At 70.9% G+C, this 55,314-nt stretch carries 55 protein-coding genes and 1 pseudogene (1 of these 56 running past the window's edge); 19 read left to right on the forward strand and 37 right to left on the reverse strand.

Annotation, left to right across the window (positions count from 1 at the left end; all coding sequences use genetic code 11):
- Nucleotides 1-159: 159 nt before the first annotated feature.
- Nucleotides 160-807, reverse strand: a complete 648-nt coding sequence (locus ACFY10_RS47200; RefSeq protein WP_390671571.1) for a phosphoribosyltransferase — start codon at nucleotides 805-807, stop codon at nucleotides 160-162.
- A 173-nt stretch (nucleotides 808-980) separates the two neighbouring features.
- Here ACFY10_RS47200 and ACFY10_RS47205 point away from each other — a divergent pair, with 173 nt between their 5' ends.
- The gene (locus ACFY10_RS47205) at nucleotides 981-1,277 is read left to right on the forward strand and encodes a hypothetical protein (RefSeq protein ID WP_390671572.1); all 297 of its coding nucleotides are present in this window, start codon (nucleotides 981-983) and stop codon (nucleotides 1,275-1,277) included.
- A gap of 6 nt (nucleotides 1,278-1,283) precedes the next feature.
- Here the strand turns inward: ACFY10_RS47205 and ACFY10_RS47210 are convergent, their stop codons facing one another.
- On the reverse strand, nucleotides 1,284-2,048 hold the full coding sequence (locus ACFY10_RS47210; protein WP_390671573.1) for a hypothetical protein: 765 nt from the start codon (nucleotides 2,046-2,048) through the stop codon (nucleotides 1,284-1,286).
- A gap of 121 nt (nucleotides 2,049-2,169) precedes the next feature.
- Here ACFY10_RS47210 and ACFY10_RS47215 point away from each other — a divergent pair, with 121 nt between their 5' ends.
- On the forward strand, nucleotides 2,170-3,306 hold the full coding sequence (locus ACFY10_RS47215) for a CapA family protein (RefSeq protein WP_390671574.1): 1,137 nt from the start codon (nucleotides 2,170-2,172) through the stop codon (nucleotides 3,304-3,306).
- 6 nt (nucleotides 3,307-3,312) lie between these two features.
- On the opposite strand, the gene ACFY10_RS47220 is transcribed toward ACFY10_RS47215, so the two are convergent.
- From ACFY10_RS47220 to ACFY10_RS47250, 7 genes are all read right to left on the reverse strand, one after another.
- Nucleotides 3,313-3,738 (reverse strand): CBS domain-containing protein, encoded by a 426-nt coding sequence (locus ACFY10_RS47220; RefSeq protein WP_390671575.1) that lies wholly within the window; start codon nucleotides 3,736-3,738, stop codon nucleotides 3,313-3,315.
- A gap of 120 nt (nucleotides 3,739-3,858) precedes the next feature.
- Nucleotides 3,859-5,547, reverse strand: coding sequence for a murein biosynthesis integral membrane protein MurJ (murJ, locus tag ACFY10_RS47225; protein ID WP_390671576.1), 1,689 nt, complete (start codon nucleotides 5,545-5,547; stop codon nucleotides 3,859-3,861).
- Nucleotides 5,548-5,599: 52 nt separating this feature from the next.
- Nucleotides 5,600-6,106, reverse strand: a complete 507-nt coding sequence (locus tag ACFY10_RS47230) for a MarR family winged helix-turn-helix transcriptional regulator (protein WP_390671577.1) — start codon at nucleotides 6,104-6,106, stop codon at nucleotides 5,600-5,602.
- A 52-nt stretch (nucleotides 6,107-6,158) separates the two neighbouring features.
- Nucleotides 6,159-8,147 (reverse strand): acetoacetate--CoA ligase, encoded by a 1,989-nt coding sequence (locus ACFY10_RS47235; protein WP_390671578.1) that lies wholly within the window; start codon nucleotides 8,145-8,147, stop codon nucleotides 6,159-6,161.
- Nucleotides 8,144-9,754, reverse strand: coding sequence for a bifunctional 3-(3-hydroxy-phenyl)propionate/3-hydroxycinnamic acid hydroxylase (locus tag ACFY10_RS47240; protein ID WP_390671579.1), 1,611 nt, complete (start codon nucleotides 9,752-9,754; stop codon nucleotides 8,144-8,146). Before ACFY10_RS47240 ends, ACFY10_RS47235 begins: the two co-directional genes overlap by 4 nt.
- Before the next feature lie 19 nt (nucleotides 9,755-9,773).
- Nucleotides 9,774-10,712: a fumarylacetoacetate hydrolase family protein gene (locus ACFY10_RS47245; RefSeq protein WP_390671580.1), complete on the reverse strand. Its 939-nt coding sequence runs from the start codon at nucleotides 10,710-10,712 to the stop codon at nucleotides 9,774-9,776.
- A gap of 22 nt (nucleotides 10,713-10,734) precedes the next feature.
- Nucleotides 10,735-11,853 carry a VOC family protein gene (locus ACFY10_RS47250; protein WP_390671581.1) on the reverse strand — a complete coding sequence of 373 codons (1,119 nt, stop codon included), beginning with the start codon at nucleotides 11,851-11,853 and terminating at the stop codon, nucleotides 10,735-10,737.
- Between the two features lie 135 nt (nucleotides 11,854-11,988).
- Here ACFY10_RS47250 and ACFY10_RS47255 point away from each other — a divergent pair, with 135 nt between their 5' ends.
- Complete coding sequence (locus ACFY10_RS47255; protein ID WP_390671582.1) at nucleotides 11,989-12,624, forward strand: TetR/AcrR family transcriptional regulator; 636 nt, start codon at nucleotides 11,989-11,991, stop codon at nucleotides 12,622-12,624.
- Nucleotides 12,625-12,646: 22 nt separating this feature from the next.
- Here ACFY10_RS47255 and ACFY10_RS47260 read toward each other — a convergent pair whose 3' ends face one another.
- Complete coding sequence (locus ACFY10_RS47260) at nucleotides 12,647-14,263, reverse strand: MFS transporter (RefSeq protein ID WP_390671583.1); 1,617 nt, start codon at nucleotides 14,261-14,263, stop codon at nucleotides 12,647-12,649.
- A 156-nt stretch (nucleotides 14,264-14,419) separates the two neighbouring features.
- On the opposite strand from ACFY10_RS47260, the gene ACFY10_RS47265 reads away from it, so the two are divergent.
- Together ACFY10_RS47265 and ACFY10_RS47270 are read left to right on the forward strand one after the other, a co-directional pair.
- Nucleotides 14,420-15,064: a TetR/AcrR family transcriptional regulator gene (locus ACFY10_RS47265; RefSeq protein ID WP_390671584.1), complete on the forward strand. Its 645-nt coding sequence runs from the start codon at nucleotides 14,420-14,422 to the stop codon at nucleotides 15,062-15,064.
- A 10-nt stretch (nucleotides 15,065-15,074) separates the two neighbouring features.
- A complete protein-coding gene (locus tag ACFY10_RS47270; RefSeq protein WP_390671585.1) occupies nucleotides 15,075-15,890 on the forward strand; it encodes a DUF2993 domain-containing protein in 816 nt (271 codons plus the stop codon).
- Nucleotides 15,891-16,035: 145 nt separating this feature from the next.
- Here the strand turns inward: ACFY10_RS47270 and ACFY10_RS47275 are convergent, their stop codons facing one another.
- Both ACFY10_RS47275 and ACFY10_RS47280 read right to left on the reverse strand, forming a co-directional pair.
- A complete protein-coding gene (locus ACFY10_RS47275; protein ID WP_390671586.1) occupies nucleotides 16,036-17,370 on the reverse strand; it encodes an acyltransferase in 1,335 nt (444 codons plus the stop codon).
- A 96-nt stretch (nucleotides 17,371-17,466) separates the two neighbouring features.
- Nucleotides 17,467-18,117 (reverse strand): TetR/AcrR family transcriptional regulator, encoded by a 651-nt coding sequence (locus ACFY10_RS47280; protein WP_390671587.1) that lies wholly within the window; start codon nucleotides 18,115-18,117, stop codon nucleotides 17,467-17,469.
- 528 nt (nucleotides 18,118-18,645) lie between these two features.
- Here ACFY10_RS47280 and ACFY10_RS47285 point away from each other — a divergent pair.
- Entirely contained in the window at nucleotides 18,646-19,086 is a 441-nt protein-coding gene (locus ACFY10_RS47285; protein ID WP_390671588.1) for an ATP-binding protein, read from the forward strand.
- A gap of 46 nt (nucleotides 19,087-19,132) precedes the next feature.
- On the opposite strand, the gene ACFY10_RS47290 is transcribed toward ACFY10_RS47285, so the two are convergent.
- A complete protein-coding gene (locus tag ACFY10_RS47290) occupies nucleotides 19,133-19,834 on the reverse strand; it encodes an SDR family oxidoreductase (RefSeq protein WP_390671589.1) in 702 nt (233 codons plus the stop codon).
- Nucleotides 19,835-19,973: 139 nt separating this feature from the next.
- Here ACFY10_RS47290 and ACFY10_RS47295 point away from each other — a divergent pair, with 139 nt between their 5' ends.
- Nucleotides 19,974-20,324 (forward strand): hypothetical protein, encoded by a 351-nt coding sequence (locus tag ACFY10_RS47295; RefSeq protein ID WP_390671590.1) that lies wholly within the window; start codon nucleotides 19,974-19,976, stop codon nucleotides 20,322-20,324.
- 27 nt (nucleotides 20,325-20,351) lie between these two features.
- Here the strand turns inward: ACFY10_RS47295 and ACFY10_RS47300 are convergent, their stop codons facing one another.
- On the reverse strand, nucleotides 20,352-20,942 hold the full coding sequence (locus ACFY10_RS47300; RefSeq protein WP_390671591.1) for a PadR family transcriptional regulator: 591 nt from the start codon (nucleotides 20,940-20,942) through the stop codon (nucleotides 20,352-20,354).
- A gap of 40 nt (nucleotides 20,943-20,982) precedes the next feature.
- A complete protein-coding gene (locus tag ACFY10_RS47305) occupies nucleotides 20,983-21,630 on the reverse strand; it encodes a TetR/AcrR family transcriptional regulator (RefSeq protein WP_390671592.1) in 648 nt (215 codons plus the stop codon).
- A 70-nt stretch (nucleotides 21,631-21,700) separates the two neighbouring features.
- Between ACFY10_RS47305 and ACFY10_RS47310 the strand changes: the two genes are divergently transcribed.
- Nucleotides 21,701-21,937, forward strand: a complete 237-nt coding sequence (locus tag ACFY10_RS47310; RefSeq protein WP_390671593.1) for a hypothetical protein — start codon at nucleotides 21,701-21,703, stop codon at nucleotides 21,935-21,937.
- Entirely contained in the window at nucleotides 21,934-22,095 is a 162-nt protein-coding gene (locus tag ACFY10_RS47315) for a hypothetical protein (protein WP_390671594.1), read from the forward strand. The genes ACFY10_RS47310 and ACFY10_RS47315 overlap by 4 nt, the downstream gene beginning before the upstream one ends.
- A gap of 33 nt (nucleotides 22,096-22,128) precedes the next feature.
- On the opposite strand, the gene ACFY10_RS47320 is transcribed toward ACFY10_RS47315, so the two are convergent.
- Together ACFY10_RS47320 and ACFY10_RS47325 are read right to left on the reverse strand one after the other, a co-directional pair.
- Nucleotides 22,129-22,926, reverse strand: a complete 798-nt coding sequence (locus tag ACFY10_RS47320; RefSeq protein ID WP_390671595.1) for an SGNH/GDSL hydrolase family protein — start codon at nucleotides 22,924-22,926, stop codon at nucleotides 22,129-22,131.
- 104 nt (nucleotides 22,927-23,030) lie between these two features.
- Nucleotides 23,031-23,945: a helix-turn-helix transcriptional regulator gene (locus tag ACFY10_RS47325; protein WP_390671596.1), complete on the reverse strand. Its 915-nt coding sequence runs from the start codon at nucleotides 23,943-23,945 to the stop codon at nucleotides 23,031-23,033.
- A 166-nt stretch (nucleotides 23,946-24,111) separates the two neighbouring features.
- Here ACFY10_RS47325 and ACFY10_RS47330 point away from each other — a divergent pair, with 166 nt between their 5' ends.
- From ACFY10_RS47330 to ACFY10_RS47355, 6 genes are all read left to right on the forward strand, one after another.
- On the forward strand, nucleotides 24,112-24,894 hold the full coding sequence (locus ACFY10_RS47330) for an SDR family oxidoreductase (protein ID WP_390671597.1): 783 nt from the start codon (nucleotides 24,112-24,114) through the stop codon (nucleotides 24,892-24,894).
- Nucleotides 24,895-24,947: 53 nt separating this feature from the next.
- Nucleotides 24,948-25,166: a tautomerase family protein gene (locus ACFY10_RS47335; RefSeq protein ID WP_390671598.1), complete on the forward strand. Its 219-nt coding sequence runs from the start codon at nucleotides 24,948-24,950 to the stop codon at nucleotides 25,164-25,166.
- Between the two features lie 112 nt (nucleotides 25,167-25,278).
- Nucleotides 25,279-28,215, forward strand: coding sequence for a SpoIIE family protein phosphatase (locus tag ACFY10_RS47340; RefSeq protein ID WP_390671599.1), 2,937 nt, complete (start codon nucleotides 25,279-25,281; stop codon nucleotides 28,213-28,215).
- A gap of 46 nt (nucleotides 28,216-28,261) precedes the next feature.
- Nucleotides 28,262-29,230: an alpha/beta fold hydrolase gene (locus tag ACFY10_RS47345; protein ID WP_390671600.1), complete on the forward strand. Its 969-nt coding sequence runs from the start codon at nucleotides 28,262-28,264 to the stop codon at nucleotides 29,228-29,230.
- Between the two features lie 161 nt (nucleotides 29,231-29,391).
- A complete protein-coding gene (locus tag ACFY10_RS47350; RefSeq protein WP_390671601.1) occupies nucleotides 29,392-30,453 on the forward strand; it encodes a helix-turn-helix domain-containing protein in 1,062 nt (353 codons plus the stop codon).
- A gap of 462 nt (nucleotides 30,454-30,915) precedes the next feature.
- Nucleotides 30,916-31,176, forward strand: a complete 261-nt coding sequence (locus ACFY10_RS47355) for a hypothetical protein (protein ID WP_390671602.1) — start codon at nucleotides 30,916-30,918, stop codon at nucleotides 31,174-31,176.
- Between the two features lie 44 nt (nucleotides 31,177-31,220).
- On the opposite strand, the gene ACFY10_RS47360 is transcribed toward ACFY10_RS47355, so the two are convergent.
- From ACFY10_RS47360 to ACFY10_RS47370, 3 genes are all read right to left on the reverse strand, one after another.
- Nucleotides 31,221-31,424: a DUF397 domain-containing protein gene (locus ACFY10_RS47360; protein WP_390671603.1), complete on the reverse strand. Its 204-nt coding sequence runs from the start codon at nucleotides 31,422-31,424 to the stop codon at nucleotides 31,221-31,223.
- 385 nt (nucleotides 31,425-31,809) lie between these two features.
- The gene (locus ACFY10_RS47365) at nucleotides 31,810-32,589 is read right to left on the reverse strand and encodes an SDR family NAD(P)-dependent oxidoreductase (RefSeq protein ID WP_390671604.1); all 780 of its coding nucleotides are present in this window, start codon (nucleotides 32,587-32,589) and stop codon (nucleotides 31,810-31,812) included.
- A gap of 44 nt (nucleotides 32,590-32,633) precedes the next feature.
- Entirely contained in the window at nucleotides 32,634-33,740 is a 1,107-nt protein-coding gene (locus ACFY10_RS47370; protein WP_390671605.1) for an NAD(P)/FAD-dependent oxidoreductase, read from the reverse strand.
- 285 nt (nucleotides 33,741-34,025) lie between these two features.
- On the opposite strand from ACFY10_RS47370, the gene ACFY10_RS47375 reads away from it, so the two are divergent.
- Complete coding sequence (locus ACFY10_RS47375) at nucleotides 34,026-34,766, forward strand: VOC family protein (RefSeq protein WP_390671606.1); 741 nt, start codon at nucleotides 34,026-34,028, stop codon at nucleotides 34,764-34,766.
- 508 nt (nucleotides 34,767-35,274) lie between these two features.
- On the opposite strand, the gene ACFY10_RS47380 is transcribed toward ACFY10_RS47375, so the two are convergent.
- The gene (locus ACFY10_RS47380; protein ID WP_390671607.1) at nucleotides 35,275-36,084 is read right to left on the reverse strand and encodes an SDR family NAD(P)-dependent oxidoreductase; all 810 of its coding nucleotides are present in this window, start codon (nucleotides 36,082-36,084) and stop codon (nucleotides 35,275-35,277) included.
- Between the two features lie 62 nt (nucleotides 36,085-36,146).
- Here ACFY10_RS47380 and ACFY10_RS47385 point away from each other — a divergent pair, with 62 nt between their 5' ends.
- Nucleotides 36,147-36,932, forward strand: coding sequence for a helix-turn-helix domain-containing protein (locus tag ACFY10_RS47385; protein WP_390671608.1), 786 nt, complete (start codon nucleotides 36,147-36,149; stop codon nucleotides 36,930-36,932).
- A gap of 4 nt (nucleotides 36,933-36,936) precedes the next feature.
- On the opposite strand, the gene ACFY10_RS47390 is transcribed toward ACFY10_RS47385, so the two are convergent.
- The 5 genes from ACFY10_RS47390 to ACFY10_RS47410 form a co-directional block, all read right to left on the reverse strand.
- Nucleotides 36,937-37,617, reverse strand: a complete 681-nt coding sequence (locus ACFY10_RS47390) for a response regulator (RefSeq protein WP_390671609.1) — start codon at nucleotides 37,615-37,617, stop codon at nucleotides 36,937-36,939.
- On the reverse strand, nucleotides 37,614-38,819 hold the full coding sequence (locus tag ACFY10_RS47395; RefSeq protein ID WP_390671610.1) for a sensor histidine kinase: 1,206 nt from the start codon (nucleotides 38,817-38,819) through the stop codon (nucleotides 37,614-37,616). Before ACFY10_RS47395 ends, ACFY10_RS47390 begins: the two co-directional genes overlap by 4 nt.
- A gap of 116 nt (nucleotides 38,820-38,935) precedes the next feature.
- Nucleotides 38,936-41,194: an MMPL family transporter gene (locus ACFY10_RS47400; RefSeq protein ID WP_390671611.1), complete on the reverse strand. Its 2,259-nt coding sequence runs from the start codon at nucleotides 41,192-41,194 to the stop codon at nucleotides 38,936-38,938.
- Between the two features lie 173 nt (nucleotides 41,195-41,367).
- Nucleotides 41,368-42,315 (reverse strand): SGNH/GDSL hydrolase family protein, encoded by a 948-nt coding sequence (locus ACFY10_RS47405; RefSeq protein ID WP_390671612.1) that lies wholly within the window; start codon nucleotides 42,313-42,315, stop codon nucleotides 41,368-41,370.
- A 186-nt stretch (nucleotides 42,316-42,501) separates the two neighbouring features.
- Nucleotides 42,502-43,416, reverse strand: coding sequence for a LysR family transcriptional regulator (locus tag ACFY10_RS47410; protein WP_390671613.1), 915 nt, complete (start codon nucleotides 43,414-43,416; stop codon nucleotides 42,502-42,504).
- 162 nt (nucleotides 43,417-43,578) lie between these two features.
- On the opposite strand from ACFY10_RS47410, the gene ACFY10_RS47415 reads away from it, so the two are divergent.
- Together ACFY10_RS47415 and ACFY10_RS47420 are read left to right on the forward strand one after the other, a co-directional pair.
- Complete coding sequence (locus ACFY10_RS47415; protein ID WP_390671614.1) at nucleotides 43,579-45,879, forward strand: FdhF/YdeP family oxidoreductase; 2,301 nt, start codon at nucleotides 43,579-43,581, stop codon at nucleotides 45,877-45,879.
- A 53-nt stretch (nucleotides 45,880-45,932) separates the two neighbouring features.
- Nucleotides 45,933-46,145 carry an RICIN domain-containing protein gene (locus tag ACFY10_RS47420; RefSeq protein ID WP_390671686.1) on the forward strand — a complete coding sequence of 71 codons (213 nt, stop codon included), beginning with the start codon at nucleotides 45,933-45,935 and terminating at the stop codon, nucleotides 46,143-46,145.
- Nucleotides 46,146-46,306: 161 nt separating this feature from the next.
- On the opposite strand, the gene ACFY10_RS47425 is transcribed toward ACFY10_RS47420, so the two are convergent.
- The 11 genes and pseudogenes from ACFY10_RS47425 to ACFY10_RS47475 all read right to left on the reverse strand — a co-directional run.
- Nucleotides 46,307-47,308: an aldo/keto reductase gene (locus ACFY10_RS47425; protein ID WP_390671615.1), complete on the reverse strand. Its 1,002-nt coding sequence runs from the start codon at nucleotides 47,306-47,308 to the stop codon at nucleotides 46,307-46,309.
- Nucleotides 47,305-48,069, reverse strand: coding sequence for an SDR family NAD(P)-dependent oxidoreductase (locus tag ACFY10_RS47430; protein ID WP_390671616.1), 765 nt, complete (start codon nucleotides 48,067-48,069; stop codon nucleotides 47,305-47,307). Before ACFY10_RS47430 ends, ACFY10_RS47425 begins: the two co-directional genes overlap by 4 nt.
- Nucleotides 48,070-48,098: 29 nt before the next feature.
- Nucleotides 48,099-48,257, reverse strand: a pseudogene (locus ACFY10_RS47435) (fuconate dehydratase); the annotation flags it as partial.
- A gap of 11 nt (nucleotides 48,258-48,268) precedes the next feature.
- A complete protein-coding gene (locus tag ACFY10_RS47440) occupies nucleotides 48,269-49,120 on the reverse strand; it encodes a fumarylacetoacetate hydrolase family protein (RefSeq protein WP_390671617.1) in 852 nt (283 codons plus the stop codon).
- Between the two features lie 94 nt (nucleotides 49,121-49,214).
- The gene (locus tag ACFY10_RS47445; protein ID WP_390671618.1) at nucleotides 49,215-49,439 is read right to left on the reverse strand and encodes a hypothetical protein; all 225 of its coding nucleotides are present in this window, start codon (nucleotides 49,437-49,439) and stop codon (nucleotides 49,215-49,217) included.
- Between the two features lie 7 nt (nucleotides 49,440-49,446).
- A complete protein-coding gene (locus tag ACFY10_RS47450) occupies nucleotides 49,447-50,346 on the reverse strand; it encodes an amidohydrolase family protein (protein WP_390671619.1) in 900 nt (299 codons plus the stop codon).
- Between the two features lie 62 nt (nucleotides 50,347-50,408).
- Nucleotides 50,409-50,756, reverse strand: a complete 348-nt coding sequence (locus tag ACFY10_RS47455; RefSeq protein WP_390671620.1) for an L-rhamnose mutarotase — start codon at nucleotides 50,754-50,756, stop codon at nucleotides 50,409-50,411.
- On the reverse strand, nucleotides 50,753-52,765 hold the full coding sequence (locus tag ACFY10_RS47460; protein ID WP_390671621.1) for a hypothetical protein: 2,013 nt from the start codon (nucleotides 52,763-52,765) through the stop codon (nucleotides 50,753-50,755). The genes ACFY10_RS47455 and ACFY10_RS47460 overlap by 4 nt, the downstream gene beginning before the upstream one ends.
- Before the next feature lie 64 nt (nucleotides 52,766-52,829).
- Nucleotides 52,830-53,735 (reverse strand): carbohydrate ABC transporter permease, encoded by a 906-nt coding sequence (locus ACFY10_RS47465; protein ID WP_390671622.1) that lies wholly within the window; start codon nucleotides 53,733-53,735, stop codon nucleotides 52,830-52,832.
- Nucleotides 53,736-53,790: 55 nt separating this feature from the next.
- The gene (locus tag ACFY10_RS47470) at nucleotides 53,791-54,705 is read right to left on the reverse strand and encodes a carbohydrate ABC transporter permease (protein WP_390671623.1); all 915 of its coding nucleotides are present in this window, start codon (nucleotides 54,703-54,705) and stop codon (nucleotides 53,791-53,793) included.
- Nucleotides 54,702-55,314 carry the 3' end of an ABC transporter substrate-binding protein gene (locus ACFY10_RS47475; RefSeq protein ID WP_390671624.1) on the reverse strand. Its footprint extends 749 nt past the window's final position, so only the last 613 of its 1,362 coding nucleotides appear in the window; its start codon lies off the right edge, out of view; it ends in the stop codon at nucleotides 54,702-54,704. Before ACFY10_RS47475 ends, ACFY10_RS47470 begins: the two co-directional genes overlap by 4 nt.

The following is a 55,314-nucleotide window of genomic DNA, read 5'->3' on the forward strand; positions in this document are numbered from 1 at the left end:
CCGCGCGCGGTGGCGCCGCCGCCCCCCCCCGGGGGCCCCCCCCCGCCCCCCGGCGCCCCCGCCCGCCCCCCCCCCCGCGCCCCCCCGCCCGGGCCCCCCCCCCCCCCCGGGGGCGCGGCCCCGGCCCTTCCGTCGATGCGCCGTCGGTGTCGGCCGGGTTCAGCCGGCCGCCGTGTGCAGGGCCTTCAGCACGTCCTCGTCCGTCAGCTGCTCGAAGTGCTCGTAGCAGAGGCCCACGGCCATGAAGGACTCCGGCCGCTGCAGACAGAGCACCTCGTCGGCCTCGGTGCGCATCAGGTCCGCCGCTTGGGGCGAGCCGACCGGCACGGCCAGCACGACCCGTTCGGGGGCCTGCCGGCGTACGTGACGCAGCGCGGCGCGGGCAGTCGATCCGGTGGCGAGCCCGTCGTCGACGACGATGGCCGTGCGGCCCGTCAGGTCGGGGGCGGGGCGGCCCTCGCGGTAGAGCCGTTCGCGGCGGTGGAGTTCATTGCGTTCGCGTTCCACCACCGGAGCGAGCATGGTCTCGGTCAGGCCCAGTTGTCCGAGGGCGGCTTCGTCCAGGAGGGGGTCGTCGTCACCGACGATCGCGCCGACGCCGAACTCCTCCTGGAACGGGGCGCCGATCTTCCGTACGACCAGTACGTCGAGCGGGGCGTCCAGCGCCCGGGCCACCTCCTGGGCCACGGCGACGCCGCCGCGCGGGAGGGCCACGACGACGGGGTGCGGCAGGACGCCCTTCTCCTGCTCGATCCGCAGCCGCTCGGCCAGTTCCCGCCCGGCCTGTCTGCGGTCATGGAACTGCATCGCGCTCGCCACTCCTTCCCGCACGGAAGCGGCCCCCTCGGTCCGGTTCGCCGCGTACCCCGCAGGCGCCGCTCGAAGCACGCGGCCCGGCCGTCCCTCCGTCCGTCTCGTATGGCCTGCTGAGTCACGGGTACCCGCACTGGTGCAGTACTTCTTTCGAGGAGATGACTCGGATGCTGTTCATCGGACTGCTTCTCCTCGGGGCGACAGGCGCCTTCACCGCCCTGGCGATCGCCGGCAACCTGTCCGGGGGCCCCGAATACACCGTGTCGGTGCTCGGTCACCAGATCGCCACCATGAACACGCTGGCCGTCTTCAGCTCCGGCCTCGCGCTGGCGCTCATCTTCTGCCTGGCGCTGGCCACGGCGGTGAACGGAGCGACGCATCGCCGCCATCGCAGGCTGCGGACGTACGACACCGGCGAGACGACGCATCTCGACGACTTGATGGGACCTGACCACCGTGCCTGAGGTGTGTCACCGGTCCCGCAGCCGAACGAGGTGATACAGCACCGGCATCACGGTCGTGCGGTTCTCCTTCAGCGTGGGCTGCAGGAAGCGGTAGAAGCTCGGCTTGGTGAACTGGCGCAGGGCGACGGCGGGCAGGCTCAGGTTCCAGTGGGCGTGGCCCACGAAGCAGTAGTCGGAGGTCGTGCCGTCGAGGGGCTGCAGCAGCAGCGAGTTGTCGAGGCCGGTTTCGGCGGCGTACCAGCCCGCGAGGTGCTCCCAGAGTTCCGCGGTGAGTTCGGGATCCTCACTGACGAAGTAGCTGAACTGGAACAGGCCCTGCTGGCTGCGGCCCACGTCTGCGACGCACTTGCCGCAACGGGCCGTCATCACGTGGACGTCGCCGGCGGCGTGCTCCAGCCGTCGGCGCAGGTGCCGATAGGCGAGGGTGTCCTGCACCTGCTCGATGTCCTGCGGTGTCCTGGTCTCGACCAGGACGACCACGTCGTAGCGGGCCGGGTGCACGACGTCCGACGGGTGCCGGCCGACGGTCGGTGCCACGGCGACGGCCCGGTACACGCTCGCTCGTTTCACCTCGCCCAGGCTGGCCAGGTCCTCCGCCTCGGCCCGCAGCAGATCGAGCAGGTGCGTCTTGCCGCGGCTGTGTCCGGGCCTGCCGATCCCGCCCGGGGGCGGCTCCACCGCGGCGGCGATGTGGATGTAGCCGGACGGCGGCGGCTCGGTGAGGTGCGCCGGAGCGAACTTGGGGCGTGGATGTACGAGGGTGACGCTCATGGGATTCTCCCGCGGGGCGGTGCGTTCCCTTCCCGTCGATGCGCCTACCCGAAGGGCTCGGACTCACGCCGGGTGCAGCGCGCGCTCGCCGCGTCCGCGCGAGCGCCACTACCGTGGGGGCATGGGCGGCGGCGCGGTGACGCTGTTCCTGTGCGGCGATGTGATGCTCGGGCGCGGCGTCGATCAGATCCTGGCACATCCGGGCGAACCGGAACTGCGGGAGGGGTACGTCGAGGACGCCCGCTCCTACGTCCGGTTGGCGGAGTCGGTGAGCGGTCCGATCCCCGCCCCTGTCGCCCCGTCCTGGCCGTGGGGCGAGGCGCTCCGCCTGCTCGAACAGGCCGCCCCGGACGTCCGGATCGTGAACCTGGAGACGTCCGTGACACGCAGCGCCGCTTTCGCGCCCGACAAGCTGATCCACTACCGCATGCACCCGGCCAACCTGCCCGCCCTCACCGTGGCCGGCCCGGATGTCTGCGTCCTCGCCAACAATCATGTGCTGGACTTCGGCCGCGAGGGCCTGGAAGAGACACTGGACGCGCTCGCCGGCGCGGGTCTGCAGGCGGCGGGGGCGGGGCGCGGTGCCAGGGAGGCGTACGCGCCCGCCGCGGTGCCGGTCGCGGACGGGGGCCGGGTGCTGGTGTTCGCCCTCGGGGCGCGCTCCAGCGGTATTCCGCCGGGCTGGGCGGCCACCTCCGACCTGGCCGGGGTCGCCTACCTGCCCGAGGTGTCGGCGGCCACGGCCGCCGAGGTCGTCGGGCGGGTGCGGGAGGAGAAACGCGGGGCCGACGTCGTGGTCGTGTCCGTGCACTGGGGCTCGAACTGGGGGTACCGGGTGCCCCGGGAGCACGTCCACTTCGCCCGCGCCCTGGTGGACGGCGGCGTCGACGTGGTCCACGGCCACTCCTCGCACCATCCCCGCCGGGTCGAGGTGTACCGCGACCGTCTGATCCTGTACGGCTGCGGCGACTTCATCGACGACTACGAGGGCATCGGCGGCTACGAGGAGTACCGCGACGACCTCCGGATCGCCTACCTCGTCACGGTCGCGGCGGACACCGGGCGGCTGACCGGCCTGCGCATGGTGCCCCTGCAGGCGCGGCGCATGCGCCTGGAGCCCGCCCCGGACGCGGACCGCAGCTGGCTGCGCGCCACCCTGAACCGCATCAGCGACGCCGTACACGTGACCCTGGATCCCGACGGCACGCTCGTGCTGACGCATCCCGCCCCGGCACGCCGAGCGGCTTCCGGCCCGTGAAGCCCTTCAGTGGTTCGGGGCCGCCTTGCCGATGTCCGCCAGTACGGAGAGCGGTTCCTCCGTGGTGGCGAGGTCGCCGAGGCTGACGACGCCGACCGGGCAGCCGCCGTGCTCGACGACCGGGAGGCGGCGTACGGCGTACTTGCGCATCAGCTCGAGGGCGCGGTCGGTCGTGTCGTCCGGTGACAGGGTCACCACGGGCGGTGGCGTGCACACCGAGCCGACGGTCGTGTCGGCGGGGTCCCGGCCCGCGGCGAGGGCCCGGACCACGATGTCACGGTCGGTGAGCACGCCGAACAGGTCGCAGTCGTAGGCCACCAGCACGTCGCCGACGTCCTGCTCGCGCATCACGCGGGCCGCGCGCGCCACCGTGGTCATGGGCTCGACGGCGGCCGCGCCTGGCGACATCACGTCGCGAATCTTCCGGCTCATGGCACCTCCCAGCTCCTCGATCGGCGAGGTAGTGCATGTCGCCCGCGTAGCCAGCGGCGGAGTCGGTAAACCGGCCGGCGGCCATCAGTCGCGATCCTGGCTCGGTGACCTGCTCGGCCGTCACCGCAGTCCGGGAAGGCTGCGCAGCTCTCCGATCTTCAGGAGACGGGCCAGGGCGAGAAACGCCAGAGCCAGTGTGAGCGTTCCCGCGGTGAGGGCGCCCGCGGTGGCCCAGGTTCCGCTGCCCAGGAGGGTGGCGCAGGCGTGTGCGGCGGCCCAGCCCGCGGCCGCGGCGACAGCGGCCGCGAACAGCAGTTTGAGGTAGGTGCGGCGCAGCGCCCCGTCGTCCAGGCGGCCCCCGGTCCTGCGGCGCAGCAGCCGAGCCGTGAGCGCGAGGCCGGCGAGGTAGGCGACGGCGTAGGCGCCGGCCATGCCGGTCACGGACCAGCGGGCGGGCAGCAGCACATGGCAGGCGGTGGCCAGGGCGATGTTCACTGCGGAGATCCAGACGGCCATGAAGAACGGGGTGCGGGTGTCCTCGAAGGCGTAGAAGCCGCGCAGCAGCAGGTACTGCGCGGAGAACGGGATCAGGCCGAGCCCGAACATCTGCAGCATGTGGCCCGTTGGCTGCGCTGAGGTGGCGTCGGACGCGCCCTGGGCGAACAGCAGCGTGGCGATCTGCGGACCGAGCGCGAGGAAGAGGAAGGCCGCGGGCACGACGACGACGCCGCTGACGCGCAGCGCGCGGGAAAGGTCCGCGCGCAGGTCGGCGACGCGGCCCTCGGCGACGGCCCTGCTCATCCGCGGCAGCAGCGCGGTCACCAGGGACACCGTGACGATCGACTGGGGCAGCATCCAGATGGTCTGCGCGTAGATGTATGCGGAGTAGCCCACGCCGGCCTTCGGCAGCTGCTGGTCTGCGGCGTTGGCGTAGTTGGTGATCACCGCCAGGGCGACCTGGTTGGCCAGGACGAACAGCAGGGTCCACTTCGCCGCGTGGATGCCGGCGCCCAGGCCGGTGCCGCGCCAGTCGAACCGGGGGCGGAAGCGGAATCCGGCGGCCCGTGCGAACGGGATCAGGGCCAGGGCCTGCAGGGCGATGCCGGCGGTGGTGCCGATGCCCAGGAGTCGCACCTGGGCGGCGGTGATGTCCTCGACCCTGTGCGGGACGGTCATCAGGCCCAGGTAGGCGCCGAACATGCCGATCAGGACGACGTTGTTGAGGACCGGGGTCCACATCATCGCGCCGAACTTCTCGCGGGCGTTGAGTACTTGGCCGTAGATGCCGAACAGGCCGTAGAAGAAGATCTGGGGCAGCAGGAACCGGCCGAATGTCACTGTGAGTTGAAAGGCCTGGTGCCTGTCCGGGGTGTCCGGGGTGTACACGGCGACGATCTGCGGCGTGGCCCACACCGCGAGTGCCGTGCCCACGCCGAGCACGCACACCACGAGGGTCACCAGGCGCTGCTCGTAGGCCCGGCCGCCGTCCGGTTGGGTCGCGCGCGCCCGTACGAGCTGGGGCACCAGTACGGCGTTCAGCGCTCCGCCGACCAGCAGCGTGTACAGGCTGGTCGGCACCGTGTTCGCCGTGTTGTAGGTGGTGGCCAGCAGGCCCGCGCCCAATGCCGCGGCCTGCAGGACCTGCCGTATCAGCCCCGTGGCACGTGACACGACGGTCGCCACCGCCATCAGCACGGACGACCGGACCGGCCCTCCCGCCGCCGCTTTCGTCCGCCGGGCGGCATGCCGCCCCCTTGCCCGTTCGCCCGGCGACGTGGTCAGCGCCGCGGGCTGTTCCCCCTGCCTCATTGCGCCAACCTATGCCATCAAGATCCTCGGGCTCGACGGCTGTGTTCGGTTCCTACCGGCGCCGCCACGGCAGCACCGCCGGGTCGGTCTCCGCGCTCTCGGCACGGTGCAGGGCTTCGCTGATGGCTTCGCCGATCTCCCCGAACTGGCGCACCTGTTCCGGGGTGAGGGCGTCGAACACCGCACGGCGTACGGCTTCCACGTGGCCCGGGGCGGCCCGTTCCAGCAGGGCCTTGCCCTCGTCGGTGAGGACGGCGAGCTGGCCGCGGCCGTCGGCGGGGTCCTCCCGCCGGTCCACGAGGCCGATCTCCCGCAGCCGGTTCACCGCATGGGTGAGCCGACTGCGGGTGATCTTGAGCCGCTGAGCCAGTTCGGACATGCCGAGGGCGCCGTCGGGCGCGGAGGAGAGGTGGGCGAGCAGGCTGTAGTCGGCGTGCGTCATGCCGGCGTCGCGCCGCAGCTGCCGGTTCAGATAGTCGGCGAGCAGGGTGGAGAAGTCGACGTAGGCCAGCCAGGCCCGTCGTTCATCGGCGTTGAGCCAGCGTGGCGTCGTGGACATGGTCGCATCCTACCGCGCATGCGTTTGAAACTTAAATCACAGCCTGTGCCGGCTAGCGGTGTCGCATTCTGCGTTCGGCGCCCAGGCGAGCGTAATGGTCGAGGAGGTCCGGGGCGTCCACCGCGGCGCGGTTGACGACCTGTTCGACGGGCGCGCCCTGGAGCAGCCGCTTGACGGGCACTTCCAGTTTCTTGCCGGTGCGGGTGTGCGGGACGGCCGGGACCTGGAGGATCTCGTCGGGTACGTGCCGCGGGGACGCGCCGGTGCGGATCGCGTCGCGGATCTTCTCCCGCAGGGCGTCGTCCAGGACTGCCCCGGCCGCGAGGACCACGAACAACGGCATCCAGTAGCCGCCGTCCGGCTCCTCCGCGCCGATGACCAGGGCCTCCGCGATCTCCGGCAGCCGTTCGACGACGTCGTGGATGTCGGCGCTGCCCAGCCGTACGCCATTGCGGTTGAGGGTGGAGTCGGAGCGGCCGTGGACCATCACCGAGCCGTGTCCCGTGACCGTGATCCAGTCGCCGTGCCGCCATACGCCGGGATACGCCGAGAAATAGGCGTCGTGGTAGCGGCTGCCGTCGGGGTCGTTCCAGAAGGACAGCGGCATCGACGGCATGGGGCGGGTGACGACCAGTTCGCCGACCCGGTCCACGACCGGGCGGCCTTCGGCGTCGTGGGCCGCCAGCGCCACGCCCAGGTGCGGTGCGGACAACTCCCCTGCCCAGACGGGGGTGTTGGGCGCCGAGCCCGCGAAGCCCGACACGACGTCGGTGCCGCCGCTGATGGACGCGAGCTGTATGCCGGCGCCGACGTGGTCGCGGACCCAGGGGTAGGCGGAGGCGGGCAGTGCGGAGCCGGTGCAGCCGACGGCGCGGATCGCCGACAGGTCGTCCACGGACGGGTCGATGCCGAACTTGGCCATGCCCAGCAGGTATTGGGGGCTGGTGCCGAAGAGGGTGACGCGGTGGCGGGAGGCCAGCTCCCAGAGCAGGCCGGGGCGCTCCAGGGGTGCCGGGCTGCCGTCGTAGGTGCAGGTCGTGGCGCCGGTGAGGAGGGTGGAGACGACCAGGTTCCACATCATCCAGTGGGTGGTGGTGTACCAGAGGAGGCGGTCGCCGGGGCCGAGGTCGGAGTGCAGGCCCAGGGTTTTCAGGTGCTCCAGCAGGACGCCGCCGTGGCCGTGGACGATGCCTTTGGGCAGGCCGGTGGTGCCGGAGGAGAAGACGACCCACAGCGGGTGGTCGAACGGCACGGGTGTGCAGGTGAGTTGCTCGGTGCGGGTGGCCGCGTCCTCCCACGGGACGACCAGCGCGGGGTGGGGGTCGTCCAGCCGCGGCAGGCCCAGGTGGTCCACCAGCAGCGTGGCCTTCAACGTGGGCAGCGCTCGGGCGAGTTCGAGGACGGCCTCACGGCGGTCGTGCGTGGTGCCGTTGAAGCGGTAGCCGTCGGCCGCGATCAGGACCGTGGGCTCGAGCTGGGCGAAACGGTCGGCGGCAGCCTTGGGCGCGTAGTCCTGGCCGCACACCGACCAGACGGCACCGAGACTCGCGGCGGCGAGGAAGGCGACGACTGCATGGGGGGTGTTGGGCAGATGGCCGACGACACGGTCTCCCGTCCCGACGCCCAGGTCGCGCAGGGTGGCGGCCACGGAGGCGACTTGGGCGCGCAGGGCGTCGCCGGTGACCTCGTGCCCGGACCCGGTCTCGTCGAGTGCGATGATCGCCGGCTGGTCGGACGGCAGGTTGCGCAGGGCGTGGTGCGTGTAGTTGAGGGTGGCGCCGGGGAACCAGCGGGCGCCGGGCATTTTCTCCTCGGCCAGCACACTCTCGTACGGGGTGTCCGCGTCGATGCCGAAGTACTCCCAGACCGCGCCCCAGAACCCTTCCAGGTCGGTGACCGACCAGCGGTGCAGGGAGGCGTAGTCGGGGCCGGCGTCGACTCCCCGGTGACGGGCGGCCCAGCGGGTGAAGTCCGCGATGCGGCTGGCGGCGGCGGTCTCCGGGTCCGGGGTCCAGAAGGGTTGTGCGTACGGCGCGGTCATCGCGTGGTGCTCCTCAGGAGGGGGGCGGACAGGGGCTGTTCGAGGGGGCGGCGCGTGGTGCACAGCAGCGGCGCCCAGGCGGCGGTGCCCGTGAAATCGCCCCCGCCCGCCGGGACGACATCCAGGACGACACGGTCGGGGCGCAGCAGTGCGGCGTCCGCGCGGCCGGAGCGGAGCCAGGCGGCGAGGGTGCCGTCGTCGCCGGTCTCCGTCACCTGGACGATGCGTGCGCCGAGCCCGTCGGCGACGGCTTGCAGTGAGGGTGTGAGGGGCACCGCGGTCAGGAGGGCGAAGGAGTCGCCGAGGATGTCGTCGAGGCGTGTCCGTCCGCCGTCGGCACTCACCCGGGGCTGTGGGCAATGGGTGCCGCCGAGACGGCTGCGCCGGATCAACGGGCCCGTGGACAGGGGGTGGCTGAGGTTGCGGTTGGCCAGGCCCGTCACGCCGGGGATGCGGCAGGCCGCGCCGACGGCCGCCCGGCGCAGCGCGGCCGCGCCGTCCTGGCCGCCGGTCATGGCCCAGCCGGCCGCGACCGCGAGGCGGATCACCTGGCGGGCGTGCGGCTTGCGTTCGCGCTCATAGGTGTCCAACAGCCGTTCGTCCGCGCCTTGTTGGAGGACGCGGGCGAGTTTCCACGTGAGGTTGTGGGCGTCCCGCAGGCCGGTGCACAGTCCCTGCCCCACGAACGGCGGGGTCAGGTGCGCGGCGTCGCCGAGCAGGAAGATGCGGCCCCGGCGCCAGCGGTCGGCGATGCGGGCCCGGAAGGTGTACTGGGCCTGGCGGATCACGTGGAAGTCGTCGCTCTGGGAGATGTCCACCCAGGGGGCGAGCAGTTCGCGGAGCAGCTCGTGGTCCGGCTGCTCCGTGTCCCGCAGCCGGAACTCCCAGCGGTAGCGGTCCTCGCCGATGCGCATGAAGGTGGCCGGCCGGTGCGGGTCGCAGACCTGGTCGACGCCCTCCCAGCAGCGGACCGGGAGCCTGGTGCGTACGTCGATGACGCTCCAGTGCTCCTCGAAGCGCAGGTCCTCCCATACGGCGCCGACGGCCTCGCGGGTGAGGCTGCCGGCGCCGTCGCAGCCGAGCACGAAGTCGGCCGACAGCCGGCGCTCGCCGCCGTCGTGGCGGATGGTCACGCAGACCGGGCCGTCGGCGCCCTCCTGGTCCACGCCCACGACCTCGGCGCCGCTCCACAGTTCGCACTCCGGGTGCCGGGCCAGTGCGGTCCGCAGCAGCCGCTCCAGCTCGGGCTGGTCGAACATGCTGGTCTGCGGGAAGCCGTGGTGGCCGTGCGGGGAGCGCCGGAATTCGGCGATCACCCGGTGCCGGGCGTCCAGCAGCCGCAGCCCGCGCGCTGGGCGGGCGATCTCGGCGAACTCCTCGTGGATTCCGGCGGCCTGGAGGATCCTGCGCACCTCGTCGTCCGTGGCGACGGCGCGCGGGAGGGGGTAGACGTCCCGGTGGCGTTCCAGGACGACGCTGCGGACGCCGCGCCGGGCGAGCAGGAGGGCGGCGGTCACGCCGACGGGTCCGGCTCCGACGATCACGACGGGTAGGTGCTGCGCCGGCGCGGGCGCGGTGTCGCGTGGTTCGCTCTGGTCCTCGGTCATGTGCGGCTCACCTGGGCTCTCAGTTCGCGTCGGTGACGGGTGTGCGCTGCTCGCCGAGGTCGATGCGCCCGTCCGGGGTGGCGATGGTGGCGGTCACCAGGTCGCCCTGGTGCAGGTAGTGCGGGTTGCGGGCCTGGCTCTTGAAGAACGCCTTCCACTTCACGGCGGGCGGCAGCAGCGCGCCGATCTTCTCGACGGCCTTCGGTGGGGCCTTGAGGGCGGTGCCGCCGGGGGTGCCGGTCAGCAGCAGGTCGCCGGGGTCGAGCGCCTGGAAGCGGGCCAGCAGGGTCAGCGCCCGCGCCGGGCGGACGATCATGTCGGCGAGGGTGCGGTCCTGGCGCAGGCCGCCGTTGACGGACAACTTCAGCCGCAGGTCGAGGAGATGAGCGAAGTCGTCCGGCTCCAGCAGGGCCAGGTGGGGCCCGGTGGGCGTGAAGGTGGGGTACGACTTGCTCTCGTAGAACTGGGTCTTGGTCAGCTGTACGTCGCGGGCGCTGACGTCGTTGGTGATGACGAGCCCGGCGACGTACGAGGGCAGGTCGCGCTCCTCGACCACGGTGCCCACGGGCAGAGGTGCACCCATGACGAGGCCGAGTTCGACCTCGTAGTCGAGGAACTTCACGTGCGGCGGACGGACGATGCTCCCGTCCGGGCCGCTCACCGAGCCGGACGCCTTGCGGAAGAAGGCGGGCGGGATGTCGCCGGTGAAGCCCGAATCGCGGGCGTGGCTGCGGTAGTTGACCATCTGGGCGACCACCCGGCAGGGGGTGGTGACCGGGGAGAGAGCCACCAGGTCGGCGACGGGTGTGCCCACCGCTTCGGAAGCGGCGGCCTCGCGCACGGCGGCGCGGTCGGCGAGCAGTTCGGCGGTGGTGGCGGCCTTGGTGTCGACCGGGACGGCGCGGTCGCCGCGGACGGCCCACCAGCCCTCGGCGGTGCGCAGGACGTTGATGCTCATGTCAGTGCCTTCGTGAAGAGTGTCAGGAGTTCGCGGCCTTCAGCAGGCCCAGCAGGCGCGCCGGGTCCATTTCGTTGTCGCCGCGCAGGGCCTGCACGACGTCGCGGACCCGTTGCGGGGAGGGGCTGGCGCCGAGGAAGTCGCGGGTGGCCGGCGGGCCCCACTGGGCCAGCCCGCTGGTCGACATGGGGGCCCAGCCGGGCTCGACGTCGCAGGAGAAGCGGTCGCCGTCGGCGAAGTGCTCCAGCATGAAGCGGTCGGGGTCGCGCCAGTAGTCGAAGAGCTGGCTGCCCAGGCTGTGCCGCCCGATGCCCCAACTGCGCTTGTATCCGCGCTCGCCCAGGTACTCGCCGCCGGCGGCGATCGAGTCGAGGTCGGTGACCTGGTAGGCGGAGTGGACATAGCCGTTGCCGGGGCCCAGGTGCATGGCCAGGGTGTGGTGGTCGACCGCCAGGCTGCCCTGGTCGCAGCGGATGAACGCCATCGTCGGGCCGCGGCCGCGCTGTCCGTCGAGGAACAGGAAGTCGGACACGATCATGCCGAGGGTGTCCAGGTACCAGTCCAGGGCGCGGGCGAACACCCTGGTCTCCAGGACCACATGGCCCAGGCGCTGGATCCGGGACGGCTCCCGGGGCGGTCGCTGGGTGGCGTTGACTCGGCGGTGGTCCGTGCCGAAGTTGAGGAGCAGCGGCTGCTGTCCGGGCAGTTCGGGCAGCTGCCCGGCCGGATGGACGACCCGGACCGGGAAGCCGGAGGGGTCGAGGAGGTGCACGGCCTTGCCGCCGCCGGGGACGTCCGCGTCCCGTACGTCCGTCCCCGTCGCCCGGGCGAGCCGGTCCAGGTCGGCCCGCTCGGCGGCGCGGAAGGCGGGGCCGATGAAGCGGGAGGTGCGCCCGCGCCGGATCACCATGCAGGGCGAACCGGCGAAGGTGCCGCGCAGCCACAGCTCGCGCTCGGTGCGGGCGGCGATCTGGAAGCCGAAGTCGCGGGCGAAGACCTCGGCCCGGTCCAGGTCGGGCTTCTCGAACTCCAGCCAGGCCAGGTCCGCCGCCTTGATCACGGGATTCCGGGAGCGGCCGGGGTGTTCGCCGCGCAGGGCGCCCTGCTCGCTGTGGAGGTCCTGATGGGCCGTCCGGGACATGGTGTCCTCCAAGCAACATTGCCGTAATGAGGAAATCATCAAGTTTGATGCTCTACTCGTCAAGAGCTCGGCGAGAGGAAATGATGGATTCATCAGAACTGTGATCGCCCTGACGGTCGCGGCTAGACTCGCCGCATGCCGACCTCAGCCCCGCCCAGCAACCGGTTCGAACGACGCCGCGCCGAGACCCGGCAGGCGCTGGTCCGTGCGGCCCGGCAGATCCTCGCCGAGACGGGCGACACCAGCGCGAGCATCCAGGCGATCGCGGAACGCGCGGACGTCGGCTTCGGGTCCTTCTACAACCACTTCGAGTCGAAGACGGAGCTGTTCGACGCGGCGGTGGTCGATGCGCTGGAGGAGTTCGGCCGCACCTTCGACGAGCGGCTGCGGGACATCGACGATCCCGCCGAACTCGTCGCGGCCGGTTTCCGGCTCAGCGCGCGGATGGCCGAGTCGCACCCCGAGCTGATGCAGATCCTGCGCCACCGCGGGCTCGGCTACCTGCACTCCGACCAGGGTCTGGCCCCCCGCGCGCTGCGCGACCTGCAGGTCGGCATCGCCTCCGGCCGCTTCACCCCCGTCGATCCCACCATCGCCCTGTCCGCGCTGGGCGGGAGCCTGCTGGCGTTGGTGGAACTGCGCTTCGCCCGCCCCGACCTGGACGGCGACGAGGCCGCGGCGAACCTGGTCGAGATGGTGCTGCGCATGCTGGGCGTGGCGCCGGACGACGCCCGCGAGGTCGTCCGGCGGCCGCTGCCCGGCCTCGGCTGAGCGGGCCGGGCAGACAGGCTTCCTAGAGGGAGTCGGTGAGCTCCCGCTCCCGGTCCTCTTCCAGCACCGGCTCCTCCGTGCGGTGCTTGTCGGCGGTCGAGCGGCCGGGCAGCACCGCGAGGACGATCATCGTCCCGGCGGCCATGATGATTCCGCCGACCAGGCTGGTCTGCGCGACACCGTGGGCGAAGGACTCGTGCACGGCGTCGACCAGGGCCTGCGCCTGCTGTGCGCCGCCGGTGGGGTTCTTCGCGACCTGCTCGGCGACGGCGAGGCCGCCGCCCACCGAGTCCTTGGCGGTGTCCAGCGCGGCGGCCGGGAGGTGGCCGCCGATCATGTCGGCCAGCTTGTCGCGGTAGGCGGTGCCGAGCAGCGAGCCGAGGATCGCGATGCCCAGGGAACCGCCGAGTTCCAGCGCGGTGTCGTTGGCGCCGCCGCCGACGCCCAGCTCGCCCTCCGGGAAGGAGCCCATGATGGTGTCGGTGGCCGGGGAGACGCTCAGGCCGATGGCGAAGCCGAGGAGCAGCATCGTCGGCAGGAAGTCGGTGTACGTCGAGCCCTTGTCGACCTGCGTGAGCAGGAAGACGCCCACGGTGCCGATCACCATGCCGGCCGTCACCATCGGCTTCATACCCAGCTTCGGGGTCAGCCGGCCGGTGATCGCGGCGCCGGCGAAGACGGCACCGGCCAGCGGCAGCAGCCGTATGCCGGTCTCCAGGGCGTCGTAGCCGAGGACGAACTGCAGGAACTGGGTGGCGTAGTAGATCGCACCGAAGGTGCCGAAGAAGAAGAACAGCACCGCGAGCATGGAGCCGCTGAAGGGCCGCAGCCGGAACCTGCGGACGTCCAGCATGGGGTGCGGGTGGCGCAGCTCCCAAGCGACGAAGGCCAGCAGGCCGACGCCGGCCACCACGGCCGCGGTGATCGGGCCGGCGCCCCAGCCGAAGTGCGGGCCCTCGATGGTCGCGTAGACCAGGCTGCCGACGGAGATGATGGAGAGCAGGCCGCCCACGTAGTCGATGCGGCCCATCGTCGCCGCCCTGGAGGGCGGTACCAGCACCAGGGCGCCGACGACGGCGACGACCGCGATGGGGACGTTGATCAGGAAGGTCGAGCCCCAGGCGTGGTCCTCCAGCAGATATCCGGCGACCAGGGGGCCCACGGCGATGGCGAGGCCGGAGGTCGCGGTCCAGGCCGTGATGGCCTTGGCGCGCTCGCGCCTCGGGAAGATCGCGACGAGTAGCGACAGCGTGGCGGGCATGACCACGGCGGCGCCGACGCCCATGATCGCGCGGGCCGTGATGACCAGGCCGGTCTGGTCGACCTGACTGCCCATCACCGAACCTCCGGCGAAGATCAGCAGGCCGGTGATGAGCGCGCCGCGGCGGCTGTACTTGTCGCCGATCGAGCCCAGGACCAGCATCAGCGCGGCGTACGGGACGGTGTAGCCGTCGATGACCCACTGCAGGTCGCTGCTGCTCAGGCCGAGGTCCTTGGTCATGTCGGGCGCGGCCACGATCAGCGACGTGTTCGCCATGACGACGATCAGCAGGCTCAGGCACAGGACCAGCAGGGCCCACCAGCGCCGTGCGTACGGGCCGGTCGTCTTCTCGACGGGTGTGTTGGCAAGGAAGGGCATCCGGGACTCCTAGCGGGACGAGTTAATTGCCCATCGATGTGCAGACTAGTTTATTGCCCACTGATGTGCAAATATTTCGATGACCCCGCCGCGGACACCCCGCCCCCTGCCACTACCGCTTTCGCTCCCGCTCCCGCTCCCGACCGAGGTATCGATGTGACCGGCCGACCCGCCCCGCCCGCGCCCCGGCGCCCTGCGGCACGCTCCACGCGCACCCGCATCCTGGAAGCGGCCCTGCACGAGCTGGGCCGCAATCCCGACAGCACCCTCGCCGACATCGCCGAGGCGGCCGGGGTCGCACGGCGCACGGTCTACGTCCACTTCGCCGGACGGTCCGCGCTGGTCGAGGGCATCGCCGCGGACGCCGCGGAGGCGATACGCCGCGCCGTGGCCCTCACGCGCACTCCGGCCGCCGACGCCGCAACCGCCCTGGCCCGCTTCGTCCTCACGCTGTGGCCGGTCGGTGACCGCTACCGCGTCCTGATCGACCTCGCCCGCCAGGACCTCGGCCCCGACCGGGTCGACGAGGTCCTCTCCCCCGCCCGGGACACGGTCACCGGGATCCTCGCCCTCGGTCAGCAACAGGGCGTCTTCCACACCCGCGTTCCGCCCGCCCCGCTCGGCAGAGCCCTCGAAGCGCTGCTGCTCGCACTCCTGGACGGCGTCAACTCCGGGACCTGGTCCGACGACGGCACGCGCGCCGCCACCGCGGCGCTGGTCGCCGTCGGAGTCGGCAGCGGCGTCGCGGCCACCACGGTCCACCGTCTGCACAACACCGGGCAGGCACACCCACCCCACTGAAGGAGAGCTCATGTACCAGCCCGACCACGGATACGAGGACGACGTCACGTACGCGTCGTTCGCACCGTCCCCGGCGCCGCCCAGCAGGAGCCGGCGGTCGGCCTTCGTCGCCGGCGCCGCCCTGGCCGTGCTGATCCTCATCCCCCTCGCGGTCGACCGGGTTGCGGCGGCTCACGCGCAGGCGCGCACGGCGACGGCGTTCAAGGAGGGCATGGGCACGCCCGAGCGGCCCGAGGTCCACGTCCACGGCTTCCCCGTGGTGACCCAGCTGGCCTCGGGCACGCTGCGGCACGTGGACATCACCGCGCACGACCTGCCGGCCGACGGGGCCGACCGCCCGCTGCCGGTGTCCCGACTCGACCTCGATCTGCACGGGCTGACGAAGTCCGACGACGACAGCGCGGCGCGGGCCCGCTCTGCCGAGGCGACCGCCTTCCTGTCCTACCCGGACGTCTCCGGCGCCCTCGGCCTGGAGGTGTCCCAGGGGGCCGGACCCGGCCGGATCAGCGCGAAGGTCCAGCTGCCCTTCGGCGACGAGGCCACCGTGACGACGACAGTCTCGGCGGTCTCCGGCAACCGCATCGCCTTCGGGAAGTTCACGGTCGCGGGCGGCGCACTGCCGTCCGCCGGGGAAGCACTGCTCGACAAGGTCTTCGCCCGGCCGATCCAGCTGCGGAACATCCCCGAGGGCCTGCGCCTGCGGTCCGTCACCACGACGGCGACCGGACTCGCCGCCCGCTTCTCGGGCAAGTCGGTCACCTTCCACGCCGACGACGGCTCACAGAGCAACTCGACGCAGGACAAGGCGTCGTACGGGAGCGCCTGAGGACGGTCAACGGGACCTCGACCGGCTGCAGTTGAGGGCCCGTTGTGTGGGACCGGCGCCGACTCTCACGTCGCGTCCGTCGGCGCGGGGGACGTGACTGGTCGTCCCGTTGTCCGAGGCCTCCGGCGTCGGAGGCCTCGGAGGATCAGGCCGCTTCCTCCAAGGCGTCGTCCTTGACGTCCTCGCAGCGCTCGGTGCTGGTGGGGTCCGCCGGCCGCCGGTGGAGCAGTACCAGCGCCGCGCCCGCGGCCAGGCCCAGTGCGGGCAGTGCGGGGAACCGGCCGTCGGGGGCGAAGCCGTGCGCGGCGAAGGTGCTGAGGGCGGTGACGCACCCGGCCAGGCCCGGCCAGAGCAGCCATGCGCGGTACGGGCCGACGTCCGGGCGGGTCCGCTCGTACCGCCTCACCAGGCCACCCTCCAACGGTTGCAGCACCGACACCGCAGCGAACAGGACGAGGCCGAGCACCAGCAGCCAGGGCACGCGCAGCGCCCACCATGCGGCGGATCCCAGGGCGGGCTCGGGTGCGAGGCCGGTGAGGTAGAAGGCCGCGGCGACCACCAGCACCGGCAGCATGTGCCACAGATACAGCGTCATGCTGACGCCGCCCAGGGGGCGCACCACTCGCCACACCCGTTCGCGCCCCAGGAGGCGCCGCAGCGCAGGTGCCACGAGAAGGCACGCGCCCACCTGGGCGACCGCCCAGGACAGCATCGCCGCCGACGGCGGGTTGGTGTTGCTGGGCGTCTGGCCGGTCACCAGGATCAGGCTGACCGGGAAGGGGCCGAGGGCAACCAGCGCCGCGAAGGCCAGTCCGCCGCCCGCGGCCAACGCTGCCGGCAGCAGCGGCCGGCGCTCGGTCAGCAGTCCGTCGCGCCAGCAGAAGCCGAGTTGGTAGGCAACGCCCCAGACGAGCACGTAGTCGAGCAGGCCGACGTAGGGTGCGTGTGCCGTGAGCACCAGCGTGTCGGCGGTCAGGGCGACCGCGCCCATGGCCGCGGGGACGGCGAGTCCCCAGCGCCGGTGCGCCGCGTAGAGCACCGGTGTCAGGGCGCTGAGCAGCAGATACACCGGCAGGAACCAGAGCTGCATCGCCATGGCCCACCCGACGAGCGCGAGGGTGCCCGGGTCCACGCCGACCGCCGAGCAGACCCCGACGGCAAGCAGGACGAGGCCGCTGTACAGGGCCGTGGGCAGCAGCAGGCGCACCGCCCGTCGCCCCACCCAGCCGGCGGCCGTGCCGCCCGCCGACCGTGTCCGCGCCCAGGAGCCTGCCGCCGCATGGCCTCCGGCCAGGAAGAACAGCGGCATGATCTGGAAGAGCAGCGTCAGCCACTGGGTCCAGGGCACGCTCGCCAACAGCTCGGGGGCGGTGAGCTCACCGTCGGGCCCGTGCAGCAGGGCGGTGATCAGCCAGTGGCCGAGCACGACCAGGACGATCGCCCACGCGCGCAGGAAGTCGACGTAGCGGTCTCGGCTCATGCCTCGCCATGCTGCCCCCGGCCCCACCACCGACGTGGCAGCACGTCCGGGCCGCAACCAATCCGTGCCCGGTACGAGATCCCCCGGGTCCGCGGCTCACACGTCCGCGGCGGACTCCTCGCGCGGGACGATCGCCGCGACCTCCTCGACCACCGCACCCGCCCGCTTCTCCGGCACGCCGGCCGCGATCAGCGTGGCAACGGCCGTACGGGTCCCGTCGTCCTCCAGCGCCCCGGTGTTCACGTCCTCCAGCAGCGCGACCGTCATCGCCTCAAGTCCGGCGCTCAGCACGGCGGGCGGCAGATGGGAGTGGAAGACGCCGTCTTGCTGTCCGCGCTCCAGGATGGCCGTGACCACCTCGCGGGCCGGGGCCAGGACCTCGGTCACGCGCTCCGCACCCAGGTCCCGCCGGGCCAGCCCCAGCAGCATCCGGTAGCGGTCCCCCACCGGCCAGATGGAGAGCACGAAGTACGCGAGCGCCCGCTCGGCCGGCTCCTCGGGCCGCACCCCGCGCACCAGCGCCTCCTTCAGCGTCTCGGACGCCTCTTCGGTGAGCGCCTCCAGCAGGGCCGAGCGGCCGGGGAAATGACCGAAGAGCGTGCGCCGTACGACGCCCGCGGCGCGCGCGAGTTCCTCGAGCGTGACGTCAGGATTCCGCCCGAGCTCCTGGCGGGCCGTGGCCAGGATGCGCGCCCGGTTGGACCGCGAGTTGCGGCGCAGCGGCTCACGGGCGGCGGGTTTGGTCACGGATCAACCTCGGCGGTGTGTGGGCGGGAGGGCTGAACAGCGGGAACGGCACGTCCATTTTGGCACGGCGCATGTTTCGGACCCTCAGGCGAGGGGCGAACAGAGCACGGTTTCGTCTGCCGATCGGGGGCGGTATGCATGTCCGGGGCCGGATCCAATCGCTGCTCGAGCAGCCGAGGTGGTCCGCCGAGCCGACGGCCGGACCATCGACCGGGTCGTCCGCGCCGTCGGGATGCACCGGCAGGGCCCGGAACGGACCGCGACCGCCTCGGCCCTCGCCAAGAACAACCTGCCCGGCCGACCTCGTCACCGCCTCCACCACGGCCCTGGTCACCCGACATGTGCGCAACGCCCTGGCCATTCCTCGGTAGCGGTGATCGCCGAACTGGCTACGCAGCCTGCGGTAGGCGGCACTCGGCCAGATATGGCCAGATTGAGCCGCCCATCATGTGCGGAGTGACATTCATCTGTCACTGTGCGCTTATTCCAGTGTCGAGATCTTTTCGATGTCATTCGGGAGGGATGCGTGTGCTGAGACGTGAGGCGTTCCGGCTTCCCCGGCATCCGGCTTCGGTCGGCTTCGCCCGGTACCGGGTTCGGCAGCATCTGGCCACCTGGGGACACGCGACGAACGACGAGATGACGGAGAGGGTCGTACTGCTCGCCTCCGAGCTGGCGGCGAACGTCGTCCGCCACGGGCCCATCCTGGAGCGCGAGTTCGAGATAGCGGTGACGGCTCGGGCGGACGGCTCCCGTTTCATCGCCGTCTCCGACGAGAGCCCGGCGGAGCCCGTGCTGCACGCCGCACCCACCGGCGACGACGAGAAGGGGCGCGGCCTGCACCTCGTCGACCAGCTCGCCCAGACCTGGGGCGTACGACCCCGCGGACGCAACGGCAAGACGGTGTGGGCCCTGGTTCGCCACCCCCGCCCGCACACCACCGCCGGCCTGCAGAGGCAGCGCGGGTAGCGCACCGCCCTTACGTGTTCCCGGCGGGACCTCGTGCCGCCCGCCGCTACTGCGTCAACTGCGGGTACAGCGCCGCGAGTTCTGCGGACAATCCCGCCTTCACCTGCCGTGTGAGGTCGTCGGCCAGCACCTCGTGCGCTCCCGTCTCGATGCCGTCGAGCGCGAGGGCGGCGACGTCGCGGGGGTCGGACTTGGGCGCGTCGATCCGCGTGGTCAGGTCGGTGTCGACGTATCCGACGTGCAGGCCAGTGACGGCGATGCCGCGCGGCAGCAGTTCCAGGCGCAGGGAGTTGGTCTGCTGCCACAGGGCGGCCTTCGAGGCGCTGTAGGAACCGGCGTTGCCCAGCCAGGACAGCACGGAGTGGACGTTGAGGATGTGGCCGCCGCCGTTGCGCTCGATGATCGGGGCGAAGGCGCGGGTCACCAGCAGCGGCCCGTAGAAGTTGATCTCGAACTCGCGGCGCACGTCGTCGACCGGGGTGTCGAGGAAGGACCCGCCGACCGAGGCCCCTGCGTTGTTGATCAGGACGGTGACGTCCTGGGCCTGCGCGGCTGCGGCCGCCACCGAGTCCGGGTCGGTGACTTCCAGCGCCAGCGGAACGGCGTCGGGGTGTGTCACCGTCCGCGGGTCGCGGGCCGTGGCGTACACCTTGCCCGCGCCCCGGGCGTACAGCTCTTCCACCAGCGCCTTGCCGATGCCCCGGCTGCCGCCGGTGACGAGGACGACGGCGTCTTTGATCGCGGTCATGAGCGCATCTCCCATCTCGGGAAACCGATCGGTTTCCCATTGCTGCCATCGTAAACCGATCGGTTTCCCGCATTCAAGGCGAGCCGCCCTTGCACCTCAATCCGCCCCCGGGGCGGCGGGCGCGGACGACGCGGCCGCGGTGAGCCTCGACCATCCCGACCTGGCCGGGGAACGGGAGCACGCGCTCGCCGCTCACTCGTGGTGCGGGTGGACCGACAACACCCGCTCAGCCGGGTTCCCGCAGGAGATGGAGCGCTTTCCGGGGCGGATCCGGGTGGTGACGCGCAAGACGGTCACGGTGGCCGCCGGGCTGGGCGAGATGGGCCTGCACCGCAATGGCATCCACCCGACGTTCGGCAACTTCGTCCGGTACGTGCTCCCCGGCTCGAATGCGCCGCAGTACGCCGAGCTCCGCTTCCCCCACAAGCCGGTCAAGGAGATTACGGGCGGCCGGCAGCCACCGTCGAAGCGGCGGCCGACCGCACCCTGATCGCAGGCACGCAGACGCTGCGGAGCGTCAGTCGCCGGCCGATTCGGCGAGGGCCGCGGCGCGCTGTTCGAGCCTCTTCAGGGCCGTCTCGCCCCACTGGAGGTTCGCCCGCTCGAGGGCGATCCCGCCCAGCAGGGTGAGGTAGGGGCCGATGCGCTCGGCGGCGGCGAGGTACTCCTCCTCGCTGCGTCCGTCGAGCATGCGCTCCTGCATGCGCCGGTAGCGGGCGAGCTTGGCGGTGGAGCGCTCGCAGCGCTCGGCGACCGAGGCCCGTACGGCCTCGAAGTCCCCGGCATCACCGATGTCGACGCACTGGACCTTGACCATCAGCTCGTCCCGCAGGGCCAGCGGCTTGGCCGGGGCCTCGCCGACGTACTCGCGCAGGACGTCCAGGCCGGCCTCGGTGAGCGAGAACAGCCGTTTGTTGGGCCGGCGCTCCTGCTGGACCACCCGGGCCGAGACGAGCCCCTCGTTCTCCATCCGCTCCAGCTCGCGGTAGAGCTGCTGAGGGGTGGCCATCCAGAAGTTGGCGACCGAGGCCTCGAAGCCCTTCGCGAGGTCGTAGCCGGACGCCTCACCCTCCAGAAGCGCGGCCATCACCGCGTTGCGCAGAGCCATTGCCCCAATTTAACACCTTGTTGATTAGTCAATGGGGCGACTACGGCGGCGTCGGGCCCGGCGTCCCGGCGGGCCGTGAGAGGTCGCCGAGGTGGGTGTGCAGCACATCGGCGCATGTCTGCGGGGTGAGGATCCCGGGATGCAGGACGGCACTGAGGCCGAGTCCGTCCAGGAGCGCCGTCAGCCGCTCGGTCTCGAGGTCGAGGTCAAGGACTGGGCGCAGGACGCCTGTTGCGTCGAGCCGGGTGAGCACACGGCGTACCAGCGCTCTTGTGCCCTCGGCGGTCTGGCGCGTCAGGTCGCCGAAGGCCGGGTTGGTACGGGCGGCGATGTTGAAGTCCAGGAAGACGGTGACCTCGGCACGGCGCTGCTCGTCGAGGGGCAGCAGCTCGGCCAGGAGTCCGGCCGCGAGCCGCAGCTGTTCGGGCCGGGGGTGGCTGCTCAACTCCCCGATGGCCTCCACGCGTTCGAGCAGCCGGCTTTCGACCCGGTCGAGCATGGACTGCATCGCGAAGCGCATCAGGTCCTGCTGGCTCGCGAAGTAGTGGCGCAGGGAGCCGATGTTGAGCCGAGCCTCGTCGGCGACGGCCCGCAGCGAGGTGCGTTGCAGGCCTTCGCGGACGACGACTCGGAACAAGGCGTCGACGACGTGGCGGCGGCGGGCGTCCGGGTCCACAAGCTTGGGCATGGAGCCTTTCTATCACAGCTGTGATACAAAGGATTTATCACAGGCGTGACACAACGGGTGGAGGCTCTTCGTGGAGACGTACCTCAATCTCATGCTCATCAGGTTCGGTGTGGTCGTGGGCGGTCTGGTGGTGCTGGCACTGCTGGTCTTCGCCATCGCCCTGAGGCTCAAGCGCAAGGGCAGGCTCGACGAGGTGCGCCGGTATGCGGACCCCGCGGTGCGGGCCGGACTGCGCGCCGCTGCCCGGCGGCTGGAGGGCGGCGGGCAGGGGGCGTCCTGGTCGCGCCGGCAGGACGGCCGGCGATGACCGGCCTGGCCATGGAGTCGTCGGACGTTCTGCAGCACCTGTTGCTGGACCGTGCGATCAAGGTCGTCATCGTGGTCGTGGCCCTGGGCGTCCTGGCGCTCGGGATGCGGGCGATCTGGCGACGGGCTGCTCGCCCGCCCCGTTCCCGGCGCCCCTGACGGCGCGGATGCAGGACCGAATGCCGGTGCGGCTCAGGAGGGGCCGTCGGCGAGCGCGGTCACCGGGAGGAGCGCGGGCCGCTTGGCCTGCCGCCCGTCGCCGGACGAGCGGCCGCGGACGCGCCGTACGATCCAGGGCCCCAAGAAGGCGCCGGCCCAGCGCAGTTCGGCCCCGACGGCCCGCAGGCCCGTGCGCGCCGCCGCCTCGGGAGGAAGCGGTCGCATCCAGCTGTCGTCGCTGCCCGGCAGGTCGAGGGCGTGGGCGACGGCGGCCGCGATGCGGGCGTGGCCGCGCGGGCTCGCGTGCAGCCGGTCGGCGCTCCACATGCGGGGATCGGTCACCGCCGGGTACGGCCATGAGTCGACCACGGCGACACCGTGCCGTCGGGCCGCCTCCCTGATGCGGACGTTGAGGGCGACGATGCGCGGGGCGAGCGGCCGGGCCGGCGGGGCGATCCGGCCGATGTCGGGGAAGGTGACCGTCGCGACGCGGGCGCCCTGCCCGGTGAGCGCGGCGAACATGGCCTCAAGGTGGTCGGCGACCTCGTCCGCGTCGAACCGGGGCCGCAGCACGTCGTTGAGGCCCGCGACGACCGTGGCGAGGTCGGGCTTCAGCGCGAGGGCGGGCACCAGCTGCTCTGCGTGCACCTGCCCGGCGAGACGGCCGCGCACGGCGAGGTTGGCGTAGCGCAGGTCCGGGCTGCTCAGGGCGATCTGCTCGGCGAGGCGGTCCGCCCAGCCGCGCAGGCCCCGCACCTCGTCGCCGTCACCGAGCCCTTCGGTCTGGCTGTCACCCAGGGCGACGTATCGCAGGTATCCACTGTCTGTCACGGTCGACCGCCTTCCGCCCCGCCACGTACCGAGTCAGCCCACTAATCACCTATTCGCATTGTTGACTATACGAGAACCGGCCGCCCGATGCCATGCGGATACCGTCAGTGCAGGGCCGCGCCCCCAGGGAGCGTCTTACCGCTGGCCGCCGTGTCCTTCGCTCCGATCATGTCCTGCGTGGCGGTCATGTCCTGCGTGCCGATGACGGAGAGCAGTTCCAGCTGGGCGGCTCCCTTGGTGCCGGGCGGGGCGGAGAACCACAGCAGGCGCTGGCGTCCGTCCTCGCTGAACAGGTTGTGGCAGTCCAGCTCGATGACGCCGAGAGCGGGATGGACGATGCGTTTGCGCTCGACCCTGCGCACGGCGACGTCGTGGGTGTCCCACAAGGCGGCGAACTCCTCGCTGCGCCTCCGCAGCGACGCCACCATGCGGGCCACCTCGGTGTCGTGGCCGCGGCGGGCGGCGGTCGCCTGGAGGTCGGCGACGAAGGACCGGGAGTGGTGCGGATGGTCGTCGGCGGGATAGATCTCGCGGGCGGCGGGGTCGGTGAACCAGCAGTACACGAAGCTCGCCGCCGTGCCGCGTCCTGTCGGCAGGGGGCCGAGGAGTGCGGTGGCCGCCTCGTTCTGGACGAGGGCCTCGTGCAGATCCGTGATGACCCGGGCGGGAGTGGTGCCGAGCCGGTCCAGCAGGCCGAGCAGGGCCGGCTGCACGTGTGCGGTCGGGCCCTGGGCGGCCGGCGGGAGGGGCCGGTCGGCGAGGTGGAAGAGGTGGTCGCGCTCGTCGCCGCTCAGACGCAGCGCCCTGGCGAGGGCGGCCAGGGCCTGAGCCGAGGGCTGGGCGCCACGACCGCGTTCCAGCTCGGTGTAGTAGTCGGCGGACAGTCCGGCCAGCTGCGCGACCTCCTCGCGCCGCAGGCCGGACACCCGGCGACGGGGGCCTGTGGGCAGGCCGACGTCGGCCGGGCGGACGCGGTCGCGGCGGGACTTCAGGAACGCGGCGAGTGCGGGAAGGTTCACCCGTCCATCCTCGCCCGGACGGAGATACGGAGCCAGGGGATGACAACCCCCGGGTAAGCACAGCCCTGGCTGCGGACTTCACGCGGGCCGATCGTGGAGGTCACGGCGGGCCCGGCGACAACGCCGAGGCCGCCCATTCTCCCAACGCACCCTCACAGGAGCCCGCATGCCCTCCCCCACCCCGGCGGACAGCCGGACCGCACCCGACCACGACTCCGGCCACCCCCGCGTCGCCATCGTCACCGGCGGCTCCCGCGGCATCGGCCGACAGACCGTGAGCCGCCTGGCCGCTGACGGATTCGCCGTGGTCGTCGGATACGCCGGCCATGCCGAACCGGCCGAAGCCGCCGCCAAGGAGATCGCGGCGGCCGGCGGCCGGGCCGTCGCCGTCCAGGCCGATGTCGCCGAAGAACAGGCGGTGGCCGCGCTGTTCGACCGGGCCGAGTCGGAGTTCGGCGGCGTCGACGTCGTCGTCCACACCGCCGGACGGATGCTCCTGGGCCCCATCGCCGAGCTGGACCTGGCCGAGCTGGACGCGCTGCACCGCACCAACATCCGCGGGACCTTCGTCGTCGCCCGGCAGGCCGCCCGCACGGTGCGCCCCGGCGGGACGATCGTCACGTTCTCAACGTCCCAGGTGGGGCTTGCCTTCCCGGCCTACGGCGCCTACATCGCGAGCAAGGGCGCGGTGGAGGCGCTCACCCTGGTCCTCGCCCGTGAGCTGCGCGGCCGGGACGTCACCGTCAACGCCGTCGCGCCCGGTCCGACGGCCACCGACATGTTCCTGGACGGCAAGGACGAGGAGACCGTCGCCCGCCTCGCGGCCATGCCCCCGCTGGAACGGCTCGGCACCCCCGCCGACATCGCCGAGGTCGTCGCCTTCCTCGCCTCACCGGCCGGCCACTGGCTCAACGGCCAGGTCATCCGCGCCAACGGCGGCATCATCTGACCGCCCGGACACCCCAATTACCCCCATCACACAGACAACAGAGAGAACAGCCCATGCCGTTCGCGAACTTCAAGGTCCCCGCCGGAACGCTCACCGAGAAGCAGAAGGAGCAGATCGTCACCCGCACCACCGAGCTGTACGTCGAGATCTACGGCGAGCGGGCCCGCGCCAACACCATGGTCCTGGTCGAGGAGGTCACCGACGGCGGCTGGGGCATCGGCGGCAACGTCCTGACCCTCGCCAAGCTCCAGGAACCGCCGTCCGAAGACTGAGAGTTACCCATGGCTCACGCCATGCATGCCGACGCCGCTGCTCGCGGCGAAACCGCACGTCAGAATCTGTGAAAAAGGTTTCGGAAGAAAACAGGAACGATAAGTTCCCGTCATGAACGCGCGCCTCGCTCTCCTGGACACCGTGGCCCCTGGCCTGACGGAGAGCGAGGTCTTCCGGCTCGCACTACAGCACGCGGTCGGCGAGTTGGGCGCGCTCGGCGGCACCGTGCACCTGCGCGGTCCGATGTCCGCGCTGCGCCTGGTGTCGGCCGTCGGTCTGCCGCCCGCCCTCACCCGCTCCTGGGAGATCCTCGACCAGGAGGGCCCGTTGGCCCCGGCCCGCGCCCTGCACCGGGGCAGCGGCGTGTGGGTGCCCCTTCGCTCCGGCGAGCCGGACGCGGCGGGCGTCGCGTGGCCCGGCAGCGGCCTGGCGGCCCTGCCCGTGTTCAGCGGCAGACGCAGCATCGGCGCCCTGACCGTCCTGACCGGCGAAGGGGGCGAACCCGCCCCGGAACACTGGGAGTTCCTCCGTACGGTGGTCGCCTGGGCCGAGGACCGCATGGCTCAGGCACCACGGCCGTCCTCGCCCGCACGGACGGAGCTGAGCGGGGAGCGTCTGCGGCAGGCGCTGAAGGAGGTCAGCGTCGGATCCTGGGACTGGGACATCCGCACCGGCGAACTCGTCTGGGACGAGGCGGCCTTCGAGGTGTACGGCGTCCGGCCGGCCGACTTCACCGGACGGATCGAGAGCTGGATGAGGATCGTCCACCCCGACGACCTGGCACCGGCCCTGGCGGCGACCGAGCGGGCGATACTCGACCACACCGTGTACGAGGCCGACTACCGGGTACGGCGCCCGGACGGCACGTACGGATGGACGCTGGCCCGCGGCCGGACCACGTACGACGAACAGGGCGAACCCCTGCGGATGGTGGGCGTGGCCTGGGAGACCAACGAGTCGCGCAGTGCCCGTGACGCGCTCGGCCGGGCCCTCAGACACATGAGCGACGGCTTCCTCGCGGTGGACGACGAGTGGCGGATCACCTTCGCCAACCTGGAAGCGGAACGTTTCCTGGGCTTCTCGGAGGAGGAGCTCTTCGGGCGCCTGCTGTGGGAGGTGCCCTCCGCCCGGCAGGTCCACGGCCTGGAGAGCCGCTGCCGGCGGGCCGCGGCCGAGGAGAAGCCGGCCGGCTTCGACGTGCAGATGCCGGACTCCGGGCAGCGCTTCCATCTGCGGCTGGTGCCCGGGCCCGACGGGCGCACCCTCTACTTCCAGGACGTCACCGAGAAGCGGCGCCTGGCCGAGGAGCGGGAAGCGGCCCGGCACGCCGCGGCCGAGCGGGCGGCCCGTATCGCGGAACTGACCGCAGAGCTCGCCAAGGCGATCACCTCACAGGACGTCGTGGAAGTGATCGCCCGACGCGTACTGCCGCCGTTCTCCGCAGCGGGAGTCCTGGTCCAGGTCATCGAGGGCGACCGGCTCCACCACGTCGGAGCCGTCGGCTACCCGGACGACTTCCTCGCCGGCATCGACAACCGCGCCCGGGTGACGGGCGACCCGGCCTGGGACCCGATCGCCACCGGCACTCCGCTGTTCCTGTCCACTGCGCAGGAATTCACTTCGCGCTACCCGGATATCGCCGAGCTGCCGTTCCTCGCCGGTAAACAGGCATGGGCGTTCCTGCCGTTGACCGCGTCCGGCCACACCTTCGGACTGTGCGTCGTGGCCTTCGACCGTCCGCGGCTGCTCACCGACGAGGAACGCGCCCTGCTGACCACGATCAGCGCCCTGGTCGCCCAGTCCCTGGAACGAGCCCGGCTCTACGATGCCGAGCACACCCGGTCCCGCGAACTCCAGCGCAGCCTGCTCCCCCAGCGCCTGCCGGACCTGCCCGCCTGCACCGCGGCGGCCCGCTATCTGCCGGGCGCGCAGGGCGCGGACGTGGGCGGCGACTGGTACGACATCATCCCCCTGTCCGGCGGGCGGGTCGCGCTCGTCGTCGGCGACGTCATGGGCCACGGCCTGCCGGAGGCGGCCACCATGGGCCGGCTGCGCACCGCCGTGCACACGCTGGCCGATCTCGAACTGCCGCCCGACGAGATCCTGGGTCACCTCAACGACCTGGTCGGGGGCATGGGCGAGGGGTCGTACGTCACCTGTCTGTACGCGCTCTACGACTCCACCACCCGGGTCTGTTCCCTCGCCCGCGCCGGGCATCCGCCGCCGGCGCTGGTCCACCCCGACGGCACCGTGCACTTCCCGGAGCCGGAGGCCGACCCGCCGCTCGGCGCGGCCCAACCGCCGTTCGAGACGGTCGAGTTGGAGGTGCCGGAAGGCAGCCTGCTCGTGCTGTACACCGACGGGCTGGTCGAATCGGCGAAGCGGGAGATCGACGAGGGCATGGCGGAACTGGCGCGGATACTGAGCGCGGCGCACGAAGGCGCCGCGGTCCGCACGGCCGTTGACCTCGAGCGGCTGTGCGACACGCTGACGGCCGGGCTGCTGCCCACCGAGCACGGGGCGGCCGACGACGCAGCGTTCCTCGTCGCCCGTCTGCACGCGCTGCCCGCGGACCGGATGGCCTCCTGGCCGCTGCCCCAGGATCCCCGGGCGGCCGGCCAGGCCCGCCGTCATGTGCGCGAGCAACTCACCGTCTGGGGCCTGGACGACCTCGTCGCCACCAGCGAACTCCTGGCCAGCGAGCTCGTGGGCAATGTCGTCCGCCATGCCAAGGGGCCGGTCCGGCTACGCCTGTTGTACGGCGCCGAGTTGATCTGCGAGGTCTTCGACGGCAGCCAGACGATGCCCAGGATCCGCCGTGCGACGGAGACCGACGAGGGCGGCCGGGGGCTGCAGCTGATCGCTGCGCTGTCCGGGCGCTGGGGTGCGCGCTACACGCCGACGGGGAAATGCATCTGGGCCGAACTGCCGCTGCCCGACGGCCGGGACGAGCGGCCGGCGGATGCCGCGGACCAGGCGGACCTGCTGTTGCTGCGCGCGGCCGACTTCGGGGACGATTTCGAGGGCGACTGGGAGGCGCTCCTGTGAGGGGACGCCCGCCGCGCCAACGATCATGGCACGTATGCTCATGCACATGGTTGAGCATCGAATGATTGACGTGAACGGGATCCGGCTGCACATCGCGGAGGAGGGCGAGGGCCCCCTGGTCGTGCTGCTGCACGGTTTCCCCGAGTCATGGCACTCATGGCATCACCAGTTCGGCCCGCTGGCCGCCGCGGGCTTCCGTGTGGTCGCCCCCGACCAGCGCGGATACGGGCGCAGCGACCACCCCGCCGATGTGGACGCCTACACCATCCTCCACCTGGTCGGTGACGTCGTCGGCCTGATCCACGCGCTGGGCGAGGAGCAGGCGTACGTCGTCGGACACGACTGGGGCGCCCCGGTCGCCTGGCACACCGCGCTGCTGCGGCCGGACGTCGTGCTCGGTGTGGCCGGCCTGAGCGTGCCGCCGCCGTTCCGGGGCATCCGGCCGCCACTGGCCGTCATGGACCAGATGTTCGACGGCCGTTTCTACTGGAACTACTTCAACCAACCCGGCGTCGCCGACGCCGAGTTCGCCAAGGACACCCGCACCACGCTGCGGAAGTTCTTCCACATGGCCTCCGGCGACGCTCCCGGCGCCGGCGCGGGCAACCAGCCGCTGATCGAACCCGGCCAGGGCTGGCTGGCGACCATGCCGGACCCCGAGACCCTGCCGGAGTGGTTCACCGAGGAGGACCTCGACGCACTCACCGAGAGCTTCTCCCAGGGCTTCACCGGGGCGCTCAACTGGTACCGCAACATCGATCGCAACTGGGAACTGACCGCCCCCTGGCACGGCGCCGTCGTCAGCCCGCCCGCGCTGTACGTCTACGGCGACCGCGACCTGGTCCCCGCCTTCCCCGGCACCCCCGAACTCATCGCCGCCCTCCCGGACTTGATGCCCAACCTGCGCCGCAAGCCCGTCGAGCTGGCGGGCTGCGGCCACTGGACACAGCAGGAACGCCCCGACGAGGTGAACGAGGCGCTCATCGGCTTCCTCACCGAACTCAGGGATGCCTAGCACGGCAGTTGGCTTCGTCCTAGCTTTTGAACAGGCCGAAAAGCTGATCTCAACCATCACGCTGCAAGCGCCCGGCGACTGCACTTTGATGCCGCTTTGCGAAAAGAGTGACGCCTGCGCATGGTGCTGACGGCTCTCCCGAGGTGGCTGTGGTTCCGGTTATGCAAATCAACCCGCCGGCCAGGTCTGCGACCGCGCGAAAAGACGGCTTGCTTTATGCGCCATTGAGTTCTGCTGATCTCCACTTGGTGATGCAACAATCTGCTGTATCGCAGATTGGGGGACGAATGGCCACGCCGAGCAGGGGAAGTCCGGCGATACAGCGACTTCGGCTGAGGTCGGAGTTGCGCCAAGCCAGAAAGTCGGCCGGTCTGACACAGAAGAGTGTTGCCGATGAGATGGAATGGTCACCGAGTAAGCTACTGCGCATAGAAGCAGGCGAAGTAGGAATTTCGGTAAATGATCTGCGCTCGCTCCTGGCACTTTACGAAATCAGCGATCCGGGCAAGATCTCGATATTGCTCGGCCTTGCCCGGGGCAGCCGAAAGATGCCCTTTGTCGAGTACCGGGACATCTACGGGAAAGAGTTCCTCGACTTCCTGGCGATGGAGTCGTCCGCTTTTGTGACGAGGACGTTTCAGCCCCTCGCGCTGCCAGGACTCCTACAGACCGAAGAGTACGCCGACGAGATCGTGCGGGCCTATACGCCTGAGCGCTTCTCGGATCAGCAGCGAAGCCGCATGGTCGAGGCCCGCATGCTTCGGCAGGAGGCGCTGGACCGTGATCATGCCGAATTCTTCTTCATCCTCGACGAGTCGGTCATCAGACGCCAAGTCGGCGGACCGGGCGTGATGCGCGCTCAACTGCGCCGGCTGGCCGAACTGGCGGCGCATCCCCGCCGAGAAATAATGATCTTCCCTTTTTCCCAGGGGGCTCATGCGGCATCACAAGGACCATTCACACTCTTCGAGTTCGACGAGGGAATGGACCCTTTCCTCTATCTGGAGAACCTACGGGGAACGGCTACGGTCAGCACCACGAATGAAGACACCGTGTCTTATCTTGATCTCTTCTGGAAGCTGGAGGAACGCTCGATCAAGGGGGACCGGGTCCCGCGTCTGCTTCTGCAGATTGCGGACCACATGGGGTCGGAGCCGGCCGAGCCCAGGATGCCGGAACAGGCCGTGCCCGGCTCACAGGGGGCGCACGGAGGCACCTCGTAGCGCATGGGCGGCAGGCGGAGACGTGCCTGTGGCCCCGCCGCAGGCGGAGCCACAGTAGGGGCACGCCCGCTGCAACAGGCTGTGTCCCATGCTGATCGCCCGGGCCAGCGGAGACCAGCGCAGTCATCACAGTCGCGCACACGTTCAGCTTTGGCAATCGCTGCTGGTACGCGGGCCGGTAGCCGCCGATGTTCGACTGCCACTACTTAGGTGTTCTCCCAGCCGGGGCCAAATAAACAAGCGATCTGCTATCTAGCCTCTCGGTGCACCGCAATCGGAGCAGCAGCCGATCGGCACATATGGGATCAAGCTGGAAGATCCGCTTCCGGCCTTTTCCTGGTTGACGGCAGTCCCTCTATGGATGATCAGGCCGAGGCTTGGGAATCTCCTGCTTATCCGACCTGTCGTCTGCAAGCGACTCGTCGACGCACAGTCAAAGTCCCGGGCCATCAGGAGTGATCCATGTCGCCGACCAATCAGCCGTCGAACGTGCCAGAAAAGGGGTCTGGCCAAGTCCCGGCGCTGCCGCGAATAAACGCCATTGCCGCGATTGTTGTGGCCGTTGCTTCATTGGCGTCATCCGCAGCCATATTGATCTTGTCCCCTGACGGGACAGGCAAGGCTGCGGCAGTGGTCCTGGCATCGACCGGCATGGCGCTTGCTGCGCGCCTGGGCAACCCCGGCGGCCGAGACCATCAGCCGTCCGGCGGTTCGCAGGACTGACGGAGTTTCTCACGGGTATAGGCGTGCGGGGCGCAGGCTGAACTTCAGCCCCGCGCGGCCCCTGGCGCACCGTCCGGCCAGTGCTCGACAAAAGACTGCCAAGACGCCGGAGTGAAGCTCAACGAACCGTTGATCACATCCTTGGAATCGCGCACCAGCACCGAGCGCCCGGTCCATGCAACCTCAACGCACTGGTTGCCCGCCATGTCACTCGCGGAGGACCTGCGCCATGGCCAAGAGTCGTTCATCTAGGCGTTCTCTCTCAGGGAATGGCGCGGATTAGCGCCTGCAAAAACCGACCGATCGGTCGGATTTCGCTAAGCTAGCGCACCGGCATCCCTGGAATCAAAACGCCCCGCCACTGGAGACTTGCCGCAGCTCGCTTCCTGCCCTTGCAGCAGCGGCGACCAGGAACGCGCGACACCATAGCGGATCCCGCGCAATATCGACTCCGTTCTGCTCCAGCCATGGCCGGGCGCCGGGCCGACAACGGCGTGGCCCGGTCCTACGGATGAGTTGGCGCCTGCGGCGCGGTGACGAGCCGTCGGCCGACGGCTCGCGATGACCAAGTGCGCGGGAAGGCGCGGCGGGAGGCCGGTCGTCGCCCTCCGATCGCCGCACCACCGGCCCGGCTCAGTGGACCGACAACCCGCCGTCGACGAAGAGGGCCTGCCCGGTGACGTAGGCGGAGGCGCGGCTCGCCAGGAACACCGCCGCACCCGCGAAGTCCTCGGCCAGACCGTTGCGCCCGACCATGGTGCGCGCGGCCAGCGCCGCAACCTTCTCGGGGTCGGACGCCAGCCGCTCGTTCAGCGGGGTCATCACGAAACCCGGCACGAGCGTGTTGCAGGTGACGCCGTACGGCGACCACGCCTCGGCCTGGGAGCGGGCCAGGGACTCCAGCGCCCCCTTGGACACCCCGTAGGCCCCGCTCTGGACGAACGCCCGGTGCGCCTGCTGGGAGGTGATGTGGATGATCCGTCCGAAGCCCCGTTCGGCCATGCCGGGGCCGAACCGCTGTCCCAGCAGGAAGGGCGCCTCCAGGTTCACCGCCATCGTGGTGTCCCACACCTCCTCGCCCAACTCCCCCATCGGCGGCCGCAGGTTGACCCCGGCGCTGTTGACGAGGATGTCGGGCTCCCCGAACGCCTCGGCCGCCTTCTCGGCCGCCGCGCGCACGCCGTCGCGGCTGCCCAGGTCGCCGCTCACCCAGGCCGCCCGGCAGCCGTCGGCCGCCAGCTCGTCGACCGTGGCGGCCAGCTCCGCCTCCTTGCGCGCCACGACCACGACGCTCGCTCCGGCGCGGGCGAGGGCCCCTGCGACGGCCCGGCCGATGCCGGAACTGCCCCCGGTCACCACGGCGACCCGGTCGTTCAGCGAGAACAGTTCGGAGAGGTACGTCTGCGAGGTCATGCCCGCACCTTAGGTGTAGTGACCCGCAGGGCCGAGCCTGGGTCTCAGGCGGCGGTGTAGCCGAGCTGTCGCCTCATGTAGGGGGTCATGAGGGTCTTCGCCTTGGCCAGCACGGAGGTCCGGCCGCCGAGGACCGCGCTCTCGCCGCCCGGCACGGGCAGCAGGGTCAGCCCGTCGGCCGGGCCGAAGGGCACGATCAGCGGGGTGCGGTGGATCGGCCGGTACAGGCGCGGTTCCTTGCGGTGCTTGCCGGAACTGTTCAGGTAGGCGCGGATGTTCCAGGCGGCGAGGTCGGCCTGGGCCAGTGCAGCGGGGGTGATCTTGAGTTCGGTGGCGTCGTTCACGTCGCCGACCGCGAACACGTCCAGCCGTCCCTCGACCCGCAGGGTGCGGTCGACCTTGACGTGCCCGGCCGGGTTGAGCCAGTCGCCGTGCCCGCCCAGGCGCAGCCAGAGCGTATTGGGCGTGGTGCCTGTCGCCCAGAAGGAGAGGTCGGCGTCGATGACGTTGCCGTGCCCGTCGCGATAGGTGCCGAAGTCGTTGCCGGGCGACATGAACGAGTCGAGCCGTACCTCCACGCCGTGGGCCTCCAGCCAGGCCCGCGCCTTGCGCCCGGCCCGCTCGACGCCCGTGGAGTGCAGCAGCGCCGCCCCGGAGTGGGCGAGCGTGACCCGGGCGTCCGGCCGGGCCAGGCGTATCTCGGCGGCGAGTTCGACGCCGGAGGGGCCTCCGCCGACGACGAGGACATGCCCGGCCGTGGCTATCTTCTGCTGGTGCCCCGTGAAGGACTTGACCGCCTCGTCGGTGGTGGTGCCGGTGCAGCGGGCCGGTTCGGGGTAGTCGGCGCCGCTGGCGATCACCACCACGTCGTACGGCAGCCTCTCTCCCGTCGCCAGGACGACCTGGCGCTCGGCCGTGTCGATACGGACCGCCTTGCCCACGGCCACCCGGCCGTTGCGCAGCAGTCGGTCGTAGGGGATGAAAGGGGTCACCGACCACTCCGGGCGAACACCGGCGCGCAGCGAGGCAATACGGTGGAAGAAGACCTCCTTGCGGTCCACCAGCGTGACCCGCGCCACCGAGTCCAGCCTCTTCGCCAGCCGAACACCCGCGTAACCGCCGCCGATCACCACTACGTCGCCGTCGCGCACAACGCCTCTCCTGTGCCTGTGGGGGGATGTGAGCGACGCGATGTGTGGACTTCCTCGGCCACTCGAACTGCGAACGAGGGTACCGCTTGAAACTTAAAGCTCTCAGGCAGGTTTGTGGGCATTCTGTGAAGCGATGGCGATAGCGAGGGCATGGATGGCCACGGCCCTCGTTGACGGACCTCATCGCCACCGGCGGGCTCGCGGGGCGCTGGTCGCTGCTGGACTGGGGGGTCCGGCTGTTGCGTGTCGGATGTCGCTGCAGAGCGGGTGCATAAGATCGTCGGCATGGCACTGCGACCTGTTCATGTGATCATCAAGGCTCTTGACGCCTCGGCGGTCGGCCGGTTCTGGGCGGAGGCGCTCGGCTGGAGTGCGTACAGCCCCGGCGTGACCACCTACGTCGGACCCGCCGGCGGACTCGTCTGGCCGGACCCGGTCGCCGTCGGCATCGACGTCGTTCCCGTCCCGGAACCCAAGACGGCGGCGAAGAACCGGGTGCACCTCGATCTCGCCACCGCCTCCGCGGCCCATCAGACGGAGTTGGTCGCACGCCTGAAGGCTCTCGGTGCGACGCCCGTCGACGTGGGCCAGGGCGACGTGCCGTGGACGGTCCTCGCCGACCCGGAGGGCAACGAGTTCTGTGTGCTGGAGCCTCGGGAGACCTACCGGGACACCGGGCCGATCGCCGCGGTGGTGGTCGACTGCGCGGATCCGCGGGCCATGGCCCGGTTCTGGGGTGAGGCGATGGACTGGACCCTGCACGAAGTGACCGACGATCATGCGTCGTTGCGCTCCGCCAAGGGTGTCGGCCCGTATCTCGAGTTCCTCCGCACACCCGACGTGAAGACCGTGCCGGACCGCATCCATCTCGACCTGCTGCCCTACCCCGGTGACGACAAGGCGGCGGAGGTGGCCCGCCTGCGGGCCCTCGGCGCCACCGACCTCGACGTCGGCCAGGGCGACGTCCCGTGGACGTGCCTGACCGACCCGGAGGGCCACGAGTTCTGCGTCCTCGCCCCGTCCTGACGCGAAGCCTTGCGGAGCCGACGACGGCGCTCGCCGCGCGGTCGGGGTTGGGGTGCACGACGGCACCGCCGACGACGAACAGCAGGGTGCCCGGGCCGGCCGCACCCGCGGCGGGCAGCACGGCCCGCGAGACGGCCGCGTTCAGCGCCGACGCCCGGTGCAGGTCGTCGGGTCCGGTGTCCAGCACCGGTTTGATCAGGCCGACGTCCCCCAGCGGGCTGAAGCACAGCACCTGCGCCGGGCCCTGCCGCGCGGCGAGCACCGCCAACGCCCGCACGGCGGCGCCGGAATCGCTTGCGTCGGCCGGGCACGACTCCGCCTGGATGCCGCCCGCGATCAGGTCCTTGGTCAGGGCGGCGACCCGGTCGGGGTCGCGGGCGACGAGTCCGACCGGGTGGCCGCGCGGGCGCACCGCCGCGCCACCGAGGCACCCGCGCCGGGCCCGGGGCGTTCGCCGTGCATGGCCGCTCCTCGGTCATGCCAGTGGGTGATGCGCCGCTGCCCGAGGTCAGGCCTTGGCGGCGAGTGGCCGCCATGCGTTCCAGGTGTCGAGCCGCTGCCGGTAGGCGGCTTCGACGACGGGATAGGGGTATGTGCCGAGGAACAGCCGCAGGGGTGGCTCGTCGGTGTCGACCAGTTCGAGGATGACGGCGGCGGTGGCCTGCGGATCCTGGGGCGTACGGGCGGCGGCGCCGGCCCGGCGTGCCTCGCGGATCGGCTCGTACGCGTCAATGGGTTCGGTGTGCACCGCGGAGGAGCCGGACCAGTCGGTGCCGTAGGGGCCGGGTTCGACGATCGTGACGTGGATGCCGAGCGGGCCGACCTCCTGGGCGAGCGCCTCGCTCATCCCCTCGAGCGCCCACTTGGAGGCGTTGTACAGCCCCAGGGTGGGAAAGGCAGCGAGGCCTCCGATGCTGGACACCTGCACGATGTGCCCGCTGCGCCGGGCACGCAGGAACGGCAGGGCCGCCTGTGTCACCCACAGCGGGCCGAGCAGGTTGGTGTCGAGCTGTGCGCGGGCCTGGTCCTCGGTGGTCTCCTCAACCATGCCGAAGAGGCCGTAGCCCGCGTTGTTGACGACCACGTCCAGGTGGCCGAAGCCATCCGCGGCCAGCTGCACGGCGGCGGTGACGCAGGCCCGGTCGGTGACGTCGAGGACGAGCGGGAGGACGCGGTCCCCGTGGGCGTCGACGAGGGGTTGCAGGGACTCGGCGCGGCGTGCCGTGGCGGCGACGCGGTCGCCTCGGGCAAGGGCGGCCTCGGCCCAGATCCGGCCGAAGCCGCGGGACGCGCCGGTGATGAACCAGGTCTTTTCCATGCCTCGACCCTGCGCTCTGCGCCGGTGCGCAGCCAGCACCCCGGGAGGGTTACCCTGCGCCCATGGCGGCCGACAACGTGCTGGGAGAGTTCCTGAAGGCCCGGCGGGGACGGGTTCCGCCCGCGCACGCGGATCTGCCCGCCCACGGCCGGCGGCGGGTCTCGGGGCTGCGCCGGGACGAACTGGCCCGGCTGGCCGGGATCAGCGAGCCGTATCTGACCCGGCTGGAACAGGGCGTCGACCAGCACCCGTCAGCGCAGGTGCTGCGGGCGCTCGCACGGGCATTGGAGCTGGACGCCGACGCCTCCGCCCACCTGTTCGCACTCGCCGGCCCGGAACCCGTACAGTCCTCGGAGACCGAAGTCACGCCGGATGTGCACCAGTTGCTCGATGCGTGGGCGGGCAGTCCGGCGTTCGTGCGCAACCGGCGGTTCGACGTGCTGGCCGCGAACAAGTGGGCCCGCGCGCTCGCCCCGATGTACGAGCCCGGGCACAACCTGGCTCGGGACATGTTCCTCGACCCTGCGGCCCGTCGGCTGTTCCCGGACTGGCCGGAGATCGCTGCACAGACCGCCGCGGCCCTGCGCGCCGAGGCCGACCCGCGCGATCCGAGGACCGGGCGGCTCGTCGCCGAGCTCGAGGCGGACGACGAATTCCGCAGTCTGTGGGCGCGGCACGACGCGCGGCCCGCCCGCGACGAGCTCAAACGGTTCGTGCATCCGGTCGTCGGGGAGCTCGCCCTGCGACGGCAGGCGCTCACTGTCGGCGGTGCCGAGCAGCAGGTGATCATCGTCTACCAGGCGGCACCGGGAAGCCCCTCGGCGACCGCCCTGGCACGGCTTCTGTAGACGTTCACATCGCTCGAGGCGTGGGGCGTACCAGGCCGGTCTGGTAGGCGATGACGACGAGTTGGGCGCGGTCGCGGGCGCCGAGTTTGGTCAGGGCGCGCTGGATGTGGGAGCGGACGGTCAGGACGCTCAGGAAGAGTTTCTGTGCGATCTCGTCGTTGGAATTGCCTTCGGCGGCGAGGGCGGTGACCTCCCGTTCGCGCGGGGTGAGGTCGTTGAGGCGTTCCGGGGGTGCCAGGAGGGCGCCCGGGGCCGGTGCGGTGAGGAAACGGGTGATGAGGGCGCGGGTGGCGCCGGGTGAGAGGAGTGCCTCGCCGGAGGCGATGGTGCGGATCCCGGACAACAGGACGTCGGTGGTGACGTACTTGCCCAGGAAGCCGCTCGCGCCGACGCGCAGTGCCTTGGCCACGTACTCCTCGGTCTCGAACATGGTGAGCACGAGGACGCGGGTGCCGGACAGTTCGGGGTCGTCGCAGATGGCGGCGGTGGCGGCCAGACCGTCGGTGCCCGGCATGCGGATGTCCATGAGGACGACGTCGGGGTGACGGGCGCGGGTGAGGTCCACCGCTTCCTGGCCGTCGGCGGCCTCGCCGACGACCTCCATGTCCGTACAGGAGTCGATCAGGAGCTTGAACGTGCCCCGCAGCAGGGCCTGGTCGTCTGCGAGCAGGACGCGGATGGTCACGGAGTTGCCTCGTGTTCTTCTGGGGCCTGGGAGTGGAGCGGCAGAGCGGTGGCGACTTCGAAGCCGCCCTCGGGGCGGGGGCCGGCCCGCAGGTCGCCGCCGACGGAGTGGGCGCGTTCCCGCATGCCCATCAGGCCGAAGCCGCCGCCCGGGACGGCCGGAGCGGCGTCGCGGCCTTCGTTGGTGACCGTGATCAGAAGGCGGGAGTCGGAGTAGGCGAGCCGTACGTGGGCCGCCCGGTCGCTGGCGTGTTTGGTGGCGTTGGTGAGGGCCTCCTGGATGATGCGGTACGCCGTCAGGTCCACGCCCGGTGACAGCGGCCGCGGCTCCCCCTCGGTGGTGACGGTGACATCGAGGCCGGCCGACTCGCACGCGGAGATCACTTCGGGGAGGCGGTCCAGGCCGGGAGCGGGTTCGAGGGAGTCGGCGTCGGGATCGCCGACCTGGCGCAACACGCCGACGGTGGCCCGCAGTTCGAGCAGCGCGGAGGAGGTGGTGGCGGTCAGTTCGTCGAGGAGCTTCTGTGCCTGTTCGGGGTGGGTGGATGCGAGGTGGCGGGCGGTGCCGGCCTGCGCGTTGGCGACGGCCATGTGGTGGGCCACGACGTCGTGGAGTTCCCGGGCGATCCGCATGCGTTCCTCGGCGACCCGTAGCCGGGCCTCCTCCTCGCGGGTGCGTTCGGCGTGCGCGGCGCGCGCCTGCACGGAGTCCGTGTAGTCACGGCGCAGGCGGTCCCGGCTGCCGCCGACCAGGGGCAGCAGCAGCCACAGCACGGGGCCGACGGTGCGCAGCAGGAGCATCTCGGTCGTGGGCATGTCCAGCACGGCGTCGGTGATCACTACGGCCATGGTCACGACACCGTACGTGCGCGTGGTCCTGGGGTCGGTGCCCGCGGCCAGCCGGTACAGAGCGATCATCAGAGGGGCGAGCAGCAGGGGTGTCAACAGATAGCCCAGTGCCACGGTGATCACCGTGCAGACCGTGGCCACGACGACGGCGGTACGCGGGTGGGTGCGTGCCTTCATCTGGACGAGGCAGGCGACGGCCGCGAGGGCCACGGCGGGCCAGTCCTCGCGTGGCTGGCTGATGCCGGGGATGGCGATCGAGGCTCCGAGGGTCACACAGCCGAGCAGTCCCAGGGCCAGGACCACGTCCGTGGCGGTGTGCCGGCGCCCTGTGTAGCGCTCCAGGCTGGTGGTCATCTGTCTCTCCGGGGGTGGGACCTGAGCCCCATAGTGGACGACAAACGGCACGTAATGCCGTGCGGGCCGCCCGTAGCCTTCGCCACGGGCGGCCCTGATGGGTCTGGTCGATCCGGTCAGACGCGCGCCTCGACCGGCTCGTCCGGAGCCGGGTCCGAGTCGGCGTAGCGGTCCGTGGCCTCGGCCGGGCGCCGGGTGAGGGCCTCGCCCTCCACGTCGACGCGGGGCAGGATCCGGTCCAGCCACTTCGGCAGCCACCAGGCCTTGTCGCCGACCAGCGCGAGCACGGCGGGCACGATGGCCATCCGGACGACGAAGGCGTCGAAGAGCACGGCGGAGGCCAGGCCGAAACCGATCATCTTGATCATGGAGTCGTTCTCGCCGATGAATCCGGCGAAGACCGCGATCATGATCAGGGCGGCGGCCACGACGACTCGGGCACTGTGCCGGAAGCCCGAGACGACCGCCTGCCCGGCGGACTCGCCGTGGACGTACGCCTCCCGCATCCGCGAGACGAGGAAGACCTCGTAGTCCATGGCCAGCCCGAAGACGATGCCCACGAGGAAGATCGGCATCAGGCTCATGATCGGTCCGGTCTGCTCCACCCCGAACAGGCTTGCAGCGTGGCCCTGTTGGAAGACCAGGACGACCGCGCCGAGCGCCGCGAGCACCGAGAGCAGGAAGCCGAGCGCCGCCTTGAGCGGGACGAGCAGAGAACGGAAGACCACCAGCAGCAGCACGACGGCGAGGCCGACGACGGTGATGAGGTAGGGGACCAGCGCGGCCTGGACCTTCCCGGCGATGTCGATGTTCAGTGCGGTGGTGCCGGTGACCTCGAAGGATGCGTCGGCCGCCGATTCGATGCCGGGACGTTCGGCCCGGATGGTCTTGACGAGGGTCTTGGTCTTCTCGTCGGTGGGGCTGGTGGTCGGCGTGGCGGTGAACACCGCCGTGTCCTGGGCCTTGTTGAAGTGGGCCTGGGAGACCGAGACGATCCCCTTCGTGCCGGCGACCCTCGCGCTGATCGTGCTCACGGCGGCCTTGGCGTCACCGGCGCCCTTGGCGTCCACGACGATGGTCAGCGGCCCGTTGAAGCCGGGGCCGAAACCGTCGGCGAGGTCGTCGTAGGCGCGGCGCTCGGTGGTGGAGGTGGGCTTGGCCTCGTCGCCGGGCATGCCCAGTTGCAGGCCCGTCATGGGTATGGCGAGGGCTCCGAGGCCGAGGACGCCCAGCAGCAGGACGGGGACGGGGCGGCGCAGGACGAGCCGCGCCCAGCGGGTGCCGCCGTTGTCGTGCTCGCTGTTGCCGGTGTTCCTGGTCTTGCCGAAGGGCAGCCGGCGGCCGCGTCCCTTCCCGCGCACGGCCCCCGACAGCACCGCGTTCGGCCAGAAGCCCAGGAGGGCCGGAACCATGGTCAGCGCGATGAGTACGCCGACGACGACCGCGCCGGCCGCGGCCAGGCCCATCTTGGTCAGCATCGGAATGCCCACGACGGTCAGGCCGGCCAGCGCGATGACCACGGTGAGCCCCGCGAAGACGACCGCCGAGCCCGCGGTGCCGACCGCCAGGCCGACCGCCTCCTCGGGGGCGTGGCCCTTGCCGCGCTCCTCGCGGTAGCGGGAGACGACGAACAACGCGTAGTCGATGCCGACCGCCAGGCCCAGCATCATCGCCAGCGTGCTCGTCGTCGTGGACAGGCCCAGCGGATCGGCCAGGGTCATGATCGTGAACAGGCTGACGCCGACGCCCAGGATCGCGGTCAGCAGCGGCAGCCCCGCGGCGACCAGCGAACCGAAGGTGACCAGCAGCACGACGGCGGCCACCGAGATGCCGATGATCTCGGCCACCCCGCCCGGTCCCCCGCCGCTGTCCATCGCGGACCCGCCCGCGTCGACGGTCAGACCCGCCTCCCGTGCCTGGTCGGCGGCATTCTCCAGGGCGGTCCGGCTGGCGTCGGTGACGTCCGCGGACTTCACCTTGTAGGTGACGGTCGCATACGCCGTCGAGCCGTCCTTGCTCACCGCCCGCGCCTGGAAGGGATCGGCGACGTCGGCGACCTGCATGCCGTCGCCCAGCTCGGCCACGGTCTTCTCCACGGCCGCCCGGTTGTCGGACGCGGTCACCTTCTGCCCGTCGGGGGCGACGAACACGACCCGGGCGGTGGCCCCCTCGGCGGTCGTGCCGGGAAAGCGCTCGCCCAGCAGGTCGTACGCCTTCTGGGACTCGATGCCCGGCATCGAGAACCCCTCGTCGGCGGCGGCCGGGGCCTTCATGGCGCTCAGTCCGACGGCGGCCAGCACCGCCACCCACATCAGGGCGACGGACCAGCGCCGCCGGTAGGCCAGACGGCCCAGTCGATACAGAAAAGTAGCCACGTCAGGGAACTCCACATCTGCTCTCGTTTGCCCACCCAGGCTGTCCTGGCAGGGGTCTTCTCGTCGTCGTGCGGCTACTGGGACTGCGGCCTACTGAAATCGCAGGAGCGTCTACTGAATCCGCAGTACGCGTCCGGGCGGTCGTCTCGTGCGCCGGTACGACGACGAGCGCGTCAGCCGGAGGTTCGGACCGCGCGGAGCACGGCCTGCGCCATGCCGCGCTCGCCCCGCTCACTGGGGTGCACGGGCGCCGCCGAAGCCGCCGGGATCAAGGGCTCGACCCAGCGCACGTCCCGCTCCGCGCAGGCGTCACGTCCGGCGGAGGGCGTGTAAGTGTCGACGTACGAGGCCCCGGTGGCGCGTGCCCGGCTCCGCAGCATGGCGTTGAGGTGCTGCTCCTGCTGCCGCAGGAAGCCGACGTCGCCCGGTGCCAGCCCCAGGGCGTGTCCGCAGCCGGCGGCGCCCTCGGCGGGCAGGATCGCCGGATAGCCGACCACGAACACCCGGGCCTTGGGCGCCCGGCGCTCGATGTCGTGCAGCACGCCGGCCAGCCGCCCTCCTGCTGCTTCGATCTTCGCGGCGAGGTCGTCGGTGCCGCCGGAGACGTACCGCTGCTTGCAGGGCGCCTTGTCCGGCTCCGGGTCCCCGATGCGGTTCTCCAGCTGGTAGCGGACGCCGGCCTGGACGCAGGTGGTGATCAGCGAGCTGAAGCCGATGTCGTTGCCGCCGATGCCCAGGGTGACCAGCCGGGTCGCGGTGGACACCGCCGACAGCTGGGCCGGATTCGTCCCCTGGTCCGTGGACTGCGCTGCGAACAGGTCGGCCGTGGTGGCTCCGCTGCAGCTCATGTCGCGGAACTCGGCCTCTTTCAGGCCCAGTTCACGGGCGACCAGCGCGGGGTAGTTGCGGTCGGAGCGCTCGCAGCCGGCGGGTTTCCCGCTCTGGCCGGGGACCTTCGGAGCGGCCGTATAGGAGTCCCCCAGTGCGACATAAGGTCCGTTCGGGGGTTTGAACAGGGGCGACGCGACACCGCCATGACCGCCGCGGCCGATACCGACCGCGGTGACGAGCGCGGCGCACGAGACGGCCGCCGCCAGCCCGAGCCTTGTACGAGTTCTCATCCGCGGTCCTGCCTTCCGCCGCCACAGCGCATCCGGGCTCGGATACGGCATCAGGCTCGCCGGGCAGGGCCCTCCCCGTCGTCGTCCCTGTGCTGGCACCGGCCTACTGAAAGCGCGGTAGCCGCCATCCGGTTTGTCCTCCGCAGGCACGACGGACCGGAACGAGGCAGTGTCTTCACCCCCTGGTCAGTCGGGCAGTCGTTCCAGGGCGGCCGCGACGCCCGCCTGGCCGACGGCGTCGACGAGTGCCTTTCCGATCACCGAGACGGGCTCGCGCGCCGGGAGAACCAGGCCGATGCGTTCCGTGCGGACCGGGCGGACCAGGGGAACGGCGTGCATACCTGCGGGCACACCGAAGACATGGAGCCAGGCGTGCGGCACGATGCTCGCCCAGTGACCGGCCCTGACCTGCGCAAACAGGGAGGCGATGGAGTCGGTCTCGACCCGGGGGGTCACGGAGGCGCCGACCGCCTCGAAGGCCGCCTCCAGGACCTGGCGGCCCTGCATCCCGGGATGCAACAGACAGAGGGGGTACTGGGCGGCCTCGTCCCAGGAGATCTCGGCCGGGCCGGAGTCGCCGGCGGAGCGCTGCATCAGAAGGACGTAGCGCTCCTGATACAGCGGGACGAACTTGAAGCCGTGTTCGACGACAGTGCTGTGGTAGGTCACGGCGGCGTCGAGCTCGTACGTCTGGAGTCGGTTCACGATGTCCACGGACTGCAGATCCGCGAACACCTGGACCGTCGCCAGCGGGTTGGCGGCGCAGAACGACTGGGTCAGCAGCGCTACGGCCGTGGACGCGGTCGGTACGGTCCCGATGCGCAGCCGGCCGCTCAGCCCGGCTCGCAGTGCCTGGATCTCGCCCTGCATCGCGTCGCGGTCGGCGAGGATGCGCTGCGCCCACAGGACGACGCGCTCGCCCTCCGGTGTGAGGCCGTCGAACCTGCGGCCCCGCTGGACCAGGGGGATGCCGAGTTCTTCCTCCAGTTTGCGGATTCCCTCGGACAGGGCCGGCTGGGAGACATAGCAGGCCTGCGCCGCCTTGGCGAAGTGGCGGGCTCGGGCGAGGGCGACGAGGTACTCGAGTTGGCGGAGCAGCACGTCTCAATGATCCACCGAATCCGGCCGTACGACGCCGGTGGCCCCCCACGCAGCACTGATCGGTGCTGCCTGTCAGGCGATCGGAACTGCCGCTTTGACCTGGCCCGACGCACTGACGAACAGTGTGGGGGCGCATGAGCGGAGAGGGCGTGGTGGTCGACGATGCGGGACATCGAGGATCCGGGCGAGGACGGGCTGTCGGTCACGGCTCCAAAGACGTGGGCCACCGGCGCTCCCGCAGTCGTGCATGCCCTGAAGTACGCGCTGGGCCAGACCTCGCCGAAGCGCACCGCACTGACCCTGCTCAACATCAACCAGGCGAAGGGCTTCGACTGCCCGGGCTGCGCCTGGCCCGAGCCCGCGCCGGGCGAGCGGCACCGCAACGAGTACTGCGAGAACGGCGCCAAGCACATCAGCGACGAGGCCACCTCACATCGGGTGACCGCGGACTTCTTCCGGCAGTACTCGGTCGACGAGCTGAGCCGGAAGTCGGACTACTGGCTCAACCAGCAGGGCCGGCTGACCGAGCCGATGGTGCTGCGCGAGGGCGCGACCCACTACGAGCCGATCGGCTGGGCCGAGGCACTGGACCTGCTCGCCCGCGAACTGCGCGCCCTGGACCACCCGGACGAGGCGCTGTTCTACACCTCCGGGCGGCTGGCCAACGAGCCCGCCTTCCTCCTCCAGCTGTTCGCGCGGGCCTTCGGCACCAACAACCTGCCGGACTGCTCCAACATGTGCCACGAGTCCAGCGGTTCGGCCCTGAACGAGACCCTGGGCATCGGCAAGGGCAGCGTCAGCCTCGACGACCTCTACAACGCCGACCTGGTCTTCGTCGTAGGGCAGAACCCCGGCACCAACCACCCGCGCATGCTGTCCGCGCTGGAGGAGACCAAGCGCCGCGGTGGCAGTGTGGTCGCGGTCAATCCGCTGCCCGAGGCGGGACTGCTGCGCTTCAAGCATCCGCAGAAGGCGCGCGGCGTCATCGGCCGCGGCACGGACATCGCCGACCAGTTCCTGCAGATACGCCCCGGCGGCGACCTGGCCCTGTTCCAGGCGCTGAACCTGCTCCTGCTGGAGGCGGAGGACAAGGAACCGGGCACCGTCCTGGACCGTGAGTTCATCGAGTCGCACACGACGGGCTACGACGCCTTCGTGGCGAACATCCGCGAGGCGTCGTGGGATGCGGTCCTGGAGGCCACCGGGCTGACCCGGGACGAGATCGAGCAGGTGCATGAGCGGGTCCTGGCCAGCCGCAGCGTCATCGTCTGCTGGGCGATGGGGCTGACGCAGCACAAGCACGGCGTGCCGACCATCCGCGAGGTCGTCAACTTCCTTCTGCTGCGCGGCAACATCGGCCGTCCGGGCGCGGGCGTGTGCCCGGTGCGCGGGCACAGCAATGTGCAGGGCGACCGCACGATGGGCATCTGGGAACGCATGCCGCAGCCGTTCATGGACCGGCTGGGACGGGAGTTCGCGTTCACCCCGCCGGTCAAGCACGGCCTGGACTCCGTCGACTCGATCCGGGCCATGCGCGACGGACAGGCCAAGGTCTTCGTCGGCGTCGCGGGCAACTTCGTCCGCGCGACCCCCGACAGCGACGTCACCGAGCGCGCCCTGCGCAACTGCCGTCTGACTGCGCACATTTCGACCAAGCTCAACCGTTCGCACGCGGTGTGCGGACGCACGGCACTGATCCTGCCGACGCTCGGCCGCAGCGACCGGGACGTCCAGGCGGGCGGCGAGCAGTTCATGACGGTCGAGGACTCCATGAGCGAGGTGCACACCACGCGCGGCCGGCTCGCCCCCGCGTCGGCACATCTGCTGAGCGAGGTGTCCATCATCAGCCGCCTCGCCCGCAGGGTCCTGGGCCATGAACCGGACATCCCCTGGGAGGACTTCGAGGCCGACTACGACCTCGTCCGCGACCGCATCGCCCAAGTCGTCGACGGATTCCAGGACTTCAACGAGCGGGTACGGCGCCCCGGCGGCTTCCGCCTGCCCAACCCGGTCAACTCCCGTGTCTTCCGCACGCCCAGCGGCAAGGCCGTCTTCACCGTCAACGACTTCACGATGCTCCAGGCGCCCAAGGGCCACCTGGTCCTGCAGACCCTGCGCTCGCACGACCAGTGGAACACCATCCCCTACGCGATGGACGACCGCTACCGGGGCATCAAGGGGGGCCGCCGCATCGTCCTGGTGAACCCGGCCGACCTCGCCGACCTCGGTCTCGCCGACGGCAGCCTCGTCGATCTGGTCAGCATCTGGTCGGACGGTTCGGAGCGCCGCGCGGACGGCTTCCGCGTCGTCGGCTACTCCACTCCCCCGGGTTCGGCCGCCGCGTACTACCCGGAGACCAACGTCCTGGTGCCGCTCGACAGCGTCGCGGACATCAGCAACACCCCGACGTCGAAGAGCGTGATCGTCCGTCTGGAGCGGACGGCCGAGCCGACACCGGCATAGGTACGCGGGGCTCGTCGGCACCCTCACCCGCCGCGACGACCCCGAATTGCGCGCTGGCTCCACGCGCCTGGGGCACCGGAGCCGGGCACCGTGATTCGCCGCCCCCATCACCCACGCGATGTGAGCCGACCAGCGGTGGGTACCTCATCCGCAACTTCGAGAACAGGCAGATCCTGGAGGTGAGCAACGGATCGACGGCGAACGGAGCCGCCGTCGATCAGTGGATGCCCCTGAACCAGTCCAACCAGGCTTGGACGATCCAGTGACGGCGTGACCCGACGCGGGGGCGGTAGGCGGTGAGGCCGGAAAGCGATCGCTTTCCGGCCTCACCGTACCCACTCCTCGGCATGGCATCAGCCCTGAGCGCGAAGGCCGTACCGGAGGGCCTCCCGACCCTCGACCGTGTGGCCGAGGCGCTCCAGGACGGTCACCACGGCTCGGCCGGGGTCGGTACGTGGGCGGGCAGCAGTCCGCGTTCCTTGAGCTCCGCCCAGAGCGCGCCGGGAATGGGGTGGTTGACCATCGCGGCGGCGTCCCGCACCTCGTCGGCGCTGCGGGTGCCGACCAGGACCGACGCGACGGCCGGGTGCCCGAAGGGGAACCGGAGCGCTGCGGCGCGCAGCGGGACGCCGTACCGCTCGCACGCTTCCTTCAACTGCGTGGCCCGGACGAGGAGTTCGGTGGGGGCTGCGGCGTAGTCGAAGGTGGCGCCGGGCTTCGGGTCGGCGAGCAGGCCGGAGTTGAAGACCCCGCCGACCACCACGCCGACGCCACGTTCGGCGGCGAGCGGCAGGAGCTCGGCCAGGCCTCGCTGGTCGAGCAGGCTGTAGCGGCCGGCCAGCAGCACGGCGTCGATGTCCGTCTCACGGACGAACCGGGCAGGCAACTCGGCCTGGTTCATGCCGACGCCGATCGCGCCGAGCACGCCCTCGGCGCGCAGGCGTTCCAGCTCCGGGTAGGCCTCGGTGAGGGCCCATTCGGCGTGGTCGTCCGGGTCGTGCAGGTAGGCGATGTCGATCCGGCCCACGCCCAGGCGCTCGAGACTGCCCTCCAGTGAGCGGCGTACGCCCTCGGCGCTGAAGTCCCATCGGCGGCGGTGCGTCGCGGGGACCGCGAAGCCGCCGTGGGCCAGGTCGTCCCCGTCACCGGAGCCGGTGGGCTCCAGGAGACGGCCGACCTTGGTGGAGATCGTGTACTCCTCGCGGGGCATGCCGCGCAACACGGTGCCGAGCCGGCGCTCGGACAGGCCGAGGCCGTAGTGCGGGGCGGTGTCGAAGTACCGGACACCGCACTCCCAGGCGGCGACGACGGCTTTCTCGGCCTCGGTGTCGGTGACCGGGGTGAACAGATTGCCGATCGCTGCCGCGCCGAAGGCGAGTTCACTGACCTGTACCGGCCCGGGCCCGAGCATGTTCCGGCGCGCTGTCATGGCTTCTCCTCCGGTCGCAGGCGCAGGCCCGCCATGCCGCCGTCGACCGCGAGGGCGGTGCCGGTGACCGAGGCGGCCGCGGGAGAGGCCAGGTAGACGATGGCAGCGGCCACCTCCTCAGCGGTGATCAGGCGGCCGGTGGGCTGACGGGCATTCAGGGCGGCGCGTTCGGCGGCCGGGTCGGGAGCGGCCTCCAGTAGCCGGCCGACCCACGGGGTGTCGACCGTGCCGGGATTGACGCAGTTGAACCGGATACCCTCGCGAACGTGGTCGGCCGCCATGGCGAGGGTGAGCGAGAGCACCGCGCCCTTGCTCGCCGAGTACAGCGCCCGCTGCGGCAGGCCCGTAGTGGTGACGATGGAGCCGATGTTGACCACCGAGGCGTGGGCGGATCGGCGCAGGTACGGCAAGGCGGCCCGGGTGGCCCGGACGACCCCGAGCAGATTGACGTCCAGGACGCGGTGCCACTGCTCGTCCGAGTTTTCCTCGATGCCTCCGATCGCACCGATACCGGCGTTGTTGACCAGGATGTCGATTCCGCCGAGTACCGCGGCCGCAGCGTCGACCGCCGCGCGCACGGAGGTGTCGTCGGAGACGTCGGCGGTGAAGCCCCGTAGCGGTTCTTTCAGCGATGCGGGGTCGAGATCGAGGACGGCGACCCGCGCGCCGCGTTCCGCGAGCAGGGACGCGGCGGCGAGGCCGATCCCGGAGGCGCCTCCGGTGACCAACGCCGTGAGTCCTTCGAGGTCTCTCGTCGTCATGCCTGCGACTCCTCTTGGCGCATGGTGGCGTGGCCCTCGAGCCCGTCGGCCGAGGCGCGCGGAATCACGTAGGCGGCGGAGTGGTCGGGGTCGGGGTTCATGGCGGCCGACCCGTCGAGCTCACGTGAGGTGGGGAAGCGGATGTCGTGGGTGTCGACGGCGATGATCCGCGCGGCGGATGCTGCCAACATGGGGCCTTTCACGCGTTGATGAACGTCTGGCGCTGGGTGCCGAGGCCGTCGATGGACACTTCGACCATGTCGCCCGCGCGCAGGTACGGGGTGCCGGGCAGGCCGAGGCCCACACCGGCCGGGGTGCCGGTGTTGATGACGTCACCGGGGTGCAGCACCATGTACTGGCTGAGATACCAGACCAGGTACCCGACCTCGAAGATCATGTTCTTGGTGTCGCCGGCCTGCCTCGTCTCACCGTTGACGGCCAGCCGCAGTCCGAGCGCCTGCGGGTCGGCCACCTCGTCCGGCGTGACCAGCCAAGGCCCCATCGGGTTGAAGGTCTCGCAGGACTTCCCGAGGTCCCACTGCCCCGAGTACTCCAGCTGGAACTCGCGCTCGGAGACGTCATGGCTGATGGTGTATCCGCCGATGTGCGCCGCCGCCTCGTCCGGGCTCGCCAGGTAGCGGGCCTCCCGGCCGATCACGACCGCGAGCTCCACCTCCCAGTCGGTCTTCACCGAGCCGCGCGGGATCAGCACCTGGTCGTACGGCCCGACGACGGTCGCCGGGTCCTTCATGAACACCACCGGCCGCTCGGGGACGACCGCACCGGTCTCCGCCGCATGGTCGCGGTAGTTGAGGCCGACGCACACCACCTTGCCCGGGCGGGCGACCGGCGCGCCGATGCGCAGCCCGGCCGGGTCGACCTCGGGCAGCTGTCCGGCGGCCAGCGCTGCCGCGGCTCTGTCGGTCCCGCCGGTGGCGAGGAACGCCCCGTCAATGTCGTCGGTCAGCTCCGCAAGGGCGAATATGCGTCCGTCCTCGCCGAGGACTGCCGGGATTTCCTCTCCCGTAGCCCCGATTCGAAGCAGTTTCACAGGGACTCCCAACTGGATATCGGATGAAATTTCGACGTCGCGACCATAGGAGTCGGTGCAACGCGAGAGCCCGAGGTCGGTACGTCGGCTCTGATCAGGCTTCGGCGCGGAGATGGCCCCAGAGGCCGGCGGGGACGGGCCGGCGATGGAGCTCAGCGTTGCGTTCGACCTGTTCGGCGGTTCGCATGCCCTGGGTGGCGATGGCGACGCCGGGCAGGGTGGTGCCGTGCTGCTCGCAGACTTCGGCGATGGCCGACGCCCGCTGGACGAGGTCGACCGGGGCGCTCCGGTAGTCGTACTTCATGCCGGGCTCGGGCATGCAAGCGTCATCGTGATCCCAAGGTCCGTTCAGTACGAGTGAGGCGGTAGAAGGTGGTCGCGGTGCCCGCGAGAATCTCCGAGGTCTCGTCGGCGGAACATCCGTCGAGCAGTTCGTCCACCGTGGCGGCCCAGCGGTTCCAGCCGCCCGCGAGGTTCGCGACCGGCCAGTCTGAGCCGAACATCAACCGGTCGGGGCCGAAGGCGGAAAGCAGGACGTCCCACACGGGGCGGATGTCCTCGACGGTCCACTTCTCGTGGTCCGCCTCGGTGATCAGCCCCGACACCTTGCAGACCACGTGCGGGTGTACGGCCAGCAGACGCACCTGGCGTTCCCAGTCCGCGAGGTCACCGTCGGCGATCGGCGGCTTGCCGGCGTGGTCGAGCACCTGGGGCAGGTCCGGGAACCGCTCGGCCAGCCGGATCGTCTGGTCGAGCTGGTGGCTGCGGACGAGCACGTCGTAGCAGAGCCCGCGGTCCCGGACCGCCGCCAACCCGCGTTCGACATCGGGGCGTTGCAGCCATTCCGGATCCGTCTCGCCCTGCACGAGGTGACGCAGGGACCGCAGATATGTGCCGCCCGGCCCGGTGAGCAACCCGTCGAGCTGGTCGCCGATCCCCGGGGACGTCAGGTCCGCCCAGCCGACCACGGCCCCGATCAGCGGCTCCCGCTCCGCGAGCGCGAGCAGGTCCTCCGTCTCGGGCACGTCCGGCATGCACTGGACGGCCACCGTGCTGTGCAGACGGCGGCCCGCGATGCGGTGAGTGGCGGTGGTACGCAGGTGGTCGGGGGTGAAGGTACGGCGGATCGCCGCCAGGGCGGGGTCGTCGAGCCAGGGTTGCGGACGCCGGTCGAGGTCCCACAGGTGGTGGTGGGCGTCGATGAGTGGGGCGGTGGTGGGGGTCACTGGTGGTCCAAGTCGGGTCGGTCCACGTCGGGCGGGGCCACGTGAGTCTGGGGCGAGGTGTGTCAGGCGCTGGTGGTGTCACCTGGCGGGTTCAGGTGCCAGATCTCGGGGAGCTCCGTCCACTGGCGGGAGTCGCCCCGGTCGGGCCAGGGCTCCTGGCAGGGGTCGGTGAGTTTCCACCACTGCTGAGTCTCGGGGTCGGCTTCGAGGACGGCCATGTCGGCCTCGAAGTCGTCGCCGTGGTACTCGAAGTAGGCGAACAGCACATCTGCGTGGAGGAAGATGCTGTAGTTGCGGATGTTCGCCCTGTGCAGGGCGGCTTCGACTCCGGGCCAGACGGCCGAGTGGAGTTCGAGGTACTCCTCGCGGTGCTCGGGCCGGAGCCTGATGGTCTGGGCGATGCGCTTCATGCGGTTTGTCCCTCCGTGCCCGGAGAGGGCCGACCTTCCGGGGTGTCGAACGGTGTGCGGTAGCTGGCGGCGTGGGCGCGCAGCCGGAGGCGCAGCGTGAGCCGGATACGGGTGGACGCGGGCAGCCGGACTGCCAGGAAGGCGCCGTCGCAACCCTGCTCCGTCTCGGTGACGACGGGCTCGGTGTGGCCGTAGTCGTACATGTCCCCGATCCAGGCGTCGTCCGCGCAGGTCGTGTACCGGACAGCGGTGATGGCGTGCTCGGCGAAGGCGCCGGCCTGGACGATCACCGTGCGCTCAGCCTCAGGTGAGAGGTTCACCAGTTCGACGGTGGTCGCCTCGGGGTCGATGGAGGTGACCAGTGCAGCCACGTCCGGCGGCAGGCCGGCACGGCGGGCCTCGGCGTCGTGGTAGCGCAGCCGGGCCTGCTGCAGGCCACCGTTGTACAGGACCTGGGGGCCGCCCCAGGTCAGCTGGACGAGGGCCTCGGTGGCCACGGGGTTGCACTGCTGCCACACATGGATGTCGGCCTCGGGCACGTCCAGGTCGCGGTAGCGCTCGATGCGGCGCAGGCGGTGGCGGACCTGGGCCTGCGCGGTGGCGAGGATCCGCTCGGGGTAGCCGGGGTCGTCGCCGGCGAGGAAGGCGAACCAGGCCTTCTCGTGCCCGGACTCCTCCTTGGCGCGGAACGGCCGCACGGTACGCCAGTCGATGCCGTCGGCGTCGCGCAGCCCCTCCAGCCGGGCGCGGTCGGCGTCGGAGGCCGTGTGGTGCCACAGGGCCACCGGGACCGGCGCGGTGGCCGGGTTGTAGTCGAACCAGCCCGAGTCCTTGTGCCGGAAGGGGAGGTGGAGCGTGGGTGTGTGGATGTCCGGGCCGAGTTCGACCGCCCACTTGGAGGGGAGGCTGGAGTCCGCCTCGGTGTGGGGCATCACCTTGGCGTGGCCGATGAGGGTGTCGAGCGAGGTCGTGACCATGGAGAGGTAGTCGTCGTCCCCGGTGACCGTGGCCGCCGCCAGGGCCGCCACGCAGGCCGCGTGGCCGACGCTGTGCCAGCCGTGCGGCCAGGACCAGCCGTAGTGGCCGCCGTACCAGCGGCCCTCCAGCAGGCTGCCCACGACGCCGTCCGGGCCGGCGTTGTCCGGGATGAGACCGCCGTTCGCCTCGGTGCGCTCCCGCCACGCGTCGACGTACTGGACGATCCAGTCGCGGTAGCGCTCCTCGCCGGACAGGATCCAGGCGTTGAGGACCAGCCCGGCCGCGGCGAGGCTGACCGCGGTGTCGCCGACACCCATCCGGTCCCGCATCTGCGCACCGAGACGTGGGTCCGCGGAGAGCGGGTACGGGCCGCCGTCGGCCTCGGGGATCCAGTCGAGCGGGAAGCCGTACGTCTGCGCTTCCTTGAGCAGCCAGGGATAGACGTCACCGTCGAACAGGCCCGTGCGGTCGGGGTCGCTGCCGTTGTGCGGGCGGGTGATGACGCGGTGTTCGGGGTCGTAGTTGCCCTTGGCCGGGTCGATGTACAACTCGGCGAAGCGCAGGGCGCGTTCGGACCAGCGGTCGGGGGCGGCCATGCACAGGAAGTAGAGCAGCAGCAGGCTCTCCCCCTGGTGGAACCAGTCGTAGCCGCGCTCGAACTCGTCGTGCAACATGTTCAGTTCGGTGAGCTGGCGGGTCACGCCCTCCCAGTGCTTCTCACTGGCGGGCAGCAGGTCGTCGGCGCCGCCGAGGAGGTACAGCTGGGGCCAGTTGAAGAACACCTCGTAGAAGTCGTCCACACCGTCGCGGGTGGTCAGCGGGCCGGAGTAGTTCAGGCGTCCGTCCGGGCCGGTGAAGTCGCGGGCGAAGCGCCGCCAGGCGTGGTCGAGGAGGTCGAACAGGGACCGCTGGGCCACGGCCCAGCCGGGTGGTTCGAGCAGCGGCACCCCCGCCTCGATCTCGGGAGGCGGGGCCGGGTGGTCGCAGGGGGCGTCCTCAGCCGGGCTGCGGTCGGCGGAGCTGTCGGGCATGGGGGATCTCCGTTCGGGTGGGCGGCGGGGCGTCGCACGCCGGGGACTACGGCCGGAAGGGCCGCTATTCCTTGGTGGCGCCGGCGAGCATCCCGCTGACCAGGAAGCGCTGGGCGAAGAGAAAGACGATCAGTACGGGAGTGATGGCCACGAGCGTCGCCAGAGCCAGCTGCGGGCGCTCGATCGCGAGGGTGCCGACGGCCGGGTTGAAGGACGGCACGTTGCTGAGCAGGGTGCCGACGCCCACCTGGATGGGCATCTGGCTGCTCTCGGGGAGCATGACGTACGGCAGGAAGTAGTTGGTCCAGTTGGCGACGAAGCTGAAGAAGCCCACGAGCGCGATGACCGGGGTCGCCAGCGGCAGCGCGATGTGCCAGAAGACGCGGAACTCCGAGCAGCCGTCCATCCGTGCCGCCGCCAGCAGATCCTTCGGTACGGCGGTGGTGAAGTAGATGTACGTCAGGTACACGCCGAAGGGGTAGAACGAGTACGGCAGGATGATCGACCACATGGTGCCGATCAGGTGCACCGCGTTGATCTCCAGGAACAGCGGGACCACCAGCGTGGCGTTCGGCATGAGCATCACGACCAGGGTCGCGATCAGCAGGGTGTGCCGGCCGCGGAACTCGGTCATGGCCAGGGCGTATCCCGCGGGAATGGCGACGGCGAGTGTGATGACCAGTGAGATCACCGCGTAGAGAGCCGAGTTGCCCAGCCACTGCATGACGGCGTTGTCCTGGAACGCCGTGAGCGCGTCCCAGTTGGCCTTCAGTGCGTGGAAGGAGCCGAAGGAGAGCGGGTTGTCGTGGACCAACTGCTGGTCGGTCTTGGTCGCCGCGAGGACGAGCCACACCACCGGCAGCACGAAGAAGGCGAGGAACGCGGCCAGTACGGATCCGGTCAGCAGCCGGGAGGCCAGACGCTGAGGGGAGCGGCGGCGGTGCGGTGGCTGGTGGTGAGATCGGCTCATGAGGGGTGCTTCCCGTTCCCGGCTCGCCGTTGCGGCGACTCGACTGCCAGGGGCTTTAGTCGGCATCGAAGAACCCCGACCGTGCGACGAAGAGGGCGGCGGCCGACACACTGACGACCAGGAGCTCCACCGAGACCGCGGCGGCGCCGTTGATGTTGTTCATCTGGAAGGCGAAGTCGAACGTCAGCTGGTTCAGCGAGTAGTCGCGTCCGGCCACGCCCACACTGGCGAGGGAGAGCAACTGCGGCTCGACGAAGAGCTGGGCGCCGCCCGCGAACGCCAGGATCACCATGTACACGATCCACTTGCGGAGCATCGGGATCTGCACGTGCCAGGCGGTCTTCCAGGCGCCCGCGCCATCGATGCGCGCGGCTTCCATCACGTCCGTGGGGATGTTGTTGAGCGCGCCGTACATGACGACGATCCAGCCGCCCGCGCCGGTCCAGAACGCGATGATCGTGAACAGCAGGGGCAGGTTGCCGGGCGCGATCACCTCGCCGAAGGTGTGGAATCCCAGCGCGCCCAGCAGCGAACTGACCGGGCTGACCGTCGGGTCGAGCATGAACAGCCACACCAGCACACTCGCGGCGCCGGCGAGCGCTCCCGGGATGTAGTAGAGGAAACGCAGCGCCTTGCTGGCGGAACCCGAGGCCAGGCGGTGCAGCAGCAGCGCCAGGGCCACCACGAACACCGCCAGGGACAGAAGCCAGAAGACGAGGTAGACGGCGACGTGGCCCACGGCGTCCAGGAAGCGGAAGTCCTGCGCCGTGGTGACGAAGTTGGCGAAGCCGGTGATCCTGCCCCCGGCGTCGGTGAAGGCGAAGTAGATCGCGTACGCAGTCGGAAGGACACCGAAGGCGATCAGCAGGACCACGTACGCGGCGACGAAGGCCATACCGGCCCGGCTCTGCCGGGCGGCGCCGCGACGGCGCCGGGTGGCAGAGCCGGCCGGGGAGTGGGTGAGGGTCACTGGGAGACCTTGTATCCGTTGGACTTGGCGTACTTGACGATGGAGTCCTGCCAGGCCGGCAGCATCGAGATGACGCTCTTGCCCTGGGTCAGGCCGGGCTTGACGGTGGCGGCCCAGATCGCCTCCTGGCTGAACTGGCCCGAGCCCCAGCCGTTCCAGACCTGGGAGGAGGCGTCCTTGAGGGCGCTCAGGTCGGTGGCGAAGTAGCCGGAGGCGTCCTGTCCCTTCAGCCAGTTCTCCGCTGCGGGCGCGTATGCGGGGAAGCCCGGCGCCTTTTCGCCCTGGTAGGCGTTGTCGGTGGTGACCCACTTCAGGAAGTCGGTGGCGGCCTTGATGTGCGTGGAGTGCTGGGACAGCAGCCAGGTGCCGCCGCCGACGTTGCCCGTGGACGGCGAGGTGTCCCCCTGCCACTGGGGGATGGGCGCCGCGCCGATCTGCTTGGCCGGGGTCTTGAAGGTGTCCTTGAACACCGCGCCGCCGTACCAGGCCGGGCCGGGCATCAGCAGGACCTTGTCGGCCTCGTTCTTGCCGAAGTCGGTGCTGAAGACCCCGCTGATGGACATGGACTTGTTCTTGATGAGTACGTCCATGAGCTTGGCCATCTTGGTG

The organism is Streptomyces sp. NPDC001401 (assembly GCF_042895385.1).
Lineage (GTDB): Bacteria > Actinomycetota > Actinomycetes > Streptomycetales > Streptomycetaceae > Streptomyces.

Coding starts and splice junctions, on each gene's coding strand:
- ACFY10_RS47290 (WP_390671589.1), bottom strand. CDS start 19,834: ATGACCGCGATCAAAGACGCCGTCGTCCTCGTCACCGGCGGCAGCCGG.
- ACFY10_RS47315 (WP_390671594.1), top strand. CDS start 21,934: ATGACCGGCCTGGCCATGGAGTCGTCGGACGTTCTGCAGCACCTGTTG.
- ACFY10_RS47465 (WP_390671622.1), bottom strand. CDS start 53,735: ATGAGCCGATCTCACCACCAGCCACCGCACCGCCGCCGCTCCCCTCAG.
- ACFY10_RS47330 (WP_390671597.1), top strand. CDS start 24,112: ATGCCCTCCCCCACCCCGGCGGACAGCCGGACCGCACCCGACCACGAC.
- ACFY10_RS47380 (WP_390671607.1), bottom strand. CDS start 36,084: ATGGAAAAGACCTGGTTCATCACCGGCGCGTCCCGCGGCTTCGGCCGG.
- ACFY10_RS47335 (WP_390671598.1), top strand. CDS start 24,948: ATGCCGTTCGCGAACTTCAAGGTCCCCGCCGGAACGCTCACCGAGAAG.
- ACFY10_RS47405 (WP_390671612.1), bottom strand. CDS start 42,315: ATGAGAACTCGTACAAGGCTCGGGCTGGCGGCGGCCGTCTCGTGCGCC.
- ACFY10_RS47340 (WP_390671599.1), top strand. CDS start 25,279: ATGAACGCGCGCCTCGCTCTCCTGGACACCGTGGCCCCTGGCCTGACG.
- ACFY10_RS47345 (WP_390671600.1), top strand. CDS start 28,262: ATGGTTGAGCATCGAATGATTGACGTGAACGGGATCCGGCTGCACATC.
- ACFY10_RS47210 (WP_390671573.1), bottom strand. CDS start 2,048: ATGAGCGTCACCCTCGTACATCCACGCCCCAAGTTCGCTCCGGCGCAC.
- ACFY10_RS47270 (WP_390671585.1), top strand. CDS start 15,075: ATGTACCAGCCCGACCACGGATACGAGGACGACGTCACGTACGCGTCG.
- ACFY10_RS47240 (WP_390671579.1), bottom strand. CDS start 9,754: ATGACCGAGGACCAGAGCGAACCACGCGACACCGCGCCCGCGCCGGCG.
- ACFY10_RS47430 (WP_390671616.1), bottom strand. CDS start 48,069: ATGACGACGAGAGACCTCGAAGGACTCACGGCGTTGGTCACCGGAGGC.
- ACFY10_RS47215 (WP_390671574.1), top strand. CDS start 2,170: ATGGGCGGCGGCGCGGTGACGCTGTTCCTGTGCGGCGATGTGATGCTC.
- ACFY10_RS47250 (WP_390671581.1), bottom strand. CDS start 11,853: ATGTCCCGGACGGCCCATCAGGACCTCCACAGCGAGCAGGGCGCCCTG.
- ACFY10_RS47415 (WP_390671614.1), top strand. CDS start 43,579: ATGCGGGACATCGAGGATCCGGGCGAGGACGGGCTGTCGGTCACGGCT.
- ACFY10_RS47305 (WP_390671592.1), bottom strand. CDS start 21,630: ATGCCCAAGCTTGTGGACCCGGACGCCCGCCGCCGCCACGTCGTCGAC.
- ACFY10_RS47355 (WP_390671602.1), top strand. CDS start 30,916: ATGTCGCCGACCAATCAGCCGTCGAACGTGCCAGAAAAGGGGTCTGGC.
- ACFY10_RS47275 (WP_390671586.1), bottom strand. CDS start 17,370: ATGAGCCGAGACCGCTACGTCGACTTCCTGCGCGCGTGGGCGATCGTC.
- ACFY10_RS47300 (WP_390671591.1), bottom strand. CDS start 20,942: ATGGCTCTGCGCAACGCGGTGATGGCCGCGCTTCTGGAGGGTGAGGCG.
- ACFY10_RS47200 (WP_390671571.1), bottom strand. CDS start 807: ATGCAGTTCCATGACCGCAGACAGGCCGGGCGGGAACTGGCCGAGCGG.
- ACFY10_RS47360 (WP_390671603.1), bottom strand. CDS start 31,424: ATGAACGACTCTTGGCCATGGCGCAGGTCCTCCGCGAGTGACATGGCG.
- ACFY10_RS47365 (WP_390671604.1), bottom strand. CDS start 32,589: ATGACCTCGCAGACGTACCTCTCCGAACTGTTCTCGCTGAACGACCGG.
- ACFY10_RS47245 (WP_390671580.1), bottom strand. CDS start 10,712: ATGAGCATCAACGTCCTGCGCACCGCCGAGGGCTGGTGGGCCGTCCGC.
- ACFY10_RS47460 (WP_390671621.1), bottom strand. CDS start 52,765: ATGCCCGACAGCTCCGCCGACCGCAGCCCGGCTGAGGACGCCCCCTGC.
- ACFY10_RS47375 (WP_390671606.1), top strand. CDS start 34,026: ATGGCACTGCGACCTGTTCATGTGATCATCAAGGCTCTTGACGCCTCG.
- ACFY10_RS47230 (WP_390671577.1), bottom strand. CDS start 6,106: ATGTCCACGACGCCACGCTGGCTCAACGCCGATGAACGACGGGCCTGG.
- ACFY10_RS47425 (WP_390671615.1), bottom strand. CDS start 47,308: ATGACAGCGCGCCGGAACATGCTCGGGCCCGGGCCGGTACAGGTCAGT.
- murJ (WP_390671576.1), bottom strand. CDS start 5,547: ATGAGGCAGGGGGAACAGCCCGCGGCGCTGACCACGTCGCCGGGCGAA.
- ACFY10_RS47260 (WP_390671583.1), bottom strand. CDS start 14,263: ATGCCCTTCCTTGCCAACACACCCGTCGAGAAGACGACCGGCCCGTAC.
- ACFY10_RS47445 (WP_390671618.1), bottom strand. CDS start 49,439: ATGCCCGAGCCCGGCATGAAGTACGACTACCGGAGCGCCCCGGTCGAC.
- ACFY10_RS47220 (WP_390671575.1), bottom strand. CDS start 3,738: ATGAGCCGGAAGATTCGCGACGTGATGTCGCCAGGCGCGGCCGCCGTC.
- ACFY10_RS47455 (WP_390671620.1), bottom strand. CDS start 50,756: ATGAAGCGCATCGCCCAGACCATCAGGCTCCGGCCCGAGCACCGCGAG.
- ACFY10_RS47395 (WP_390671610.1), bottom strand. CDS start 38,819: ATGACCACCAGCCTGGAGCGCTACACAGGGCGCCGGCACACCGCCACG.
- ACFY10_RS47205 (WP_390671572.1), top strand. CDS start 981: ATGCTGTTCATCGGACTGCTTCTCCTCGGGGCGACAGGCGCCTTCACC.
- ACFY10_RS47255 (WP_390671582.1), top strand. CDS start 11,989: ATGCCGACCTCAGCCCCGCCCAGCAACCGGTTCGAACGACGCCGCGCC.
- ACFY10_RS47235 (WP_390671578.1), bottom strand. CDS start 8,147: ATGACCGCGCCGTACGCACAACCCTTCTGGACCCCGGACCCGGAGACC.
- ACFY10_RS47350 (WP_390671601.1), top strand. CDS start 29,392: ATGCAAATCAACCCGCCGGCCAGGTCTGCGACCGCGCGAAAAGACGGC.
- ACFY10_RS47385 (WP_390671608.1), top strand. CDS start 36,147: ATGGCGGCCGACAACGTGCTGGGAGAGTTCCTGAAGGCCCGGCGGGGA.